Below are 53,257 nucleotides of genomic sequence, written 5' to 3' on the forward strand. Positions count from 1 at the left end.
GGAAGGCTGGGGCTTTCTGAGGGGGCCGCTGGCGATTTGCCTGCTGGCGGTGTGCTGCAGCACAGGTTCCCGTGGCCGGAGGCAAGGGTGCCCCCAAGAAACCGCCCCAAAGAACATGCGATGCGGCGCTGCCGCACGTCAAAGGGGCATATTGCCCCGGAAGGACTGGATTTTAGTGCACTGGGCACCGGTCCGTACTCAACCGGCGCGCCGCCTCGTGCAGATCAGATGGCGCTGCCTTGCAGAACGACGTCCGACGAAGGGTAGGCCACGCAGGGCAGCACGCAGCCTTCCTCCTTTTCTTCGGCGGTCAGGCCCGGCCATTCGATGGCGTAACGCACCGTGCCTTCCACCAAATGGCCAATACAAGTGCGGCAGGTGCCGTTGCGGCAGGAGCTGGGCCAGTCGATGCCGCCTTGCTCCAGCGACAGCAGCAGGGGCTGTTCGGGCCAGGCATCACATTGTTGGCCATCGGGTTCGACCTTGGCGATGAAGAAGGGGGCGGCGGTGGGTGTGTTCATGGGATGTGTTTCCTCAAGCGTTGCGTGCGGTGTGGGACCACACCAGCAGCAGGTTGTTGGCGGGCAGCGCATGCCGCGCGGCCAGTTGCAGGCCCGCTTCGGCAGCCACAGCGGCCACGTCTTCGATGCGGCGAATGCCCCAGCTCGCGTCTTGTGCGCGCAGGCTGGCATCGAACGACAGGTTGCCGGGTGCGGTGGGCACGCCATCTTCCAGGTACGGGCCGTAGGTGACGAGGTGGCCGCACGGCGCCAGGTGCCGCGCGGCGCCCTGCATCAGCCCGGTGCAGCAGGCCCAGGGCGCGATGTGCAACATGTTGGCGCAGTAGATCAGGTCAAACGTGGCGCCGAATGCGGGGGGCTCGCTGGGCCAGGGGCTTTGCAGCACATCCAGCCGCAGCGGCGGACGCACGTTGCGGGCGCCCGCCTGGGTGGCCCAGCCGTTGATCGAGCCAAAGTGGGTGGCCTGCTGGTCGGTGGGCTGCCAGGTCCAGCCGGGCAGGGCGGCGGCAAAGTGCGCGGCGTGCTGGCCGGTGCCGCTGGCAACCTCCAGCGCCGCACCCGCAGGCGCCAGCAGGGCCAGCAGCTGCGCCAGGATGGGGGCTTGGTTGCGTTCGGCGGCGGGGCTGTGCTGGAGTTGCGGGATGGGCATGGATGATTAGGTGCTTTTGGCCTCTAGCGCTTATCCGATAAGCGCTAGCAGCTATGAAATGAAGAGCGCCACAAGGGCGCCGATGGGGACTGTACCGCAGTCATCCTCCCCCACGGTATTGCCTGTTTTTTAAGCGACACAAGGAGTTCCTTTGTAAATCAAGCACTTAACCCGGTCATACAAGGCTTGTTCGTAGTTATCCACAAGATTGTCCCGGGCGGGCAGGGATAACCGGGGGTTTTGTGGCCGTCTCGGGCGTGTGGGCAGCCGGGTTGCAAAGCCAAGGGAACATGCCTATCTTTTAAGCGTTACAAGGATATCCTTTGTAAATCAAGCACTTAAACATGTCATACAAGGCTTATCCAAGGTTATCCACAAGATTGTCCAGTGCAGAACGGGACAACTATCAACTTGGTGAACGGGCCTGCTTAAAAATAAGGCGGTGCAGGGCATTCCTATACAAATCAAGCACTTGGGGCCGTCATACAAGGCTTGTCCAAACTTATCCACATGATTGTCCAGCGCTGGCAGGGATAACCCGCGGCGCACGTTGCCAGCCGCACGCTCAGGCCGAAACCTTCACGCCCTTCCAGAAAGCGACGCGGCCCTTGATTTCTTCAGCCTCGGGCTTGGGGTCGGCGTAAAACCAGGCGGCGTCGGTGTTCATCTCGCCGTTGACCAGCAGCGACAGGTAGCTGGCCTGGCCTTTCCAGTGGCAGGTGGTCTTGTGGTTGCTGAAAGTGAAGTAGTCGCGGTTGAGCGCGCTTTCGGGAAAGTAGTGGTTGCCTTCGACCACCACGGTGTCGTCGCTCTCGGCCACCACCACGTCGTTCCAGACTGCTTTCATGACGAAAATCCTTGGTAAAAATAGCCTGTAACGCTTGATGTAAAAGCGCTGATAGCTATGAAATTGTGAGTAATGGCGCGCCGCAGCGGGTGCGGTGCCTGGGAAGGTGTTGCGAGGCCGATTATTCCCAATGTGCCGTGGGTGTGCACGCGGAACTGGGCGATCCGTGGCGATCCGGGGCATGACAGGGGCGAGGCGCCTTGGCTTCAGTCGCCTGCGCAACCGGCTGCCCCCGGCGCGTGGCTTACAGTGCAGCGCGCGGCGCCAGTGCCTTTCAGTGCCTTTGAGCAGCAGTTGCCAGGCTTTTTTCGCTTCATCCATTTATTCATTCAGTCATTGAGACAACAGGAGAGCTTCACCATGGGTATTGATTTCAACGGCCGCGTGGCCATCGTGACGGGCGCGGGCGGCGGTCTGGGTCGCCAGCATGCGCTGGCGCTGGCAGCGCGCGGCGCCAAGGTGTTGGTCAACGACCTGGGTGGCGCGGTGGATGGCAGTGGCGCCACGGTGGGTGCGGCACAGGCCGTTGTCGATGAGATCCGTGCGGCGGGCGGCGAAGCGCTGGCCAATGGCGCGTCCGTCACCGACTTCGCGGCGGTCGAGGCCATGGTGCAGCAGGCCATCGACGCCTGGGGCCGGGTGGATGTGCTGGTCAACAACGCGGGCATCCTGCGCGACAAGTCTTTCTCCAAGATGAGCATGGACGACTTCCGCCTGGTGGTGGACGTGCACCTGATGGGCGCCGCCAACTGCTGCAAGGCCGTGTGGCCGCACATGGTGGCGCAGCAGTACGGCCGCATCGTGATGACCACGTCGTCCACCGGCTTGTACGGCAACTTCGGCCAAAGCAACTACGGCGCGGCCAAGCTGGCCCAGGTGGGGCTGATGCAGACCCTGGCGATTGAAGGCGCCAAGTACAACATCCACGTCAACGCCCTGGCCCCCACGGCCGCCACGCGCATGACCGAGGGCCTGATGCCCCAGGAGGTGCTCGATGCCTTGAAGCCCGAGGCCGTGGTGCCTGCCATGCTGGTGCTGGCGCACGAAAGCGCGCCCACGCGCACCATCCTGTGTGCGGGCGCGGGCACGTTCGAGGCCGCCCACATCACCCTGACGCAGGGCGTTCATCTGGGCATCGGCGCCGATGTGCCCGAGCAGCTGGCGGCCCACCTGGCCCAGGTGACGGACCGTGCTGGCGAGCAAGTACCACAAAGTGGTGCCGCACAGGGAACCAACGAAGTTGGAAAGGCCTTGGCCGCAAGGGCTTGACACCCGTCTGGGCGGACCAGCGCTTGACGTGCTAAGTTCCGGGCCGACAGAAGTTGGATCGGTACAAACATATGAGCAAATTGCACGAGAGACTGGCCGCCTACCCGGCGGAGGCCCTGGGAGGGATTCGCCGCGGCATCGAGAAGGAAGGGTTGCGCGTGCTGCCCACGGGTGGCCTCGCCCTCACGCCCCACCCACTGGCACTGGGCTCGGCCCTCACGCATCCCCTGATCACCACCGACTACAGCGAGTCGCAGCTGGAGCTGATCACCGGCGCCCACAAGGGCGTGATGCAGTGCCTGGATGAGCTGACCGAGGTGCACCAGTTTGTGCACCACACCTTGAAGGACAGCGGCGAGCTGCTGTGGGCGTCCAGCATGCCCTGTGGCCTGCCGACGGACGAGACGATTCCGCTGGGCCGCTACGGCGGCTCCAACGTCGGCCGCGCCAAAAGCGTGTACCGCATGGGCCTGGGCCACCGTTATGGCCGCCGCATGCAGACCATCTCTGGCATTCACTACAACTGGTCGCTGCCGGGCGTGGACAGCGAGCAGTATTTTTCGCTGATCCGCAACTTCCGTCGCCACGCGTTTGTGCTGCTGTACCTGTTTGGCGCGTCTCCCGCGCTGTGCCCCTGTTTTGTGCAAGGGCGCGAACATGGCCTGCAGCAGATGGCGGGCGGCAGCGCGCTGTACCTGCCCCATGCCACGTCGCTGCGCATGGGCCGCCTGGGCTACCAGAGCGATGCCCAGTCCACGCTGGCCGTGAGCTACAACGGCCTCACGGGCTACGCCAACTCGCTGCACGAAGCGCTGACCAAGCCGTACCCCGCGTACGAAACCGTGGGCGTGCGCAACCCGGGCGGCGACTACAACCAGCTCGGCACCAGCCTGCTGCAGATCGAAAACGAGTTCTACGGCACCATCCGCCCCAAGCGCACCGTGCGCACCGGCGAGCGCCCGCTGCACGCGCTGCGCGAGCGCGGTGTGGAATATGTCGAAGTGCGCCTGATGGACCTGGACCCGTTTGTGCCCGTGGGCATCACATCCAGCACCATGCGCATGCTGGACGTGTTCTTGCTGCACTGCCTGCTGTCCGACAGCCCGCCTGACACCCCAGCCGAGATTGCCGAACTCAAGCACAACCAGCACCTCACGGCCGAACGCGGCCGCGAGCAGGGCCTGCAACTGATGCGCAACGGCCGGAGTGTGGCGCTGACCGAATGGGGCGCTGAAGTGCTGGCCGCGTGCGAGCCTTTGGCCGCAGCGCTGGACGCCACCCATGGCACCGACGACTACAGCACCGCCCTGCGCGAAGCCCGCGCCCTGATGGCAGCGCCCGCCCAAACGCCATCTGCCCGTGTGCTGGACCACATGGTGCAGGGCCACGCCAACAGTTTTGAATCGTTTGCCCGCCAGCAATCCATCGCCGCACGCGACGCGTTGCTGGCGCTGCCCTGGACCGACGACCAGCAGGCGCGTTACCTGGCCATGGCCGACGAGTCGATTGCGGCGCAAAAGGCCATTGAGGCGGCGGACACCCTGCCGTTTGAAGAGTGGCGCGAGCAGTACATGTCAGTGAAGGAGTTGACCCCCTGAGCGGCTGCGCCGCTTCCCCCAAGGGGGACGCCACCGGTGGCCTGGCAGAGCCAGTTCCACGGTGGCACTGGCTTGGGTTGCGCCAGTTTTTAGGCGGGTCTGCTGCACGGCAGGTTTTTGGATGCTCTGAATTTGATAGCTACTAGCGCTTATCCATCAAGCGCTAGAGGCCAATTTGGCTTGAAATTCAGCCCTGTAGCTGTAGCAACGCCTCTTGCCGCCAGTATTCGGCGGCGTCCAGAAAACCCTCCCACACACAGCCGTTGCAGCCGCGCCCACAGCAGGTGGTGGGCTCAGGGGGTGGATTGCGCAGCGTGATGCCAGCGTCTGCAGCGCGCTGCTGCATCGCCAGGAACATGGCCTGGGCTGTGGCGCCGTCCACAGCGCGGGCCGGGGCTGCGACAGCGGCCAATGTCACGGCTGGCGGCGCCCGGCCTTGGCGCGGCGCATGCCGTACTGGACCCCAAACGCAATGCCCAGCACCAGCGCAAACCAGCCCACCAGGGCCGCCTGGTTCATGAGATCGCGCACGCTGGCAGAGCGGGCGACGTACGGCGCCAGCAGGATGACCAGGCCAATCAGGGCTAAGGTCACGCTCTTGAACAGCAGCTCCTTGTCGGCCTTGCTGGCGGTGGCTTTGCGTGGGGTGTCGAGAGGGGCTGGCATGCGGGTTTAAAACGCGGTGGCGTGGGCAAGTGTGGACCGCGATTATCCTTGCCACCCTTAGATTGATTCGAATACACCAGAAAGTACCCCCGCATGGCCATCCAGTGGTTCCCCGGTCACATGCACCTGACCCGTAAAGCCATCACCGAACGCATCAAGGACATTGACGTGGTGATCGAGGTGCTGGACGCGCGCCTGCCTGGCTCCAGCGCCAACCCGCTGCTGGCCGAAATCACGGGCCACAAGCCCACGCTCAAGGTGCTCAACAAGCAGGACGTGGCCGACGCAGAGCGCACGCCGCTGTGGGTGGACTGGTACAACGCCCAGAGCAACACGCGCGCCTTGCCGCTCGATGCGTCGGATCCAGCCCCCACGCGCAAGCTGATTGACGCCTGCCACCTGCTGTCGCCCAACCGGGGCGGCATGGCCAAACCCATGCGGGTGCTGATCTGCGGCGTGCCCAACGTGGGCAAGTCCACGCTCATCAACACCCTCAGCAACAAGCGCCAAGCCAAGACGGGCGACGAGGCTGGCATCACCAAGCTGGAGCAGCGCATCACGCTGGCCGACGACTTCTATCTGTGGGACACGCCCGGCATGCTGTGGCCGCGCATTGTGGTGCCCGAGAGTGGCTACAACCTGGCCGCCAGCGGTGCGGTGGGCCGCAACGCTTATGACGAAGAACTGGTGGCGCTGGAACTGCTACGCCGTCTGCAGAAAAACTACGCCCCCTTGCTGGAGGCGCGCTACAAGCTGGGCCTGCCTGCAGGCGCCGTGGTCGAGATGCACGACGAAGAACTGCTCGAAGCCATTGGCCGCAAACGCGGCGCCATGCTGGGCGGCGGCAAGGTCAACCTGCAAAAGACGGCCGAGATTGTGATGACGGACTTTCGCACCGCCATCCTGGGCCGCGTCACGCTGGAGACGCCCACCGAGTTTGAAGCGTGGCGCGCTGCAGGCCTGGCCGAAGACGCCAAGCGGCAGGCCAAGAAAGACGCGCGCGCCAAGTCCAAAGGCAAAGGGTCTGGCGTGCGTGAGCCTGCGCCGGGCAGCGACGAGGATTGATGGCGGGTAAAGGGCCCGCTATTGGGTCGGAGTTTTTGAACTTGAAACACCCGTTCGGACTGAGCCCTTCGACGGTCTCAGGACAGGTTTTCCGAAGCCTCGCGCGGCGCTTCGACTGCGCTCAGCGTGAACGGCTTCCAGTGAGTTGATGCCGACTCAATGGTCTGCGGCCCGCGCCTTGTCGCTGCAGCGCTGGCACAGCCCTTTGATCTCCAGACCCCTTGCCTCAAACCCGGGCAGGTAGGCGGCTACCTGCGCGCTCAAGGCGTTGAACTGCGGGTCGTCGTGCCATTCGGTGATCTCGCCGCACTGGGTGCACACCAGCATCATGCTGGGGTGGTCGTGTTCAGCGTCGGTGCACACCACGTAGGTGTTGGTCGCGTCCACCTTGTGCACCAGGCGCTGCTCCATCAAGAAGTCGAGCGCCCGGTACACCGTGGTGGGGGCCACGCGGCCTTTGCGCGTCTGCATGTCTTCCTGCAAGTCATAGGCCTTGGCGCTGCCCCCGCGGTGCAGCAGCAGCTCCAGCACCTCGCGGCGCTGCTCGGTCAGTTGCGCGCCGTTGTGGCTGCAGTGCGCTCGGGCCGCGTCCAGCCACTGGCCCAGGGCCTGCGGGTCTGCCGCATCGGGCATGGCATGGGGGGCGTGGCTGTGGGAGGCTGTGGACTTTTTCTTGGCAGGCATGCGCGGCAGTTTAGCGGTGCCGCCGCCAGCGGTCGCGGGCCTGCAAAGTCAAACCGTCAGGGGGCAATGCCCAGCCAGGCCAGGCCTGTGGGCGCAAACCCCATGTCCAGTCGCTTGCGCACCGTAGCGCCGGGCACGTCCACCACCGCCACCTGGCGAGCCGCGGGGTCCGACACCAATAACTCATTCCGCGCGAGGCTGGCCACCAGGCTGGGGAAGGGCGCGGCCGTGGGCATCTGCGCCACCACGTTCACCTTGGCGCGGGTGGCAAAGGCGTGGGCGGGGCTGGTGATGTGCAGCGCGCCCTGGTCGTCCAGCACCGCGTAGTTAGTGCCTGCGCGGTCAAAGCCCTGGGCGCGCACGGTGCGGCCTTCAGCCCAGTTCAGGCGCGTGATGCGGCCTGCATCCGCATCGATGACGAACAGGTGCCCCGGCGATGCCAGGCCCACCAACTGCGCCACCTTGTCATGGCCTTTGATGGTGCCAATGCGCACGCCTGTGGGTGTATCGGAAGGGTTGAGCAGCTTGCGTGCGGTGAACGTAGCGCTGGCGCCCGTGCCCGCTCGGCTCACCACCAGTACGCCATCGCTGCAGCCAAACGCCGTGTGTTTTGCGTTGGTGAAGCTGCCATGCAGGTCGGGGCAGGTTTCAGAAAAACGCTGCACAAACGTGAACCCGGTGGTGGTGCGGCGGTACAGATCCACCTGCACGGGCAGGGTGCTGGTGCTCGCCGGGTCGCGGTAGGTGGTCAGCAGGTGCTCGCCCAGAGGTTCTGCCGTGCCATGCATGGGCAGGGGCAGCGGCAGGCGTGCGTCTGCCGTGCCTTTGCCAATGCCCGCGTCGCTGAGCAGCACCACTTCGGCGTTCTTGTTGTCGGCCACCAGGCCATCGTTGAACAGCGCGGCCTGGCTGCCGTGCGTTTCGAAATGGGTGGGGCGCACGGCGGGCAGGCGCAGGCTCAGCAGGCGCGGCGCCTCGCGGTAGTCGTGCAGGTGGTCGCCATGGTCTTCTTGCCACAGGCCACCGTCGATGAACTGGGCCTGGTCTTGCGTGCGCTGCAGGGCAATGGCGTAGCGCCCACCCGGGCTGGCGTACACCGCGGCGGGTGGGTGGTCCAGCGCGAACGACTGGGCCAGCTTGCCTTCGTCCAGGTCAAAGATGCGCACGCTGGCGCTGTCGGCCTGCAGCACGGCCAGGCGGCCTGCGGAGTCGATGCGCTCGGCTTCGTCAACGGGCGCATCGCCCGACCCCCCACCGCCACAACCGGCCAGCAGAGCGGCACTGGCCACGGTGAGCGCGCCCAGGCGCAAGAAGGCGTGTCTGTTCATTGTGAAATCCTCAGATGCTGATGATAGTTGATGTTACAACGTAACTGTAACACTATAACAATCACCAGTGACCGGCCTTCGGTGCCATTCGCGGGCGTCGTTGGCAGTGCGTGGCGTTTTGCCGGTAGCTGATTCAACAAGCCGCAGTTAGGATGGGCTCCCACCCCGCAACCCCCGTCGCCATGGCCGAAGCCCCCGCTGTTCCGCTGCTACACCACCAAGACGCCACCACCCGCCATCTGGTCCGCGTGGCGGGCTGGGCGGTGATGTTGCTCGGGGCGGTCATTGGGCTGTTGCTGATGTTTGACGAACCGGTGCAACCCGCGCGGGTTGCGCTGAACTTTGTGGCCGGCGCGGTCGGCGGCACCGCACTGCTGTTGGCCCGCATGGGGCGCTGGACGCAGGCGGCCCACCTGCTGGTATGGGGCGTGTGGGTGTCGGTGTCGCTGGTGGCGGCGCGCAACGGCGGGGTCAATGGCCCCAACCTGCTCAACTATCCCGTCATCATTGTGTTGGCCGGCTGGATGCTGGGGGTGCGTGCAACGCTCACCCTGGTAGGGCTGACCGCGCTGCTGTTCATGGGCTTCATCTGGGCCGACATCGAGGGCATGTTCAAGCCGGTGCAGGTAGCCAACCGCGTGGCGGGGGCGGTGTACCTGGCGGGCATTCTGGTGCTGACGGCGGCAGCCACGCTGCTGTCGCGCCGCAACTACATGAGCCGCGTGCACGAAGCGCAGCAGACTGCTGCCAACCTGGCCACCAGCGAGGCCGCGCTGCGCAAGCTGCTGCGTGCGGTGGAGCAAAGCCCCGAGAGCATTGTCATCACCGACTTGCAGGAAGACATCGAGTACGTGAACGACGCGTTTGTGCGCCGCACTGGCTATGCACGCGATGAAGTGGTGGGCGGTGCGTCGGCCCGCTTTTCGAGCAACGGCCTGGCGCCCGCGCAGCGCGAAGGCGTGCGGTCCGCGCTCGCCCGGGGTGACTCCTGGGCGGGCGAGCAGGTCAACTACCGCAAAGATGGCCAGGCGCTGATCGAATCAGTGGTGGTGGCGCCCATCCGCCAGCCCGATGGGCATGTGAGCCACTATGTAGAACTCAAGCAGGACATCACCGAACGCAAACGCGCGGCTGACGAAATCCACCGCCTCGCGCATTTCGACAGCCTCACCAGCCTGCCCAACCGCTTCACGCTGATGGAGCGGCTGTCGGTGCTGCAGGGCCGCCCCGGCCGTCCCCCTGTGGCACAACACGCGTTGCTGTTGCTCGACCTGGACCGTTTCACCACCTTCAACGACGCGCGTGGCAGCGAAATGGGCGACCGCCTGCTGTGTGCGGTGGCGCTGCGCCTGTCTGAAATCCTGCCCGCACAGGGCCTGCTGGTGCGCGTAGCAGGGGATGAGTTTGCGGTGGTGCTACATGGCCTGGGCGCCGACGTGGCGCTGGCGGGCAGCCAAGCCCTGCTGTTTGCCGAGAAGCTGCAGGCCGCGCTGCTGCGCCCCTTGCTGCTGGACGGCGATGCGGAAGAAGCCCAGCTGGGCGCCAGTGTGGGCATCACGCTGTACCCGCAAACGGGCGACGACGGCGCGCACGACGCGCTGCGCAGGGCGGGTACCGCGCTGCATCGCGCCAAGCAGGCGGGCGGCGGGCGTGCCGCGTTTTTTGAGCAGGGCATGGGCGAGGCGGCCGAGCAGCGGTTTCGTGTGGAGCGCGAACTGCGCCAGGCCGTGGGTGCGGGCGAGCTGCGGCTGTACCTGCAGTCGCAGGTGGATGTGCAGGGCCAGCTGACGGGCGCGGAGGTGCTGGTGCGCTGGCAACACCCGCGCGACGGGCTGGTGGCGCCCGGCGTGTTCATACCCATTGCCGAGGAGTCCGATCTCATCGTGGGTGTGGGTGACTGGGTGCTGGCGCAGTCCTGTGCGCTGCTGGCGCAGCCCGCCTTCAAGGCGCGGGGGCTGCGGCTGTCGGTCAACCTCAGCGCGCGGCAGTTTCGGCAAACGCGTTTTGTGCCGCAGCTGCGTGCCCTGTTGGCCGCCAGCGGCGCCGACCCGCGGCTGTTGACGCTGGAAGTCACCGAAGGCCTGGTGATTGAAGACTTTGACGACGTGGTGGCCAAGATGCACGAGCTGGCCGCGCTGGGCGTGGACATGTCGTTGGATGACTTTGGCACGGGCTATTCATCGCTGGCGTACCTGAAGCGCCTGCCCATTCAAGAGATCAAGATCGACCGGTCATTTGTGCACGATGCGCCCACCAACGCCGACGATGGTGTGCTGGTGGACGGCATTTTGTCGGTCGCCCGCCACTTTGGCCTGCGAGTGGTGGCCGAGGGGGTGGAGACCCGTGCCCAGGCCGACTTTTTGAGCCAGCGCGCGCCAGACATCGTCTACCAGGGCTACCTGTTTGGTCGCCCCGAGCCGGACGTGGACTGGCTGGCCCGGCTTGCGCAGGTTGCTGCCACAGCGGCCCATGGGTAGACCCGCAGCCCAATGCGGGCTCGCGGTGCACGGGATGGGAAGAAATTTATATAAAAATAGCCGCTAGCGCTTGATGGATAAGCGCTAGCAGCTATATTTTTAGTAGCAATTGCGATCTGCGGTGATCCGCAGCGCCGACGACTTACTTGTTCTTCTCTTTTCCGCGAGGAATCACGGCGGTCATGGGTGGCATGGGCCGGTCAGAGCCGCTGCCCTCCTTGGGGAGCGAAGTGTCCTTCTTGGGTTTCTTCGCCATCTTGTTACTGCGTTGTTCGCCTTTGGCCATAGTGCCTCCTGTAAAGGTCTCGGGATGGGACCGCTGCGCAGGATGGTACGCCACAACCAGGGGCGCCGGAATGGCAAACCAAGGCTCTTTTGGACAGTTGGGCGTGTGGCGCGGCGGGCTGCCCCTCTGCGCCCTGGCTGCGGCGCAGGGAACAGGCTCTTAAACCGCTGCTGCGGTCACCACGGCCGTGGCCTCCACCTCCACCAGCATGCCGTCCAGCGCCAGTCGCGGCACCGGGATCAGCGTGCAGCCCGGGGCCGGACCGTCGGTCCATACCCGGCGCGCAGCGTCGGCCCAGACCGCTAGGCGGGCTTCGGAATGGTCCACCACCAGCAAGGTCAGGCGCACCACATCGTTCACCGTAGCACCCGCCGCAGTAAGTGCCGTGCGCATGTTGTTCAGCGCTTGTTCGAGCTGCTCTGCAAAGTCGGGCGACAGCTTGCCCGCCAGGTTCTCGCCGCCTTGGCCCGATGCATAAACGGTGCGGCCCTGCAGCGGCGCCACCACCACGTGTGAGTAGCCGTTAGGCGCAGGGTCGTACAGGCCGGCCGGGTTGATATGGGTGAGCGACGTGTGGTGCGGGGAGAGTTTCGAAGCGATCTGCGGCATGGCATGTTCCGTTCAGGGTTGAAGAAGGGGGCAGTATCAAACCTCAAGTAAAGTTAAGGTCAACTCATTTTTTGAGGAATAGGCATGAAGCACGACGATGCCACTGGCGACGGAGCGATGACCATAGACCTGACGGCAGACCTCTCGGTGGGCGAGGTGGCGCGGCGCAGCGGCCTTGCGGTCTCGGCCCTGCATTTTTATGAATCACGCGGCTTGCTGGCCAGCGTGCGCAACGCTGGCAATCAGCGCCGCTACCCTCGCTCGGTGCTGCGCCGGGTGGCCGTCATCAAGGTGGCCCAGCGCATGGGCGTGCCCCTGGCCGCCATCGCAGAGGCGCTCCAGGCACTGCCCGCAGGCCGAACCCCCACGGTGGCCGACTGGCGGCGCCTGTCACAGCGCTGGCGCGAAGACCTCGACGAGCGCATCCGCACGCTGACCGCGCTGCGCGACCAGTTGGATGGCTGCATCGGCTGTGGCTGCCTGTCGCTCAAGGTCTGCCCGCTGCGCAATGCGCAGGACGCGCTGGCCCAGCAGGGGCCAGGGCCGCATTTTTGAGCCGCTGCGTGATTTATTGCGCGCGTTCGCTGGTGGCCACGGCGGGGGGATGGCGCCCCGCAAGGGCCTCACCTATCATCGCCATGCCCTCCGCGGGCGAGGTACGAGCTTCTCCAACTCAACAGGATGTGCATCATGATCAAGCGGCTGTTTCGTCAATGGGGCGCTGTGCTGTGCCTGGGTTTTGTAGGGTTGGCCAGCACGGGTGCTGCCACGGCGCAGGACCTTGCAGGCGCCAAGGACCACCCGGCGGTCAAGCGGTTTGGCGGCAGCACCATCGTGGGCTACGAGGTGCGCAACTTTGATGCTGTCGAATTCCAGACCTCGACCTTCAAGGAGTTCGACCTGCAGGCCAACAAGCGGCGCTACGTGCAGCCACCGCTCGCTCTGGAAGGCAAGCTCACCCGCCTGTGGTACGAGGCCCCGGGCGCCACGCGGTCGCTGGAGCTGTATCGCAACTACACCAACGACCTCGCGGCCAACGGGTTCACTGCGCTGTACGACTCCACACGCGACAGCGCTGCAGGCAGCTACACCAACTTTCTGGCCAACTTCAGCGGCGGCCAGCGCGACCTCATCAAGAACAATCGCAGCGAGTACGTGATGTACGCCGCCGACGCGAGCACCGTGCGCACCGGCACGTTCCAGAAGGGCAACACCACGGTGCGCCTCGTGGCCATCGACTGGCCCAAAGAGGACGCCACGTACAAGTCGAAGCAGGGCGCCTACATCGCCGTGGACATCCTGGAGACCAAGGCCATGGAGCAGAACATGGTGGTGGTCAGTGCGTCCGATATCAGCAAGTCCATCACCGCCAGCGGCAAGGTTGCCATCTACGGCATCTTGTTTGACACCGGTAAGGCCGACGTCAAGCCCGAGTCCAAGCCGTCACTGGAGCAGATTGCCGCGTTTTTGAAAGCCGAACCCACCGTCAAGCTGCACGTGGTGGGCCACACTGACAGTGTCGGGGGCTTTGACAGCAACCTGGCTTTGTCCAAACGGCGGGCGGATGCGGTGGTGGCTGCGTTGGCCAAAGACTACGGCATTGCCGCTAATCGCATGGTGGGCAACGGGGTGGCGTCTTTGGCGCCCGTGGCCAGCAACAGCAGCGATGAAGGGCGCGCCAAAAACCGGCGGGTGGAACTGGTGCTGCAGTAGGTTTTCGGACGGGAGTGGCTGCCGATTCAACTTGTATTTAGCGGCTGTGTGCACGTCAGCGAATGGGCGTTGTGGGCTCGAAGCGGGCGCCAGGTGCTCCCCGGAAGCAGCGTTCAACGCTCATGTTGCAACCGATTGTTAGCCGCGCGCCCGGTAATGCATTGCCACCGCGCCGTTGCGGAGCGGCTTTGCCGAGATCAGTTCAAGCCGTCGCGTGTGGGGCAGCCCGCTCTGGTACAGAGTCGGGCCGTGACCGGCGATCCTGGGGTGAACGAGAAACTGGTATTCGTCGATCAGATCCAGCCGGTCCAGCTCGGTCGCGAGCTTGCTGCTACCGAGGAGCACGCCGGCTGGGGTTGCGTCCTTGAGCTTTTGCACGCCCGAGCGCAAGTCTCCGACGATGTGGTGGCTGTGGGACCACGGGAAGTCCGTTCGCGTCAACGACACGACGTACTTCGGCTTGAGTTGCAGCTTGGCCGCCCATTCGTGTACCTTTGGCGGCGCCTGCACATCGCCGCGGGCGACCGCCGGCCAATAGCTCTCCATCATTTCGTAGGTCGTTCGGCCCCACAGCATCGCCCCACTCTCGTCCATGAGGCGGGTGAAAAAGGCATGCGTCTCATCGTCGGCGATTCCTTCCTGGTGGTCTACGCAGCCGTCCAGAGTGACGTTGAGGCTGAGGGTTAGAAGTCCCATGCGAGTCTCCTTCGGGTTGGGGGCCGCTGGACCGGCTGCTTTCGAAGCGCGAGGCGGCACCGTGAATGATCGACCGTGGCCGGATTGTGCCGTAGGCATCAGCAGCAGCTATTGGCCGCTCCCCGAGGGGTTCAACACCCTGATTGGACAAGTCCCTCGGTTTCTGGTGCGAGCGTTCATTGATTTCGATACTTGGACAGACAACGCTGGCCCAGCAGGGGCGGGGGGCGCATTTTTGAGCCCGTGTGATTTATTGCGCGCTTCCCTGCGCAATTGCACCAATCCTTGCAGCGCGGGGTGGCGTGCCACAAACGCCTCACCTATCATCGCCGTGCCCTCCCGGGCCTGCCCGCGGATAGCGGCTTTGTGACCTCTCAACTCAACAGGATGTGCATCATGATCATGCGGCTGATTCGTCAATGGGGCGCGCTGCTGTGCCTGGGGTTGCTGGCTGCTGCCAGCGTGGGTTCGGCCACGGCGCAGGACATGCCGGGCAGCAAAGACCATCCGGTGCTCAAGCGTTTTGGGGGCAGTGTGATCGTGGGGTACGAAGTCCGCAATTTCGATGCCGTGGAGTTCCAGACCTCGACCTTCAAGGAGTACGACCTGGCAGCCAGTGCCCGTCGCTACGTCCAGCCGCCGCTGCAGCTGGAAGGCAAGCTGACCCGCCTGTGGTACGAGGCTCCGGGCGAAACGCGCTCGCTGGAGCTTTATCGCAACTACGTGAACGAACTCACGGCCGCAGGGTTTCAGCCCCTCTATGACTCCACACGCGACGGGTCCGTCGGGCGCTGGAACAACTTTATGGCCAGCTTCAGCAGGGGCAAAAAGGACTACATCAAGAACAACCGCTCCGAGTACGTGATGTACGCAGCCAGTATCGGCAGCATTCGCACCGGCACCTTTCAGAAGGACAACACCACCGTGCGCCTGTTGGCCGTTGACTGGTCCAAGGAAGAAAAGTCTTATAAATCCCGCGCAGGGGCGTACATCGCGGTAGATGTCATGGAGACCAAATCCATGGACCAGAACATGGTGGTGGTCAGCGCATCAGACATCAGCAAGTCCATCACCGCCAACGGCAAAGTGGCCATCTATGGCATCTTGTTCGACACCGGCAAGGCCGACGTGAAGCCCGAATCTAAGCCGTCGCTGGAACAAATCGCTGCTTTCTTGAAAGCCGAACCCGCCGTCAAGCTGCATGTGGTGGGCCACACCGATAGCGTGGGCGGCTTTGACAGCAACCTCGCGTTGTCCAAACGGCGCGCGGATGCGGTGGCGGCTGCGTTGACCAAAGACCATGGCATTGCAGCCAGTCGCATGGTGGGTAATGGGGTCGCTTCTTTGGCGCCCGTGGCCAGCAATAGCAGTGAGGAAGGGCGCGCCAAGAATCGGCGGGTGGAGTTGGTGCTGCAGTAGGTGGGCGGGGGCTACTTACCTTGCGGCGGTTGGCGAGGGGGCTGTTGGTTAAATGCAGCCGGTGGCTGCTGGGACAATCGGTTGCGCAACGTTTAAGGGTACTTGCCTCATCCCGTTTTTCACGCTAAGTACGCATGAATTGCAGGGCTAGCTGCCGTTAAGAGCTTGCACCCGGGCGACTTGGTATTCATATAGGTCGAGCCAGCTGCTCTCGCCAGCTCGGACGTGAACTACTTTCTGCTTGGCGCTGAGTTCAACTGCGCCAGGGGTGGCTTTTGTTAGGCTCCGTATTGCAGATGCTGCGTGTCCTGGAGGTATGCCATCTTCGAACATCAGTAGATAAAAAACTGCTGGTCCGAAAATGTTGAATCGCAAGACGTATCTCTGCTCGCCAGGAATACCGCCATAGCAGATGCGGACTAGAAATGGATTCAGCAGTGGCGATCCGTTTGTGATTCGAACAAAGGGTTCTGCGGCAATCCTTGATTGGCCAAGTACCTCGGGCCGAGCAAGATACAGTAGTACAGACACTTGGTTACGTGACGGCAAGGGCCCCAGGCCACGCATAAAAGGTACATATTTTTCAAAAAGTGGGCGGTGAGCACCGTCCGTTCTTGATGAGTTGAACGACACTTTCAGAAGCCATCTGAGCAAGAGCGCGTAGTCATACCTAAGCATGAGGTCGCGCCTCGTATAGTTGTGGACGAGTAGCCCCGAGTCGCTTAACACCTGTTTGCCATAGGCATCGAGTTCGCTCAGCGCTCGATTGTTGCAGTCGGCACAGACGTCCTTGACTTTCCCTTCGCCCCCCACCATGCGTTGGGCTACTTCATTCCACCCCGTCACCGAACGCTCCAGTTGCTTCTGGAAGTCGTACATGAAGGCGGGAATTACGTGTTCCCTGGTAGGCGGTCGATCTTGCTGGCAATAGGCGCATACAGTCATGGGGCGGCGAACGTAGTGCATCTATCGGATGTCTGTGGGAAAAGCTGGGCGGTACTAAATATTCTGTGCACTCATTCCTCCTGAAAGTGGCTTGCAGCCGGGGTTTGCTGTTGCAGTGATGATCAAACACCCAGATATAAAAAATCCGTAAAACCCGGTAGAAAAATCCGGTGCAGACTACAGCGAGAGTGCTGCTGGATTAGCGTACCCTCGAGCCCTTTTCGGGCCACGTGCTGACTGGTTACACCTACCACCGCAGCGGCCCCACTTCATCGCTCCAGAAGATCCACCGCCGCGTCTCCACATACGGCGAAGTGCCAATGGAATACGGGTCCATGCCCGTCTCCACGCGTTCCAGCGTTACCAAGTAGCCGCCGTAACTGCAGGCCACTATCGAGCTACCGTCTGGCGACACATCAATAGCACTGATCGTGCTGCCGATGTGGTGCCGCCACAAGTTTTGTCCCGTTTCATCTACCGCATGCAGGTAGCCATTGGCATCGCCCAGGATGACCAGGCCCGGCAAGGTGGCAGATGCATACACGCGCCACTGGCTGTTGATGGCCGGGGCTTCCTGCGTCTCCTTTTCGCTGTCTGCCGCGAGGGCTGGCAACGCTTCACCCACTGGCGTCGCCAGCGTGCAATCTCCGTAGAAGTGGCAGGAATTGGCAAACAGCTGCGCGCCATCGTGCGAGAAGGTGGCGTGGTGCGGGTAGGACGACAGGGGTTCGTAGCTGCGCAGCAACTGGCCGTCGGCGTTCAGCAGGATGTGCACGCTGTCTTGGTCGCCCACGGCGATGTGGCGCTCGTCCGGTGACAGGGCCATGTGCAGCATGTCGAGTGCGAGCATCGTGCCGCGGTCTTCTGCAGACTGGTTTTTGGGCCAGGTGTAGGGACCATCCTCGTCAAAGGTTTGGGGGTGTAGGCGTTGCACGCCGTGGTCGCCCAGAAGGTAGGTGCCTGTGGGGTTGCGCAGCAACACGCGCTGGCCGTTGTTGAAGGGGATGAGTTCGTCGCAACGCTGGCCGAGCGGGCCTGCCATGACTTCTACTGCGGGTGGCAAGCCTTCATTGCCTTGCGGTAGCGCAAAACGCGCAATCACGGGGCCGTCGAAGCCGTGGTGTGTGGTGATGTGTTGACCATCACTTTGGGCAAAGCAGTACCTGTCGGGCGAGCGGCCCAGGCCTTTGAGTGCAGGCAAGGGTGTGTGATGGCCGCCCTGCAGCGCGACCCAGTGCGCAGTGTCGTCGTATGCGGCGCCAATACGCGCCAGCATGCGGCCATCGTCCAGCGCAAACACGGGGCCGATGAAGCAACCTTTGTGGGCCGCGTGCTCCACGTAGGCATCGGCTGCAAACGCAAAGCGCTGGCGAAACCGTTCGGACAGGTCTTCGTCGGCCCACGCGCTGACGACGCGGGCCAGTTGCAGCACGGTGGGGGCTGCCGCCTTGCGGGGGTCTTCGGGCAGGTCGTCTTCGGTATCGTCGTCGCTGGGTTCGTTGTCCGCAACATCCCCTGGGTCGTCGCCGTGCCCTGACGCAGCGGCATCTGCACTGTTCTGGTCCGCGGCGTCCAGGACCAATTGGTGCGTGCGGATGGCCGCCACATAGCTTTGCCCATCTGCCTGCCATTGGTCTGACAGGATCATCAGCTCTACCGGGAAAACCGCTGCATCGGGAAGGTCAGGCGCCAGCGGGGGCGTGGTCAGCAGGTGCACTGCGGCCTCAATGCGCAGCGCCTCGGCTTTGCGGGCCTGGTCTTGTTCGTGTTGGGTGCGAATGCGCGTCTCCACCGCGCCATAAAAACGCAGCAGGCGGACAATGTGGTCTGCCGCACCGGCGGGCAGGGCGGTGCGGCTGTCGTTCTGCCGCTGCGAATAGCTGAACTCCACCACGGCAGGCCCATCGCGGGCTTCATCCACATCGATTTGGTAGGCGCTGTGGGCGTTGAACTCGTCATCGCCCGGCGCGTCGCTACCGTTTTGCCAACTGAGCTTGAGCGCGCGGCCCCAGGGCTCGCCGTCGTGCATGCAGGGCTGGCGGGCGCCCACCCAGATATCGCCGTCCCAGTAGCCGTTTTTGTCGCTGTCCCACCAGTCGTTGTAGCGCTCGGTGAACACCGGCAATGATGTGAACGCTTCGATACGCGCGGCGGTCAGTTCGGCCTTGAGGCGCTGGTGCAGCGGGTAGCGCGCGCGGTGCTGGCCCACGGCCTTGCGCACGTAGTCAAGCACGCCGCGCCAGGCGTGTTGGCAGGCCTTCCAAGCCTTCGGGTCGGCGTCGGGCACCAGTGCTTTCCATTCGCCGGGCTCGCCATCGGTGTAGTCGCGGTAAATCAGCGTGAGCTGGCGGGTGGTGGGCACGGTGCGGCGCAATACCGCGGCGGCGACACGCGCCATCAGCCCCTGGGGCTCGGGCACTTGTTCGACCGACAGGTAAAAGTCCCAGGTTTTCCACACCGTGATGAAAACGTTGTCGTCGCGCTGGTCTTCGTCCTCGTCCACATGGCGCTGGCACAGTGAAAAATCGGTTTGCTGAAACCAGCCGTAGGCCTTGTATTGCTTGTGCGCAATGACAGGGGTGTGCAGCACCGCCATGATGTTTTCGACACTGATGGTGTTGTCGGCGCAAAGGTCGTGGGCGATGGGGAGCAGGGCGTGGATGTCGGCGCTGCTGCGCGTGGCGTTGTCGCCCGCGCGCACGGCGGCCACCACAGCGTCGCGGTTCAACAACGCGCTGATACCGTCTGCGCCCGTGTCGGCATCGTTCAGAAACTCCGGGGTAAACACCGCTGCCACCCCCTCGCACGAGAACTCTGCGAGGTGCGCCACGCCGCGCACTTCGTCCAGCAAGAACTCCACGTGCTCGGGCCCTGCGATGTGCAGGTGGTATTCATCGGTGAACACGGCCACGCGGGCGGTCAGCCCGCCATGCACCCGCAGCTCACCATGGTTGTAGTGGCCCCACAGCAGGTCGTCCACCTGCAGCGCGCCGCCCACATGCAACAGTTGCCCGCCCACCACCGCGTTGTGCGCGTGGGCGTTGCCTGTCACGACGAGGTGGGTGGTGCCATCGGTGTCATCGCAGGTCAGCGCACCGTCGATCTGCAAGTGGCCTTCGATGAGGATGAGAAACGGTGCGCGCGGGAGTGTTGTGTCGTTGGCGCCGCCCTGCTGGTTTTGCAGCCATCTGCGCAGCGCGCTGCCCGTAGCCAGAGGCGCGTCCAGGTGCAGCTCGGGCAACTGCACGTCGCCGGTGATGTGCAGCACCTTCTCGCCGTCCAGCCCGTCCAGCCCGTCCGGGTCGTCCGGGTCGTCCGGGTCGTTGGCCAGGCGCTCGGCGATCCAGCAGTCGGGCGGTAACAGCGCGGTGACCTCGGTCAGCGGGCAAAGTCGGGCAATGGGCATGGTGCAGCAGCGGGGCAGTGGGACAACCGGCGGGCATCGTACACCCCGGTCTGCAGACTTCTGGCTTTGCATTGACAATGATGTGTTGTCTTATTAATTATCCCCCATGTCACTCAACCCTCCTGTTCTTGAAGTCCTGCCGCGCGACTTGTCTGCCTACCGCCAGGGCAATGTGGGCATCGACTATGTGCACCGTTTTGAGTCTGGCAAGCCCGGCCCGCACGTGTTGATCAATGCGCTGACACACGGCAACGAGATCTGCGGCATGGTGGCTGCCACGCACCTGCTGGACACCGGCGTGCGCCCCCTCATCGGCACGCTCACCATCAGCTTTGCCAACGTGGCCGCGTACGAGTCTTTTGACCAGAGCCGTCCGTTTGAAAGCCGCCAGCTGGTGCACAACCTCAACCGCGTGTGGTCTGCGGCCGAGCTGGACGGCACCGCCGAGAGCCCCGAACTGAACCGCGCGCGGGTGCTGCGCCCGGTGGTGGCGGCGGCCGATCACATTCTGGACATCCACTCCACCAGCCAGGATGTGCAGCCTTTTTGGGTGTACCCGGCCTACCCGCGCAACGCCGAAGCGGCACTGGCCATTGGCAGCCCGCCGGTGCACCTGGTGATGCCCAGTGGATTGGGGTCGGGAACGCCGCTGATCCAGCATGGTCGCCACGGTCAAGCCCTTGGCGACGGTGTGGCGCTGGTGGTGGAGTGTGGCCAGCACTTTCGCCAATCGGCCGCCGATGTGGCCACCGCGGCGGCGTTGGATTTTCTGGCGCACTTCGGGCTTGTCGAGGCGGCATCCGGCAGGTCTGCGCCCGGCGCACAGCGCCGCTATGAACTGCTGGAGACCTGCATGGTACGCACGCCAGACTTTGCGTTTGCGCGGCCCATTGAAGGTTTTGAGGTATTTGCCAAGGACGAGCTGATTGCGACCGACGGCACGCATGAGATTCGTGCGTTGTGCGATGACTGCACGGTGATGATGCCGACGCGGGAGCCCATCGTTGGCCGCGAGGCCGTGTATTTGACGCGGCCGATTTGAACAATTGCCCGACTGCACCACGGGCTTGTTCCTGCGCATGGGAACGGCAGGCAGCGGCATCGGTAAATCAGTTCAGGTGACTGCTGCCATTTGAACGCGCGGCTCAGGCGCCCAATCTGCAACTGCCGGGTGGACGCTGCACTCGGCAGGGTGCGTGATCGCTACTGCAAGGCTTCGGCCGTGTGTCCGCGCGGGCGACGGGTGGGGGCCGCGCGGCGCAACGTGCGCAGCAAGTGTCGGGCTGCGCGTGCCAAAGCATCATCCAGCGCTGTGCGCCAGTCTTTGGCGATGGACGAAACAATCACTTGACTCGATCCGTCCGTGCGCAGCGCGATCTGACAGCGCTTGTCCACACCGCCACGGGGGCCGTTCACGTCGTCCAGCTGAACATCTGCACGCGGCACCATCGTGTTCAGGCGCCGAAGGACAAACCGCACGCGGCGCTCGACGGTCTCGCGCATCAAGGTGGCTTCGGGATGGCGGGATTTAAAAAGTATCTGCATCAACGTTCTCCTTGGTTTGAGGTCGCACCTTAGCTCGCCCATCAGGCAGCGAACAGCAGATTTTTCCTGCCAAGGACATCTGAAAAACCAGGGGCTTGGCCACGCTTGCGGTATCGGAAAAGGTTCGGTGAAACAAGCCACCCCGGACGCTGTCATGGCGGAAGTGACGGAGCCTGAGTTGCAGCACAAGGTGCTGTACTTTGCCGGCACTGCGGCCATGGCCGACCACCACATCGCCGCACAAGAAGCATGGATCATGCGATCCGTGATGGCGCAATGGCGCATTGGCAAATTGCCCGCGCAGCAATAGCACCCATGCCGTTCATGCGGTGGAACGCCGGAACGCGCTGAGGGGTCCAGCCTTGCACGCGAATCACACCGCGTGCGCAGACGCCACCATCTGGCGCACCAGCGGATGGTGTTGCCCCCGCCGCGACCAGATGGCATGCACTTCCTCGCTGATGCCAGGGCAGTCACCCAGAAGGCGTAACCCACGAACCAGCCCTACGTCCTGGGCGCCTAACTGGCTGACTGGGAACACTCCCAGCCCCCGTGCCGCGAACACGGCCAGCAAGGCGCTGTCTTCAAATTCGCCCACCACCCGCGGCCGCACACCGATGTCCTGAAACCAGCTATCCAGCGTAGAGCGCAACGGAGAATGGAACGTGGGCAACAGCACCGGCATGTCCTGAAGCGATTGCGGAAACCTGTCGCGCACCGGCTTTTTGACCAACGATGTCGGTCCATACCATTGCAGTGTGGAGCGGGCGATCCGCTCGCTCGACAGGCGCTGGTTCGGATTGCGCGGCGCAGCTTGCCCCGCCAACACGACATCCAGCTGGTGCAGTGCCAGCTCGGACAGCAGTTCGTCGAACTCCCCCTCATGGCACACCAGCCGCAAATGGGGCGTGGACAGCACCGGCTCCAACAGGGCATGCGCCGCCAGTTTAGAGATGCCGTCAGAGAGTCCTACGGACAGCTTTGCCACCTGGGCGCTGGCGGCTTCTCGCACCTCTTCGGGGATGCACTGGCCTAGCTGAAAAATCTCTTCTGCTCGCGCATACGCCGCTTGGCCCGCCTCTGTCAGCGCCACTCCGCGGCCTGACGGCTTGAGCAACTGGTGACCGAGGGATTTCTCCAGATCACGCACCTGAGCGCTGATGGTCTGCACCGCCATTTCCAGGCGGTCGGCGGCGCGGGCAAAGCCACCTTGCTTGGCAACCATCCAGAAATAGTAGAGGTGGCGGTAGTTGAGCATGCGGTCCACAGTTCGGAAAAACCGAATACTAGATTCGGCTGAGCCTCATGTCTATTTCTCTTCCCCATGCCCATACTCGCGACTTGATTTTTTGAAGGACAACATTCGATGTTTTACGCGATCACTTGGTTTCTCTCGTTCATGCTACTGGCACTGTGGTCACTGGCCTGCTGGGGTGCGCATGCAGTGACGGTTTGGGCTTTGTCCAGCGCAGGCACCCTGGCCAATGGCACTAGCAGCATGGATGCAGTTCTGTTGCCCGAATGGATTCGCGGCTGGATACCGCCCCAGTTGGCGCAGGAGTTTGCGTCCATGATCACCACGTTAGCGTCCGTGGTTCAGGCGGCTATGGATACGGTGCCCGCCCTTTCTGGCGCAGTCTCGGTATTGGCGTGGGCCATCTGGGGACTGGGCGCCCTGGTTCTGCTGGCTTTTGCTGTCGGCGCGCATATCCTGATCGCGGTGTTCAAACGCCGCAAGACCAGCTCGGGTGTCCACGGCGCTGCAGCTACGCGATGACGTGGTCCTTGTCTCGCCCGCGAGGTCGGTGAGATGGGTGTGATGTGCCGGGCCCATCACACTCGCAGAAGAAGCATCGACCTGGCCACATGCCCAGCCTCCCGCCTCGCTTATTGCGGCACGTTCGTCGATGCCACTGCTGACCTGGCCTGACATTGCGCGTAACGGCGCAAAAAGTATCAGAACGACGAGCCCGGCTGCTGCAAAAACGCCAGCTCCTGGGCTGTGGATGTGCGGCCCAGCACGGCATTGCGGTGCGGGTAGCGCCCAAACCGCGCAATGATGTCGCGGTGCAGCACTTCAAACTTGAAGTTGTTTTCCAGCCCCGGTTGGTCGAACAAGCGCATGGCCTGCTCGTGGATGGCGGCTGATTCGCTGTGCATGTAGGGCATGTAGGCGAAGGCGCGCTGTGGGGGTGGCAAAGCTGCGTCGTGCTGCCCGGCCACCAGTTCCTGGGCCAGCGCCAAGGCCTGCGTGTCTTGGGCAAACGCCAGCGGCGAGCCGCGGTGGATGTTGCGCGAGAACTGGTCCAGCACCAGGATCTCCGCCAGCCGACCCTCTGGCGTCGCCCGCCAGGCCCACAGCTCACACCGCTGCGCTGCCTGCCACGTGGCGCCAAAACGCACGCGGATCATTGCGTCGATGGCGTCCTCTTGCGCGAAGTGTTGGGCGGGGGAGAGTTCTTCGAACCAGAAATGAAGAATGTCTTCAGCTTGCATGGTGATTTTTGAATGAAATTGGGCTCTAGCGCTTGATCATAAAGCGCTAGCAGCTATCAATTTCATAGTTTTGGGCGGCGGGTTTTCGATGCTCCGACCCGTAGGCTTATTAACCCTTGATCTTGATCTTGCCCTCGCGCACGTATTGGTTGAACTGGTCCTTGGGAATGGCGGCAGAGCCCACGGCGTCGTTGTCTGCGGTCCAGCTCAAGGTGGTGCTGTCTTTGGAGGGCTCCAGTTCGACCGGGCCTTTGGGAATGGTCAGCGGTGCGCCGTCCCCCGGGGTGTAGGTGACGTGGCCGTGGATGGTGGCTTGTTGGGTCATGGCGGTTTCCTTGCGGCGTGTGTGCCGCTGTGGTCGATCGCCCATTAAAAAACGCGGGTGGCCCGAGAGGTGTAAGACCATGCCCCTGGTGCCCGCGGGCTGTTGCCGCCGGTTGGGGCGGGCCGCGTGTGGTGTGTCAGGGCGGAATGACGGGCGGCGTGCGTTCTTGCCGCACCAGGTACAGCCCGCTGCCGATGATGATGGCACCGCCCAGCAGGGTGTAGGCGCCTGGCACCGCCTGCCACAGCACCCAATCGAGCCCCATGCCCCAGGCCAGGGCGGTGTATTCAAACGGCGCCACCACCGACGCCTGCCCGTGCCGGAACGCCTCGGTGATCGCCAGTTGGCCGCCAAACCCCGTCACCGCGAGGCCCGCCACCAGCGGCCAATGGGCCTGCGCCACCCCGACCCACTGGGGCCACGCCAACGCGCCTGCGCCCAGCGCCAGAAAGGTGGTCGTCCAGAAAACCAGGCTGGCACTGGAGTCCGTGCGCGTCAGCACGCGCCCCGTGATGGCCGACACGGCGTAGCCCACCGCGGCGCCCAGCACGGCCAGCGCGCCCACGGTCAAAAATGCATCCTGGCTGGGCCGCAGCGCCACCACCACGCCCACCAGCCCCAGCGCAATCGCCACCCAGTGGGCAGCGCGCACCTTCTCGCGCAGCACCACGGTCGACAGTGCGGTGATCAACAGCGGGGCAATGAAAAACAGCGTGTAAGCCTCCGCCAGGGCCAGTTCTTTGAGGGCGTACGCAAACAACGCCAGCATCGCCACGTTGAGCACGCCACGCAGCAGGTGCAGCCGCCAGCGCACTTTCAGCAAGCCGGTCACCTCGCCGCGCCACACCACGTACAGCACCACCAGCGGCAGCGCCGCCCACCCTCGGAGCGCAGCCACCTGCATGGCCGGGTAGTGGGCTGACAAGGTTTTGAGCAGCGCGTCCATCACGGAGAAGAAGCCCACGGCCACCACCATGGCGATGATGCCGCGCAGGTTTTCAGCAGACGTGGCCGGGGGCGGTGCTATGGCTACGGGCTTGCTGATGGCGTCAGACATGCGGGCGCCTTGGGTGTGCAAGCAGATGTGCGGGTGCTTGCCGCGCGCGGGAAGAAGCAAGGTGCGAAGCGGGTTTCGCGACGGCGAAGCGTGGGGGCCAGGGCATGGGGAAAAGGGCTCGGCGGCGCCACAGGCGCGCGTGGTTGGTCGTGGTGGGTGCGGGGCCAAAAAGTGTAGCGCACCGTGCCAGGCCCTGAGCCCCGCGATCCAGTCCCAAAGGCCTGGGGCCGTGCCGCTCAGCCCTTGTCGTGTTCGTCGCTTGTGCCTTTGGTGTCTCTCGCGTGGTTGGCGCCGTTTACGTCCCGTTTGCCCCTTTCTCCCCTTTCACCGGTCACGACATCGTGCAAGAACGGAATCAGCCACAGCACCACCAACGCCAGCACCGTGGTCAGCACCGCCGTGGCCTCTTGTCCCAACCCTGCCGCCACACCGATGGCCGCGGTCAGCCAGATGCCAGCGGCGGTGGTCAGGCCCTTGACCTGGTTTTCCGCGTCGCCTTTGAGGATGGTGCCCGCCCCCAGAAACCCGACGCCCGCGATGATGCCCTGCAGCACCCGGCTGCCGTCCGCCGGGCCAATGCCCGCTTGCTGCGACACCAGCACAAACAGCGCAGCGCCCATGGCCACCAGCATGTGCGTGCGTACGCCTGCGGCCTTGCCCGCCAGCTCGCGCTCCCAGCCCAGCAGACCACCCAACAACCCCGCCATGCCCAGGCGCACCACGATGCGGGTGGCCTGCGCGATGTCGGGCACGTCTGAAAATTCTGCGGCGACGGTGGTCGCAATCTGTTGCCACCAGCCGCTCATGGCGCAACTCCTCGGTGCATGTGGATGGCGATCAGAGGCAGGTTTTTAGCGCGTGGGGACATAGGGTTCCTCAAGTGAGCGGTGGTCAAAAGGCCATGGAATGCAAGGTGCTGAATGTGCCGCCTTGTCTTCCAGCGCCATGGGGTGGGCCACTGTGGCGCGCAAAAACAGCGGTGTCTACCGGTGCGCGGCGCGGGCATTGGTAGGAGCCAGCCGACGCACAGCTCTACGGTTCTTGCAGATTGATACGGTAAATATCTGGTCAAATTGGCCTCTAGCGCTTATTGGTAAAGCGCTACCAGCTATCAATTTGATAATCTAGGCGCCCCCTTGCGACCCAGGCGCTGACACAGAGAGTTAGCTGGTTGAACCTGTGAGAGCGGCGTAGAGTCTGAATCCATTTGGGAATTGGCACGCCCACAAGGAGCTTGAATGGACCCCCAACGCATTGTGCTCATCCAGGGACACCCGGATGCCACCGCCCCCCACCTTTGCCACGCCCTGGCGCAGTCTTACGCCGATGGCGCTACGGCCGCGGGCCACGAGGTGCGGCACGTCGACATTGCCACCATCGACTTCCCCTGGCTGCGCAGCCAGCATGAGTGGGAGCTGGGCCTGCTGCCCGCAGCGCTGAAACCCGCGCAGGCCGACATTGGCTGGGCACAACACATCGTGCTGTTTTTTCCGCTGTGGCTGGGCGACATGCCGGCGTTGCTCAAGGCGTTTTTGGAGCAGGTGGCGCGGCCCGGGTTTGCATTTGCCGCAGAAGGCAACAACCCCTTCGGCCACAAAGGACTCAGCGGGCGCAGCGCCCGCGTGGTGGTCACCCTGGGCATGCCCGCGCTGGTGTACCGCTGGTACTTCCGCGCGCACAGCGTGAAATCGCTGGAGCGCAACATCCTGGGCTTTGTGGGCATCGCCCCGGTGCATGAGACGCTGGTGGGCGGCGTCGATCAACTGGGGGAAGACGGTGTGGCCAAGTGGAAGCGCCGCATGCAGGCCCTGGGGGCCAAGGCGGGGTAGATGCCGGGCTGCGGCGGCAAGCGTTTTTTGCGCAGCCCCGCGGCTGCATCACCCACCGGACACCAAGCAGTCAACCAAAGCTGCGTGCAGCGCCCATGGCCCCCATCCGCTGGCTGATCGCAAAAAACTCCGCCACCGTGTCGTCGATGATTTGCTGCGCGGTTTTGACCGAGTCAATCAGCCCCGCGGTCTGGCCCGCCAGTGCGGGTGCGGCCTCCATGTCGCCGTCAAAGTACACGCGCTGGATGCCATCAAAGCTGTCGGCGGGCATCAGCCCCGCTTCATGGATGGCCAGGGTGCGTTCGGACTTGAGCGCGCGAATGCAGGGGCTGGCCTTGGTGTTGAGCATCCAGGTGCCCGTCACGCCCGCATCGACGATGGCGTTCTTGTAGTTGGCGTGCACGGGGCTTTCGGCGCAGCTCACAAATCGCGTGCCCATCTGCACGGCTTCGGCCCCCAGCGCAAACGCCGCCGCCATGCCGCGCCCATCGCAAATGCCACCGGCAGCCACCAGCGGCACATCCACCCGCGCGCGGATGGCCTGCAGCAGCACCAGTGTGGAGACTTCTTCGGGGTTTTTGAAGCCGCCACCTTCACCGCCCTCGACCACCAGTCCGTCAATGCCCGCGTCCACACATTTCAGCGCGGTGTCTACCGTGGGCACTGCGTGGTACACGGTGATGCCCGCGTCCTTGAGCGGCGCGATGAACTTGGCCGGGCTGCCTGCCGAGGTGGTCACAAACTTCACGCCCGATGCGCAGACAAACCGCAGCATGGCGTCGTCCTTCAAAAAGCGGATGGGCAGGTTCACGCCAAAGGGCAGGCCCAGTGCGCTCATCTTGGTGATCTCGGCCTGGCAGTTGGCCGTTTCGCCGGACGACGTTTCGATGATGCCCAGCCCGCCTGCACGGGACACTGCCGAGGCCAATTGCGTGCGCGCGATCCAGCCCATGGGCGCCTGGATGATGGGGTAGCGGGCGCCGGTGTGGGCGAGGACGCGGTTGGTGGCGGGTGCGGTCACAGAGTCTCCTGATTTTTGGAGTGCCCATTATTTCGATGGGTGCGTGGCCGCCATGTCGCCCGCGTTACGGTGGTTTGCGCGCGAACGGGTGTTTGCGTCAGAGGGATGACGGGCCCTGGGGCCGAGCGGTTTCTTCCCAGGGCAGCCTTACAAAAAGCCGTTGCCAGTCGCTACTGGGCGCAGCGGGCATGCCATCTGTAATGGAAAGCGCCTCTGCCACGCCGCCGAAGACAGGTGATTCAGGCCATAGCAGGCCGCTGTCAAACGTCATCGCAACGCCCGACACCGGGTGGGGCACCGTCAACTGCCACGCATGCAGCCACAGCCGCTGCTGCCCCAGCCGCTCGGCCCACCAGCGGTTGATGGGGCCTTTGCCATGCGTAGCGTCGCCGATGATGGGGTGCGCCAGGTGCTTAAGGTGGCGGCGAATCTGGTGGCGCCGCCCGGTGGTGGGAACCGCCTCTACCAGCGACACGCGCGTGCTCGCAAAACGCGCATCGCTGGACTCTTGCAACGTGGCCTGCGCCAACCGCCGAAAGCGCGTGTGCGCATCCTGCACCGCAGCGTCAGGCGGGGCGTCATCGGGCCGCAGGGCGTGGTCCACGTCCACGGCCTCTGGCGCCCAGCCGCGCACCAGGGCCAGGTAACGTTTGTGGGTGGTGTGGTGCTCAAACGCCTGCGACAGCGCCCGCGCCGCATCGCTGTGCAGCGCCATCACCAGCACGCCGCAGGTGCCTTTGTCCAGCCGGTGCACGGGGTACACATGCTGGCCCAACTGGTCGCGCAGGGTCTGCATTACAAACCGCGTCTCGCCCGCGTCCAGCCCCGTGCGGTGCACCAGCCAGCCTGTAGGCTTGTACACGGCAACCAGGTGCTCGTCGCGCCAGAGGATGTGCAGGGGAGGGGGCATGGCAGGGCGGGGCACGGGCGCACCGGCAGCGCCACGCCCCTTCTTTGGTGGGGTAGGGAAGGCGCGCATTGTGCCGCACACAGGCCTGCCTAAACTGGTGCGTTCTCTGTAACGCACTCAAGGAACAGGCCAATGTCCGCTGGAGACTGGAAAGACATGTATGCCGCCGCCGTGGCGGGCGACCTGGCGCTGGTGCGCCACCACATCAACGCAGGCGTCAACCCCAACTACCAGCACCCCGAGATTCTGTGCACACCGCTGGTGGCCAGCCTTATCCACGGCCACAACGAGATTTCGCATTACCTGCTGGAGCATGGTGCAGACCCGCAGTTGCGGTCGGACTTTGACGACATGACGCCGCTGGAAGCCGCACGCCGATACCGGCGCAGCGAGTTTGTGACGCTGCTGCGGGCGCGCGGCGCAAAGGAAGAACGCAAACCCTTCTGGTGGCGCTGGTTGCCAATCTAAGACCCCCCCTGAGTCGCTTCGCGCCATCCCCCCAGGGGGACGCCGCCCCTGCGGCGGGGCGGCCCTTGCACGGCGGCACTCGCCTGGGCCGCGCCAGTTTCAGCGTGCTGCTTCCTTTGCTCGCATCTTGGCTGCGATGTATTCGCCGTGCGTGACATGCAGCAAACCCGCCACCTTGCTGATGGTGTGGTTCTCATTGGCGTCAATGTGCGTGTCGGCGTAGGCCACTTGCCACATCGCTTCGACCAGGCGGATTTTCTGGTCCTGCGTGAAGTGGTCGTTCAGGCTGCCGGTAAAACGCTGGTAGTCGTAGGCCGTCTTGGACGTGGTCTCGGCCAACTCCAGCAGGCGTTCCAGTTCATCGTCGCTGAGCGAAAACTTGCTGCGCAGCGCGGTCACCATGGTGGTGCGCTCGGCGTCGTCCATCGATGATTCGGACCGCACGACCTCCACCAGCAGCACGGCGGCGGCCAGTTGCAGGGCGTGTTCGCGCTCTGCGGGCGATTGGCTGGGGGCGGGCTGGGTAAAGCTGTCAAACAGGTCTTTGAGTGTCTTGAGCATGGGGCGGCTTGATATACAAAACAGAAAAGGTGGAGGACGCGGCGCACCGTTGGTTCCCCGGGGGGCGTGCTCCGTGAACAGGTCTATGGCCGATGGTGGCGGCGGCAGTTGCCATCTTTTGCTCGCCCCGGCCTGGGCGGCACGCGACAATCGGGGGTCATGAAGAAAACCATTCTCCCCCTGCAACTGCTGGTTGCCCCCGATAAACACGACCCGTCCCCCCTGGTGCTGTACCACGGGCGCCATTGCCCCGATGGCTTTGGCGCCGCGCTGGCCGCGTGGCTGTATTACGGCGACAGCGCTGAATACTTAGGGCTGGACCACGGCGATATCAAGACGGTGGACGACCTGCCCCCCGTTGCGGGTCGCACGGTCTACATCCTTGATTTCTCGTTTGCTGCCGACATCCTGCACGCCATCGACGAGCGCGCGGCCAAGCTGGTCATGCTGGACCACCACAAAAGTGCCGCCGAAAAGCTCACCGGATTTGCCTGCCGCTGCGGTGTTGTGCACTTTGACATGGACAAGTCGGGCGCGCGGCTGGCGTGGGAGTTTTTCCACCCGCACGTGCCCGTGCCCCCGCTGCTGCAATATGTGGAAGACCGCGACATCTGGAAGTGGGAGTTTGCCGAGAGCGCAGGTTTTCTGTCGGCGCTGGACATGGAAGAACAAAGCTTTGCGCGCTGGAGCGAGATCGCGTCCTTCACGCCCGAGCAGCTCACGTTGTTCATGGCGCGGGGCGCCGCGATGGACGAGAAATACCGCAAGCTCGCCACCGACATCGCCGAGGGCGCACAACCGCTGGTGTTCAACGGCGTCGAAGGCCTGATGGTCAACGCGCCGGGCATGTTCCACAGCCTGGTGGGTGACATCCTGTCTGCCAAGACCGGCACCTTTGCGCTGATGTGGAGCGCAGGCGCCAAGGGCGTCAAGGCGGGCCTGCGTGCCCAGCGCAACTTTGACTGCATCGCGCTCGCCGAAAGCATGGGCGGCGGCGGCCATGCGCAGGCCTGCGGCTTCAAGATGGGTGTAGAGCGCCTGCCCGAGCTGCTGACCGGCACTTTCAACGCAAAAGCGTCGTAGGCGCCATCCCGGTAGCGCAGCGAGCGGCCAACGTCAATGCGCGTTGGCCGCCTCTTCAAACCGGTCCACTTCGCGCAACTGCTTGAAGGCCAGCGTCCAGCCGCCCACCACGCCCAGTGTGCACAGGCCGCCCACCACAGCGGCAGGCACCGCGCCCAACCAGGCCGCGCTGGTGCCCGCGCGAAACTCGCCCAGTTCGTTGGACGAGCCGATGAACAGCATGTTCACCGCGTTCACCCGCCCCCGCATGGTGTCGGGCGTCGAGAACTGCACCAGCGCGCCGCGGATGTACACGCTCACCATGTCGGCCGCGCCCGCCACCAGCAGCGCCGCAAACGACAGCCAAAACAGCGTGGACAGCGCAAACACCAGGTTGGCCACCCCAAACACCGCGACCGCGATGAACATGGTGCGCCCCACCTTGTGATTGAACGGCCGCATGCTCAGGTACAAGCCTGCGCCTACCTCGCCCACGGCCATGGCGCTGCGCAGCGCGCCCAGGCCTGCGGGGCCCACGTGCAGCACCTCGTGTGCGTAGATGGGCAAAAGCGCCACCACGCCGCCCAGCAACACGGCAAACAAGTCGAGCGAAATGGTGCCCAAAATGATGGGCCGCGACCGGATGAAGGTGATGCCCGCGCCAAAGCGCTGCCACATCGTGCCCTGCGTGGGGCCGGGCGCCGTGGCGTAGGCCACCACCACGCGCAGCAGCAGCACCACGCCCAGCACAAAACACGCGCAGCACACGGCGTAGGTCAGCTCGCCGCCGCCCAGCGCGAACAGCAGCCCGCCCAGCAGCGGCCCGCCAATGCTGGCGGTGCGCATGAGCATGCTGTTGGCGGCAATGGCCTGCGCCAGTTGCTCGCGCGGAACGATCTGCGGCAGCAAGCTCTGCATGGCCGGGCCTGAAAAAGCGCGTGAGCAGCCATACAACACCAGCACGGCATAAATGCCAGCCACACCGCTGGTCCCGTGGCCCGACAGCCACCACAGCAGGGCGCTGCATACCGCGCCCACCGACCAGCTGATGGCCAGAATGCGCCTGCGGTCAAACCGGTCGATCAAATCACCCGCGGGCAGCAGCAGGCACAGCATGGGCAGAAACTGCGCCAGGCCCACATAGGCCAGCGCCAGCGGGTCGCGCGTCAGGTCGTACACCTGCCAGGCCACCACCACGGCCTGCACCTGGGTAGCCACCACGGCCACCACGCGGGCGATCAGGAAGGAGACAAAACCGGCATGGCGGTAGACGCTTTCGGGCGCGGGCGCCGGATCAGGGTGGGCGGGTGCGGAGGGCGGCGAGGGAGGCAAAGAGGGAGCAGTCACGGAACAAGGCGCAGGCGAGAGGTGGGACAAGGCAAGCGGGCGATGCTATCGGGTTCGGCCATTGCCTGCAGAGCGCCGCGCGCTGTGTCAACGCGCGTGCCGGTGGCGGTAGTCCCACGGCGCCAGCGGGCGTTTTTGCGACCACAACCCTGTGCCACTGGCCCGGGCCTGGCGCTGCAACGGCGCCAGTTGGGAGTGGTGGCTGGCATAGGGCGTGTACACCCATGCCAGCCCTGCGCGCACCTGCGCCGTGGCCACATCGGTGTTGCCACAGCGCACGGACGCCACGGTGCGGCCATAGCTGTCCTGGTCCACCGGTCGCAACGTGGCGCGCTGCTTGAAACACAGGCGCGCCAGGTTCTGCCGCGATTTCTGGCCAAACGCCTGGCGTGACTCGGGGGCGTCGATGGCGGCAATGCGCACTTTCACCTGTTGGTAGGCGCCAGGGTTGCCGCAGCGCACGGTCAGGGTGTCGCCGTCGCTGATGGCGACGACCAGGCAGAGCAGGGAGGCGGCGAGGGGCACGGTGACAAGCAGAAAGAGGTGGGAGACCTGGGCGCCACGGGCCGACTGCCCTGGGAGCAGGCGGCCTATGGATCCGAGAAATTTGAATGATTTTGGCCGCTAGCGCTTTATTCACAAGCGCTAGCAGCTATCAATAGTGTAGCTTTACCTCGCATGCGCCAGATCACAGGGGCAAAGTGCGTTGCACAGCGCGGTTTGGAAAAATATGGGTCAAATCAGGCTCTAGCGCTTATTGGATAAGCGCGAGTAGCTATTATTAAGTGAGTATCATGGCTTGCATGCCCCCAAGCGCGCAGCAATTTGATACGTTGAACCCGTGCCAATGGGTAATGCCCACGCGGCGTTGGCCCCATAGTGGGTGCCGACACGCCTTGGGCCGTCACGCAGGCAAACGGCGCCGCTTTCTACAATGGCCGGAACCCGGGCCCCCTGCCCGCCATCACAACCCGAGTGCTGCGCACCCGCGTGTCACCTCCCCGCCGACTGCCTGGGCAAAAAATGATGCCAACCACACACCACAAGGAGTCCCCGGTCTTGAGCCTTCCAACGCCACGCCAACCGTTCCCTTCGCAAATCTCTTCGCAAATCGCCATGGCCCCCCGTGGCCGGTCGCGGGTTCTTGCAACCGCCGCAGCGGCCACTGCGGCCCTGTGGCTGGCGGGCTGTTCTGCCACCGGCGGCGGCAAGACGTTTGGGGTGCAAGAAAGCTTCGGGTCGGTCGCCACCTACTCGCGCCTGTTTGACGCCACACCGGGCCAGACCTGCGAAGCCTCGCGGCGCGCGCTGCTCAGCCAGGGCTACATCATCTCGACCGCCACGGCGGATTTGGTAGAGGGCAAAAAGAGTTTTCAGCCCGAAGCCGAGTCGCACCTGCAGATGGTGGTGCGCGTGGTCTGCGTGCCCGAAGCCAATGACGGCAAGGTCAGCCTGGGGTTTGTCACCGCGCTGCAAGACACGTATTCGCTGCGCAAGACCAACAACTCCGCCAGCCTGGGCGTGGGCGCCATCGGCTCGGTGTCGTTGCCGTTTTCGTCCAGCAGCGAATCGCTGGTCAAGGTGGGCAGCGAGACGATTTCGAAAGACGTGTTCTACGAGAGCTTTTTTGACCTGGTCAAACGCTATCTGGTGATCGACCAGGCGCAGGCGAATTGACGCCCACCCGGCCGGAGCAAGCTGCCCCGCCAGCGCCAAGCTTTCCTGCCCTCTTTACTTTTGCCGGTGCTTGGAACACCATCTGCCGTTGAGACGCGCCGGTTTGCGGCTTGTGCCGCTTCGTCCGCAGATGCCCGCGCACCACCTTGAAGGAGACCTTCCATGGATTCAGTCACCTCGCTCGCTCCATCCGCCACCAACCGCTACCAGGGCGTGACCCGCAACACCGCTGCGGGCGACGAAAACTCCCAGCGCACCGCTGCGGCTGCGGACACTGCGACGCAGCAGCCCCAGGCCACCACGGTCACGCTCAGCCGCCGCGCGCAAGAGCTGGCGGCCCGCCAGTCGGATGACGACGCCCGCGCAGCGGCCGAAACGCAGCAGTCCGCCAGCGCTGCGGATGCCGCGCAAGAGACCCGGCGCACCCAGACCGCCCAGGCGACGGAGCAGGCAACGCAGCAAGCGGATGCCAGCGGTGCGCGCGCCCAGGCAGATTCGCAGTTGCGCCGCGCCTATGCGGATTCAGAAGGTTCGGTGGCCCGCTGAAGGCGGCGCGCAGTCCGCTGTTGCGCGCACTACGCTTTACGCTTTTAAGCAGTCCGTCGTTCATCCCTAGCGATTTTTGCCATGGCCACTTCCATTGCAGCAGTGTCTGGCGGCGCCTCCGGTGCTTCGTATGCGCTGCAGGCCGCCCGCCGCGAGGCCCAGCAGGCCGAGCAGACGGCGCGTTCGCTCGGCGCGCAGGCCCAGTCTGCGCAGCGGGTTGCCAATGTTGAACAAGCCCGCGCCGACAACCTTTCGGCCCAGGCGTCTGACGCGAACGAGCGTTCAGCCACCGCGCGGGGCAATGTTTCGGCGGCCAGCAACGCCAGCAACAGTCCCGCCAACACCGCACCCGCACCGCGCAGCGTGCCATTTGTGAATGCCTCCGGCCAAACCACGGGGCTGCTGCTGAACGCTGTGGCCTGACGGCGGCGTTCGGCGGCCTACTTCTCGCCCTCGCTCGCAGGCAAGCAGGCGCGCACTCACACAGCGCGCTCCGTCAGCAGGTTCGCCACATCCCCGGTTCCAGTCCATCCAGCGAATACGGCCCAATGGCCGCGCGCACCAGCCGCAGCGTGGGGTAACCCACGGAGGCCGTCATGCGCCGCACCTGGCGGTTGCGGCCTTCGCGGATGGTGAGTTCGATCCAGGCGGTGGGGATGGCCTTGCGCTCGCGGATGGGCGGGTTGCGTGGGGCCAGGGCGGGCGGCGGGTCAAGCAATCGCGCCTGTGCGGGCAGGGTGGGGCCGTCGTTCAGCACCACGCCTTTGCACAGCGCATCCAGCGCGGCTGCGTCGGGCACACCTTCTACCTGCACCCAATACGTCTTCTCCATCTTGAAGCGCGGGTCCGCAATGTGCGCCTGCAGCTTGCCGTCGCTGGTCAGCAGCAGCAGGCCCTCGCTGTCGGCATCCAGCCGCCCGGCCACGTATACGCCGGGCAGGTCGATGTAATCCTTCAAACCCTGCCATTTGCCCTCGGCCGTGAACTGGCTGAGCACGCCGTAGGGCTTGTAGAAGCGGATCAGGCGAGGGGTCATGCCGTGTGCAGTGTTTGAAGTAAAAATGGGCTCTGGCGCTTGATAAATAAGCGCGAGCAGCTATCAAATCAGTAGTGATGAGTTGGCGGCAGGCTCTACGCCTCATGCAGGCACAAACAGCGCCGGGTCCACCATGGTGCGGTTCAGCATCACGCCCCAGTGCAGGTGCGGGCCGGTCACGCGGCCGGTGGCGCCCACCTTGCAGAACGCGTCGCCCGCCTGCAGCACGTCGCCCACACGCACATCCATGCTGCTCAGGTGGCAGACCATGCTGAGCAGGCCCTGGCCGTGGTCCAGCCACACGGTGCCGCCGTTAAAGAAGTAGTCCCCCACGTCGATCACCCGGCCCGCCAGTGGCGCCACGATGGGCGTGCCCGTGGCGGCGGCAATGTCCATGCCGCTGTGCGGATTGCGCGGTTGGCCGTTGAACACGCGGCGCAGGCCGAACGAGCTGGAGCGTCGCCCCGGCACCGGCACGCGCATGCGCAGTGAAGGCAACGCAGTGCCCCCAGGCTGGTCGGTAAACGTGGCCATCACCTGCAACTGGTGGTCGCGCTCGCGCTCGTAACGGGCCTGGTCCTCGGGCGACAGGTCTACGGTGCGCGGAGGCACTTTGAGGTGCTGCTCCTTGTATTGCTTGGGCGCGATGGTGTAGGGCACCTGCCGCGTGCCACCGCCGTCAAGCAGCACCGTGATGTGCGCCTCGCCCGGCGTTGCGGCCAGCGGTATGCCTACCACCGCCGTCCATTCGATGACATCCCCCACCACCAGCAGCGGCACGTCTGCGTCGCCCTGCCGCACATGCGCCACCGGGCGCTTGGCGGCAGGGCCCAGCGACAGGCGCGCCACGCCGCCGGGCACTGGCAGCGCCTGGGGCCACAGCGTGGGCGGCGGTGGCAGGGGCTTGGTCTTGGTTTGTTGGCCCACCGCGGGCAGTGCTAACAGGCTGGCCGCGCCCAGCATTGCTGCGCGGCGGCTGAGCACAAACGGGTCGGTGTGGGCGATAACGGTGGAGTCAGGCACGGCAGTAGCAGACATCGGTAGTGCAGAGAAATAAGACGGGACCATGGCACGCGGTGCACGCACACGGCGGGTGCGACCCGGTGGAGGCGTCGCAAAGCGTGCCATTGTGCCGCCGCACCATGCCATCACCCAGCACCAGCCCCGCCGTTGGCGGCGTCCGCCTACATTGCGTTACGCACTGGCCGCCCACAATCTCGCCATGAAAAAAGCAGCAGGCCGCCCTCGCTCCACCCTATTCACCGTTCTTGTGACTGCCCTGGTAACGGGCGCCCTGGTGCTGCTGGCACTCAACTTCACCGCGGGCGAAAAAAAGGTGCAGCAGCAGTTGCCCCGCCTGTACAACACGGCCAGCCCGCAGTTCGAACGTGCGCTGGGCAACCTGCTGGGGCCCGGCATTGTGGGTGGCAACGAGGTGACCGAGCTGCTCAACGGCGACCAGATATTTCCCCCCATGCTGGCTGCCATCCAAGCTGCGCGCCAGAGCGTCACATTTGAAACGTACATCTACTGGTCGGGCGACATCGGCAAGGCCTTTGCCGACGCCTTGAGCGAACGTGCCCGCGCCGGCGTCAAGGTCCACGTGCTGCTCGACTGGGTGGGCTCTGCCAAGATGGAAGAAAGCTACCTCACCGAGATGAAAGAGGCCGGGGTGCAGATTGAAAAGTTTCACAAACCCCACTGGTACAACCTGGCCCGCATGAACAACCGCACCCATCGCAAGCTGCTGGTGGTGGACGGGCAGGTGGGCTTTACCGGCGGCGTGGGCATTGCGCCCGAGTGGACGGGCAATGCGCAAAACCCCGACCATTGGCGCGATTCGCACTACCTAGTGCGTGGCCCGGCGGTGGCGCACATGCAGGCCACGTTCTTGGACAACTGGCTTAAGGTCACCGGCAAGGTGCTGCATGGCGACCCGTACTTTCCGCTGCTGGCGCCCGCAGGTGCAATGAAGGCACAGATGTTCTCCAGCTCGCCGTCGAGCGGCAGCGAGAGCATGCAGCTGATGTACCACTTGGCCATCACCGCGGCCGAGCACACCATCGACCTGTCGGTAGCGTACTTTGTGCCCGATGAGCTGACCCAAAAACTGCTGATGGACGCCCTGGCGCGCGGCGTGCGCGTGCGTTTCATCACCCCCGGCGAACACACCGACACCGAAACCGTCAAAGCCGCATCCCGCGCCACCTGGGGCCCGCTGCTGCAGGCGGGTGCAGAGATTTATGAATACGGGCCCACCATGTACCACTGCAAGGTCATGATCGTGGACCAACTGCTGGTGTCGGTGGGCTCCACCAACTTTGACAACCGCTCGTTCCGCCTGAACGACGAAGCCAATCTGAACGTGTACGACGCGGCGTTTGCGCAGCGGCAAACGCGGGTGTTTGAAGACGACATCCAGCGGTCGCGCCGCGTGACGTACGAGGCCTGGCTAGACCGGCCGCTGCGCGAGAAGGCGCACGAGAAGATGACGGGTTGGTTGCGCTCGCAACTTTGAGTCAAATTGCTTGATTGGTTGCATGCCTTAGTTTTGCCCCCAGCCGTTCGGGCTGAGCTTGTCGAAGCCAGGGCGCTTTTTGCGAACAGCCCTTCGACAGGCTCAGGGCGAACGGTCTATCTGAGGTAGGAAAATAATCAGTGAAATTGGCCTCTAGCGCTTATCCAGAAAGCGCTAGCAGCTATCAAAATAAAACGACTTACGCAAAACAGGTTGAGGCAAGGCGCTTGCTCTTAGGCCAAGCCGTTGTTGCGCCCTTGTTTGCGCAAGCCCTCAATAATCAGTGCGTCACAAACTCGTACGTCACCGCTTCGCTGTCCACCATGTCCAGGATGTCGTCCAGCACGTCTTCGTCTTCGGTGCTGGCCCACAGCTCTTCGGGGTCGGCCGCAAACAGGGGTTCGATGGCGATGTCCATGAACTTGCCGTCGGGCAGCTTGATGACCGGCGTGCCTTCGGACGTGTCCACCAGCTCCCAGTCGTCGGGCACGGTCATTTCGATTTGGATGGTGACATTGAGTTTTTTCATGGCGGTTCCTTGTTGCTAACCGGGCAGGGTAACCCACTTTGAGAAGAATGGGCGTGTAGCGCTTATTGCACAAGCGCAATGCGCTATAAAAAATAGAGCATTTCCAGGGGCTTTACTGCGCAGGCTGGCACCTGTACGGGGCGAGCGCGGGACAAACGGTATGGCACGCTACTTGCGCTGCGTTGAGTGCGCAAGTGCTGCTGTCTGCAGCCGCTCGCCACTTCGTACCAACGCCCCTGGTTTTTGCCCTCAGGCCTGCTGTAATGTTTGCGCTGGCACCCTTTCGCCACGCTCCCTTCACCCTCCGGAGAACCTCGAATGATCACCAAGAAGACCCTCGCCCTGACCGCCGCCGCCGCGCTGACCAGCCTGGCCTTCACCCAAGCCGCGCAGGCCGGCCCCCGGCTCGACAAGATCATGGAGGCCAAGGTTATCCGCGTGGGCACGCCGGGCGACTACCGCCCGTTTGCGATCAAGACCGACGCGGGCTACAGCGGCCATGACATCGACGTGATCGAAACCATGGCCAAGGAGCTGGGCGTGAAGATCGAATACGTGCCCACCACCTGGCCCAATTTGGTCAAAGACCTGCAGGGCGACAAGTTCGATGTGGCCGTGGGCGGAATCACCCGCAACGTCAACCGCATGCGCATTTTTGACATGCTGCCTGGCTACGCACCCTTTGGCAAAGTAGCTCTGGTGCGCGCGGCCGACAAGGCCAAATACACCAGCGTGGACGCCATGAACCAGCCCACCGTGCGTGTCATCAAGAACCCCGGCGGCACCAACGAAACCTATGTGCTGGCCAACCTCAAAACCGCCCAGGTCAGTACGCACGACAAGAACGCCGAGATCCCCGCGCTGATTGCCGATGGCAAAGGCGACGTGATGATCACCGAGACGTACGAAGCCCTGCACTACGCCAAGGCCGACCCACGCCTGCACGCCGCGTTTGTGGATGCACCGCTCACGCCCAAGAACTACCTGGGCTTCATGCTGCCCACGGACGACGCAGACTATGTGCGCGTGATGGGATTTGTGTGGGGCCTGGTGGACAGCCGTGGCACCGTTAAGCAAGCGGCCGACAAGTGGTTGAAGTGATCAGGGAGGCTATGGGCGTCTGAGTTACTCGCCCGGAATCTCTGGCTCCACCAACAGCGCCAGCAACTGCAGCGACTCCTGCCAGCCCACGTAGCACATCTCAGTCGGAATCACCGCCGGAATGCCTGCCTGCACGATGGACACCTCGGTCCCTGCGATCACCTTTTTCAGCTGGATGGTGGTGCGCATCTCGCCCGGCAGGTTGGGGTCGTCAAACCGGTCGGTGTGCACGATGCGCTCGCCCGGCACCAGCTCCACATACTCGCCGCCAAACGCATGTGTGCCGCCACTGCTGAAGTTGGTGAACTGCATGCGGTAGCTGCCGCCCGCGCGCGCGTCCATGCTCAGCACCCGGCCGGTAAAGCCGTGGGGCGGCAGCCATTTGCACATGGCGTCCGGGTCGAGAAATGCGCGGTAGATGCGCTCGGGCGGCGCGCGCAGCACGCGGTGCAGGGTCACGGTGCCGGTTGTGGTGGTCGTCATGCTCGGGTCTCCTTGCAGTAGAAATTTGGAGTGGATAAAAGCGTGAACGGCTAAACCATATTGTTCAATTCACGTGTTCACATCCCTACGACGAACAAGCCTGCGCGGTTTCGACAAACTGCCGCTGCTTCCGCGGCTTTTTTGTTTCAGGCTGAAGCGGTGCGAACCCCAAAGCTCTCGCTGCCCTGGGCCCACGCCAGCAGTCGATCGATGTTGGGGTGCTTGCCCGGAAAGGCCTGCGCATCTGCCACATGCTCGGCATACCACTCCAGCCCCAGGTTGGCGGCCGCAGGCGTGATGCTGCCGCCGTACAAGGCAGCCAGCGCGGCATACACCACCAGCGACCCGGTCTGGCCGGGCTTGTTCTCGATGGTGGCCAGCACTTGGCCATCCGCGCCCAGCAGGTGCAGGGCGGCGAGGTGGTTGGCGGAGGGGAGTTGCTTGAGGCGGTCTGCGAAGTTCATGGTTGTTGGTGAAAAATATGAATGAAATTGGCCTCTAGCGCTTGATGGATAAGCGCTGATAGCTATGAATAGATGAGTGTTTTCGTGGCGTGGTTGCGCGCAAGCCCCCAGCGGCTGCGCGGCTAGCCGCTGCGCAGTTGCTGAACCGCATGCGACACGGCCTCCGTGGCGCTCACCAGATCCTTCACCAGCCGTTCGTCCACGTCCAGCATGCCTTCGTACTCGCCCAGGTTGCGCGTGTTGTGGCACTTGTCCAGCACGCGCCACACCTCGGGTCCCAGGCCCAGCGTGTGGGGCAATACCTGGAACACGATGTAGCGGTTACCCGCCCGGTAGCCCATGCGCCGCAAAGCCGCCAGACACAACGCGTGCGCAGCGTTGTAGGCCAGATCAAAACGGCTCTCCAGTGCCAGCGCGTGTTTTTCGCATCGTGCAGGCGAGCGATGCCAGTGCGCAGCAGCCCGGCTATTTCTTTCTCGTCAGGAGCCTCGGCTTTGAGTTGCTTGCCGGGGCCGCACAGGTTTTCAAGTGCTGGGTGCATGGAGCTGGGCCTCGTTTCCTATCAGCCAGATTTTGGGTTGCTGCCACACACGGGTGGCAAAGGCATTGTCACTGTCCAGACGCTGAGCCCAGTCGGCAAGGCTGTACAGCGTGGGGTTGACCTTGCGGCCCAGCGACACGGTGGCGCCCTCCAGGGCGCCAAACACCTCGCCGTAGCCCAAGGAACTGCTCACGATCATCACATCCACATCGCTCTGCGCCGTGTCTTGTTGGCGCGCCACTGATCCGTAGATGAACGCGCCTTCAATCTGCCCAGCCAGCGGCGCCAGCGCGGTCCGCAGCACATCGGCCAGCCCCATGGTCTTTAGCACCAGCCCGCGCAACTCTGCAAACACGGGGGCGCTGGCGTTGGCTTGGTAGTGCTTTTGATTGCCCTGTTTGCTCACCGTGAGCAGCCCCGCAGCCGACAGGTCCGCCAGCTCCCGCTGCACCGCGCCCGTGCCCGACTGCGCCAAGGCAATCACTTCATTGGCGTAAAAGCTCCGGTCCGGGGTTCCAAACAGCACAGCCAATACGCGCTGACGCACCTTGGGAAACAGGGCGTTTGCAGTGGGAGAGGCATCGAGGGGGATGGTTGAAATACCCATATTGGGGTTTATCGTACCTTTTTTGGGGTTTTATGTCGATTCAGCCGCCACGCATCACGCCTGCCACACCCCAAACCCCGCCGAACGCAGATCAATCCCAATCTCGATCTCCCGGTCCACCGCGTCTTCGTAGCTCATGGGGTTAAAACCTTCATACAAATCGGGCAACAGGCGCAGGCCGTATTGCGTCACAAACCGGTTGGCCTGGATGCCCGCCTTGTGTTTGTCAAACCGCACATCCGGGTCCAGGCCCGTCATGCCCACGTACACGCACGGCTTGCCGTCGATATAGCCCGGGTTGCACCGGCGAAAGCGCGGCTCCAGCAGCACGTCTTTGGAGAGTTCGACCACGTAGACGTGGTGGTGGAGCTTGCGGCGGCGGCGCATCGTTGATGTGGATTTGCGTTCCATCGTTCAATCATTCATTCAACACCGTTCGGGCTGAGCCTGTCGAAGCCAGGGCGCTGCTCGGTGAAAGCCCGTCGACAAGCTCGGGGCGAACAGCCGAACCGGTGTGGTGAATTCCGACAGCATCAGTGGCTACTCTTCCTCGTCCGCCTGGTCGTCATCGCTCAGGCGGCGCTCCAGCTTGCCGCGCAGCGACTCGGTCTCTTGCAGAAACTGCTCCACCGGCACGGCCGGGGCTACGCGCAGGCTGGGCGGGAATAGGCTGCTCATGTACAACGAGCTCGTCAGGCGCATGTTGTTCAGCCACTGCGCACCCAGCCACGACGGCACGCCCAGTGCCACCACGGCAGCCACCGTCCATGCCAGGCCCACGCGGCGGCGCGGCAGCACGGTGGCCAGATGGGCATACAGCGAGACCGCCAGCACCAGCACGACCAGCACATTGGCGAACTGAGACAAAGCCTCCAGCGAGAAAGCGAACGCGGTCAGGTGGGCCACCAGATGCACCGCATCCACCCCCAGGGCCGCAGCGCAGGCAATGCGCACATGGCGCCAAAACCGCAATTGGCCTGCAAACACCTTGTTCGCGGCCGCCCACATGCCCGACCAGGCGCCCAACACCACCAGCAGCATCAGCAGCACGCCGGGCAGTGACTTCAGGTACTGCGACGCGTCGCGTGCCTCCAGCCACGAATTGCCCGCTGCTGCAGCCACCATCAGCACCACCAGCATGGCCGTCATGGCCACCGTGCGCCACGGAAACTGCGGCAGCGCCTGCTCGGCGGCAATGGGCGTGTCGGCCAGGCGCAGTGTGATGTGGGTGTGGCCTAGGTCAATGGGGGTGCCGTCTGGCCAGTCAACGCGGTCGCCCTGGCCGTGCTGCTTGCGCTGCAGGCGTGCGCCGTTGCGCGTTTCCAGCACTTCCACCTGCACTGTGCGGGTGCCGCTTCCGTTGTTGTTGTCGTTGTTGTCCACTGCGCGGTGAATGCGCAGGTGCATAGGCGCCACAAACGGGTCGTCCAGCACCAGGTCGCAGTCCAGCGCCCGGCCCACGGTAACGGGCCAGCGGGTGATGGGCGCGCGCGCCAGCAGGGCGCCGTGGCGGTCAAAGGCTTCGATCAGTCCAAGGGTGGGCATCATCATGGTGCGGCCTCCCAGCGGAAAGCGTTCAGGTAGTGGCTGGCCAGCTTCATACCGTTGTCAAAAGCAATGCCCTGCACATCCAGGCGGCCCAGCATGCCTTGCGTGGGTTGGTTGATGGACGCGGCCAGGACGGTCATGTTGTACAGGCCAGGCAGCTTGCGGTAGGCCGACATGCAGACCACCACGCGCAGCGGCAGGCTGCCGGGGTCTACAAAGCGCTCGCTGCACTCTGCGGCCGTCTGGTGGCGGTTGCCGCGTCGTTGCAGCTGTTCGTTGGCAAAACTCTGCGAAAACATCCGGGCGAACCGCGCAGCGCCCAGCGTGGGGGCGTTGTAGGCCTCATAGCTCAGGCGCACTGCGCCGGTGTTGAATTCACCCGCCACCACATCGCTGTCGGCCCGGCATTGCGTGCGCTCCAGGTTCAGACCCGGAAAGGCCGGGTCGCGCCCCGACCCCCAGCACCGCGCCAGCGCGTCGTCGGGCACCGGCACGCGGTAGTTGCCATGGCGTTGCTCGCGAAACGGGGCTTTCAAAAATCGGTCTGTCAGCACCTGCTGGTGCTCCACCAGCTGCCGCGTCATCTCGCCGTGCGCGGCCTGGGTGATGGGCTGCGCGTTGGCCGCGCGCTGCACCAGCGCCAGCGCAAACTCCGCAGGGATCAAAAAGCTCACCTGTTCGCCATCCAGCCGCTTGGCCACGTTCACACCCAGCACCCGGCCCGCGTCGTCCACCGCCGGGCCGCCGCTCATGCCGGGGTTGAGCGTGCCGCCAAAAAAGATGCGTGGGTAAAAGCTGCGCTTGACCAGCCCGTTGTAGGTGCCCTCGGTCACGGCAAAGCCGATGTCCAGCGGGTTGCCCAGCGAGTAGATGCGCTCGCCCTGCGCCAGCGCTTCGTCGGCTGGCCTGAAGCCGAGCACTGGCGCCGCTGCCGTGCGCCCCTTGGCCCGCAGCACGGCCAGGTCGCGCTGTACGTCAAACGCCAGCAGCTCCACCTCGCCCTCCTGCCCCTCCATCGTCACGTACACGCCCCGGTAGCGCTCGGGTTCCAGCGCCAGCTGGCTGGCCACGTGGAAGTTGGTGACGATCAGCCCATCGGCCGACACAAAAAAGCCCGAGCCAATCGACGCCTGTGTATTGGCATTGCGCAGCAGCGTGCGGATCTGCACCAGCTTGTCGCGCGACAGCTCATAAATGCGCCGGGCATCGCGCGACAGCAGGGCGGGGTCTGCTGATGTTGCGGGCGTTGCTACTGCCGCGGCCGACGCCGGGGGCTGCGCGGTGCCGTCCACCGGCTCGCCACCCGCTGGTCGAACCGCAGGGGTGCTTGCGGCGGAGGTTGGTGGAGGGGCATTCTGTGCGTGCGCCAGGGCGCACAGCAGCAGCAAAAGAATGGACGAGGTTGCAAGCCGCAGTGGCCGGATCAGGGGGAAAGGCATCGCGGTATTCTATGAACGCTCTGCACCGCGCCAGGTTCTGCCTGGGCAACTTATCCAACATCCACGCCCCCACGCAACCACGCAACCACGCAACCACGCACCCATGCCAGAAACTCATACCCATCCCATCGGCACGCCCGGCCAACCCTGGGGCGCCGCAGAACGCGACCAATGGCGCACGCGCCAGGTGCGCCAGCGCAGCTACGTCGACGACGTGCTCACCGCCATCGAGGCACTGCGGGGCCGGTTTGATGTGGAGCTGTATGGGGACGTGGTGTATGCCAACGACCAGCACCCGGCCGAGCGCTTCCCCCTGCGCGCCATCCGCAGCCGCGACTGGCAGCCCGGCCTGCCCAGCGTGCTCGTCACCGGCGGTGTGCACGGCTACGAAACCAGCGGTGTGCACGGCGCGCTGCGGTTTGTGGATACGCAAGCCGAGCGCTTTGCGGGCCGCGCCAACCTGCTGGTGGTGCCCTGCGTCAGCCCCTGGGCGTACGAGCGTTTTCAGCGCTGGAACTTCGACGCCATCGACCCCAACCGCGCATTCAAAGAAGGCTCGCCCGCGCAAGAATCCCTCGCCCTCATGCGGCTGGTGGCCCAGCACAGCGGCCAGTACGGCACGTTTGCGGCGCACATCGACCTGCACGAAACCACCGACACCGACGAATCCGAATACCGCCCCGCCGTGGCCGCACGCGACGGCAAGGTGTTTGAGCCTGGCAGCATCCCTGATGGCTTCTATTTGGTGGACGACACCGACAACCCGCAGCCCGCGTTTCAGCAGGCCATCATCGACGCGGTAAGCCGCGTGACGCACATTGCGCCTGCGGACGACAAGAACGAAATCATCGGCTCGCCCGTGGTGGCGCCGGGCGTGATCCATTACCCGATGAAGCAGTGGGGCCTGTGTGGGGGTATCAGCGGCGCGCGTTACACCACGACGACCGAGGTCTACCCGGACAGCCCCCGCGCAACGCCAGAGCAGTGCATTGAGGCGCAGGTGGCGGCGGTGTGTGCGGCAGTGGAGGTTGTGTGCCAGACCAGCCCTTCGCCAGATTGAGGCTGATTTGAGGTCAAATTGGCCTCTACCGCTTGATGGATAAGCGCTAGAAGCTATGAAATTGATAGTCATCAAATGAGCGTATTTACCCGCCAGCCGAAGGCGTACCCCCGCGCCCAAGGCGCTCGCTTGGGCAGCTTAATGGCAGTGCGAATCACCCCTACAGGTGGTAGTGGCCCGCCGCTTCGGGCTGGTACAGCACCTTGCCGATCCGGATGTGGCAGGTGCGATTCGGCATCCGCCAGCTGAAGGCATCGCCCGCTCGGTAGCCCAGGATCGCGGTGCCAATGTCGGAGAACACTGAAAGCTTGTCGGCGCGTTCGTCTGCGTCTTCGGGGTACACCAGCGCGACCTTGCGTTCCTCATCGTCCACATGCAGCAGGGCCTTGGAGTTCATCGTCACCACATCATCGGCCACGTTCCGCGGATCGACCACGATGGCGCGCTCGATCTCATGCTCCAGCTCAAACACGGTCGGCCCCTGCTCGACCTCTACCAGATTCTTGAGCCGCGCTTTGTCGATTTCGGTGATGTAAATGTCAGAGGTGTGTGCTGCAGGGCTTTCCCGCAGAAGCCTCAGATAGCGCTCCGAACTCATCGACAACGACTTCATCACTGGCGACTCGCTCTCCAGCACAAAACCGCCATGCAGAAACGCTTTGAGCGAGCGCACGTTGTCCGGGTGGATCTTGGCGACGAGCTTCTCGGCCCGCATGTCAAAGAAAGCGAGTTTCAAGCCCTCGCGGATGGCGGTGGCGCCCAGTTTGCGGCCCCAGTTGTCCCGGTTGCCGATAACCAGGACCATCTCGCACTCCGCCCCCTGCTTGACGAGGCGCACGAACCCCACAGGAACGTCGTGGCGGTCATAGGCCATGAAGAAGCGGCCACCCTGATTGAACAAATGCGTCAAGACGGGCAGTTGCACCCGCCCGATGACCTGCTCTATGAAGCGGGAAACGTGGCGCGAGTCGCTCAGGAAGCGCGTCACGTCCTCGTCTTCCAACCAGTCCATCAATGTCAGCGCGTCGGACCGCGTGATCTCCGGGCACAGAGAAATGAAAGGCTTGTCCATCTTTACCCCCATTGGGTCCAAAGTATGAAAGCCTTCCATGGACATGGCATGGCCATGACGGTTCTTTCGAAGAACGCGGATTCTAGCGGGGCTGGCAATTGCGCAGGTGCCACCGGTGCATCGGCTGGCTCAGCCGGGGGGACATTACGGGGGCTAGTGCCTGACGGTTGCTGGAGGTGCCTCCAGCGGGAAGGTTCGTGGCTTTCTTTCGGCAGCGCTTAGCTCAAATCGCCCAGCGCGCCGAGCAACCGCGCGCTCACCTCAGCCGCGTTAGGCGTAGCGAACTGCATGTTGTGCTGCTCCGTCAGCGGCCCATGGCCAGGCTCCATGCGGCCAGCGGCGTCGTAGCCCATGGCCTTGAACTTCCACACCCCGCCAACCAGCTTGAGCGAGCCCACATGCGCGCCATCGGCGGTGTGGATGGACACTGCGGCGGCGTTGATGGGGAGCAACTGCAGGGGGCCTGCCAGCGGGCCGGGTGGTACGTGTGTGAAGGTGGGGGTGAACGGGGTCGTCATTGAGGGGTTTTGGTGGCGCTGCAGTTCTTTGGATCAAATTGGCCTGTGGCGCTTGATGGATAAGCGCAAGCAGCTATCAATGTTGAATATGCAGCGGTTGCGGTGGAGCCTCACGCTCAACCAAGCCGATTCTTCCAATAGTCTGGCTTGCGGTGCTGGTGCGCTACAGCCAGCACCAGAATGCCTGTTCCATCCTGCGTGTAGACCACGCTGTAGGGAAACCGTCGCAACCGGCAGCGCCGAATCTCTGGCCTCAGTGGGTGCCACGCCTGGGGAAACTGCTCAACAAGCCGCAGTGTTTTGAGGACCTCGATCAAGAAAGCATCACCCAACCCCGGCGCTTGTTCTGCATACCAGGCAATGGCGTCGTCCAGCTCCGTTTGTGCTGGCTCCAGCAAGCGGATGCTCATGTGCGCGGGGCAGTCGTTTGGTATTTGGCGATCACATCAGACAAGGCCACTGCCTTGATTTCACCGCGCCGGTAGGCGGCAAGACGGTCGCTGGCTTCATTGGCCCAGAGCGTATCCAGAGCGGCGTCGGGCTGATCCAGGCTGTCCAGGATGCGCTCTACCACTTCCATACGCTCTGCGGGGGGCAGCTGGGCGGCTTGGGCACTGAGGGCTTCGGCGGTGGTGGTCATTGGAAGGCTCCGTTGGCTTCGGGTAAAAAAGTTGAAGGTATTGAATCAACAACCACTTGCAATTAATTGCGCTTCAATTGCTGCCAAACCTAAATTTGTCGTCGTTGCATGATTTTTCATCACTGAGGGATTTGGGATTGTTGAATATCCTTTGGGGTAAGGGCTGCTAACGTCAAAGTGCGTGTGTGCATAGTGGTTTCGGAGTTTTGCAAGATAATCGAGAGTTGACTCTAAAGCGTATACTGGCGCGCCAGCATTGCTTTCAGCTTGTTCTAATATTTTGTAGCCAACGACTGAGATTATCATTTTTTCAAAGTGATTTTTATATGAAAAACCAGACGTGGGTTTGACATATTTATCTGAAATCTGTGCTATTCGTTGTGGCGAGAGTGCGCATCGTTGTGCTGTTTCAAGAACGATGGCGTCCATTGCTTGCTCTACCCAGCCACAGACCTCCAGTATTGCAGCCTTGGAGCTGAGCAGCATAACTCGCAGATTTTGAGGTGATGATGTGTATATCCCCTCATGGTATGTCAGGCTGAGTTGCAATTCGGCATCGCTAAGCATGGTTAGTTGGCGAATATTTTTTTGGAAATTGCTATTCTTTTGATGACCGACTCTTTTGAGGTTGTGTCGTTGCTTGTTAGCGATACTTCGGTGCTGTTTATGAGGCGTGTAAGCAAGTTTCCGAGCATCACGTCATTGGTTTTCTTTAATCGTTCTAGATTGTGGGCAATGCCGATTAAAGCTGCCTCAAATACAATGTAACCAAATTTCGTTTCTTTTGAGTTGTCCGTGGCTTTCACCAGCTTTTCTACCGTCTCGTTAAAAATTTTGGAGAGATCTTCTCTTGCTGCTTTATCCGCATTGCGGTTTTCTCGCATGAAAGAATTCAGGAAGGTTGGCATTGTTCCTGTGTAGTTTGCTTGATTTTGATAAAGTGCAAAAAAACGCAATATCAATTCTAGTGATTTAAATCTACTGCCCTTTCCTGGGAGTAGATTTTTTATTAGTTTCCATTTTGGAGATTTGTCTAAATCTTTCAATAAATCGTTGAAGCTTCCGGAGTAAATGCAATTTCTGATCTCTTGGTGATTTAGCCTGGATCCTCCGGAATTGAGTCTGTGAAATATTGTGAATAGATATTCTGCATGCTCTGTTTTGTTTAGATCGCAGCGAATTACTGTTATCGGAAGGCTGAGATTTTGTATTTTCTTGTACAGAATTGCAGTTTCCGCATCGCCGTCACGAATGTCGAAGTTGGTTCTGCCGGATATTTTTGAATGAATGTCTTTTCGCCGGGAAAGACGCCATTCATTTTGTTCGTCCAAAAAATTGACGATGCTTGTCATTCGCTGTAGGCCATCGACGACTTGCCATTTTTGAGTGTTGAAATCTAAGCTAAAACACATACTTGGAATGGGTAGTTGTTTTATTAGAGAGTCAATAAATACGGTCTGCTCTGGGAGCTTCCAAACAACATCCCTTTGAAAATCCGGCTGAATATCAAGAGTCCCTTCTTTGTACAGCCGGTATAGGTCTGCGCATGATCGAAGTTCATTAAATGCAACAACATCTTTCGGCGGGTGCATGTCAGGCAGGGTGCCGCTAAATTCTTCGTCTTTGTCGATGCTCATAAATAATCCAGTTTAAATCGCGGTATTAATTGGTTTTGAGCTGCCATTCAGCTTGGTCGCAAATTCGAATAGGCCTCTCTGTTTGGGGTCCACGCCGTCCGAAAAAGTACCCGTATCGCTCGATCATGTATTTTTCAGATGCCTCCACTCTCACCATCACCCTGAGTGCTATGTCAATGGGTTCGTTGCAGCTCAGAGATGGGAGGGCGTCTTGGGTAGGTCGATGCTGTGGCGCTTATGCTGCCGGATTCTTGACAGCTGTTCCCGTCCAGCTTTGTGTAGGCAGTTTCAGCCCGTTGGCAATGAGTTGTTTCTTCGCCTGCTTGGATGCTCGTTTGAGAGCGTCTTCGACCCGGTCTTGCATGGGGGCAGCGGGCTTGCTGGGGGCGGTGCGTTCTACTGCCCGAGTTGTTGAAGATGCAGCCATTTGTCCGGGTCCTCTACATAAGTGCGGTGTGCAGTGCCGCGTGCGATGGATGTTAGCGCGCCGGTGGCGTTATTCAGAACGCGCCAACGGTCTGCCAAGGGTAAATACAGGGCAAACAGGTTGTGCAGGCTGCGCTGAAAGCGGCGGGCAATATCGTCGGGTGGGATGTTGTGCCCGCCTAGTTTTACGCGCAGCGCAACGCGCTGTGTGGCCAGCTCTGCGCTGGGCAAGGCCACGTAATAGATATGCACCTGGTTAGCCCTGTGCTTTGCAGCGGGCCAGAAACAGCGCGAAGGTGCGGCTGGAGAGTGTGGATTCAAACGCAAAGCTGACTTTGGCGGCAGCCAGGGTGCGTAGGCGCTGCAGCATGATGCGCCCCGCCTCAAACGCTACGGTTTCGGGGGCGTACGCCGAGAGGCCTGCGGCAATCTGGTCGGCGTTGACAAACTCCAGAATGCCCAGGGCGTCTTTGAGCAAATAGGGTGCTGCCGTGGATTTGCCCGCGCCGTTTGGCCCGGCAATCACCACCACGGTGGGTTGTTTGGGCTTAGGTTGTGGCCTTGTGGCGCGGGCGGGCATGTTTACTTGCCCCAGCTGTCCTTCAACCCCACCGCCAAGTTAAACACCGGCTTCCCCGCCGCGTGATCCACCCGGTCCGCCACAAAGTACCCGTGCCGCTCAAACTGGAACTTGTCGTCCGGCTTGGCATTAGCCAATGACGGCTCAACGATGGCGGTCACCACCTTCAGGCTGTTCGGGTTCAGGCTTTCAATAAAGTCCTTGCCGCCCGCGTCGGGGTGGGCGTCCAGGAACAGGCGGTCGTACATGCGCACTTCGGCGTTCACGCCGTCGGCCACGCCCACCCAGGTGATGGCGGCTTTCACCTTCACGCTGTCGGCGCCGGGGGTGCCGCTTTTGGTGTCGGGCACCACGGTGGCCAGCACTTCGGTGATGGTGCCGTTAGCGTCCTTGTTGGCGCCGGTGCATTCGATGACGTAGCCGCCCTTCAGGCGCACTTTGTTGCCGGGGAACAAACGCTTGTAGCCCTTGGGGGGCACTTCTTCATAGTCTTCGCGTTCGATCCAGACTTCCTTGCCGATGGTGAAGTGGCGCACGGGGCTTTCCACACCTTCGGGCGGGTGGGGCAGGGCGGGCAGGGTGCAGGGCTCCAGGTGGCCGACGCCCATGACATCGTCCCAGTTGGTCAGCACCAGCTTGACGGGGTTGAGCACGGCCATGCCGCGGTGGGCCTTCAGCTCCAGGTCTTCGCGCAGGCAGCCTTCCAGGGTGCTGTAGTCGATCCAGCTGTCGCTCTTGGTGACGCCAATGCGGTCGGCAAACACCTGCAGCGATGCGGGCGTGTAGCCGCGGCGGCGCAGGCCGACTATTGTTGGCATGCGGGGGTCGTCCCAGCCGCTGACCTTGTGGTCGTACACCAGCTGGGCCAGCTTGCGCTTGCTGGTGATGACGTAGGTGAGGTTCAGGCGCGCAAATTCGTACTGGCGGGGGGGCGGGTTGCGCAGCAGGCCGCATTCGGTCAGGCGCTCCAGCAGCCAGTCGTAGAAGGGGCGCTGGTCTTCAAACTCCAGCGTGCACAGGCTGTGGGTGATCTGCTCCAGCGCGTCTTCGATGGGGTGCGCGTAGGTGTACATGGGGTAGATGCACCAGGTGTCGCCCGTGTTGTGGTGCGTGGCGCGGCGAATGCGGTATATAGCCGGGTCGCGCATGTTGATGTTGGGGCTGGCCATGTCGATCTTGGCGCGCAGCACCATCGATCCGTCTTCGTGCTGGCCGTCGCGCATTTCGCGAAAGCGGGCCAGGTTTTCCGCCGGGGTGCGGGTGCGGAAGGGGCTGTCCACGCCGGGCTTGCCAAAGTCGCCGCGGTTGGCGCGCATTTGTTCCACGGTTTGCTCGTCAACGTAGGCGTGGCCCGCTTCGATCAGCGCTTCGGCGGCGCGGTACATGAAGTCGAAGTAGTCGCTGGCCTGGTACAGGTTGCTTTCGCCGCTGTTGTTCCAGCTAAAGCCCAGCCACTGCACCGCGTCTTTGATGCTGTTGACGTATTCGGTGTCTTCTTTTTCGGGGTTGGTGTCGTCAAACCGCAGGTGGCACACGCCGCCGTAGTCGCGCGCCAGGCCGAAGTTGATGCAAATGCTCTTGGCGTGGCCGATGTGCAGGTAGCCGTTGGGCTCGGGCGGGAAGCGGGTGCGGATCTTGGCCGGGTCGGGCTGGCCCGCTGCGTGGTGGGCGGCGTCGCCGGGGGTGCCGGCCCATTGGCGGGTGGCGTAGGTGCCCTTTTCCAGGTCGTTTTCGATGATCTGGCGCAAAAAGTTGCTGGGCTTGACGGCTTCAGGGGCCGTGGCGGGGGTGTTGGCGGCTGTGTTGGCGGGGGAGGGGGTGCTCATCCGGTCATTTTAGGCGGCTGTTTCGTGATGCTTTACGCAGAGAAACAAGTGCGTGTACGTCCAGACACAACGTAAAGACACTTTTATGCCATCCTTAAGGCTACTTGGTGCGTTATGTACCGGTGAGGGCAGTCCGTTTGGCTGGCAGCCTTCTCTCAAACAGGAGATTTCCATGACGAAAACCCGTTCTATCTACTCCATGGCCGCAGC

The 53,257-nt window shown here is 63.2% G+C and carries 62 protein-coding genes (1 of these 62 cut by a window edge); 20 read left to right on the plus strand and 42 right to left on the minus strand.

From position 1 onward, the window contains the following. Positions 1 to 224: 224 nt before the first annotated feature. The 3 genes from ACK41V_RS00865 to ACK41V_RS00875 all read right to left on the minus strand — a co-directional run bounded on the left by ACK41V_RS00865 (position 225) and on the right by ACK41V_RS00875 (position 2,017). Positions 225 to 521: a 2Fe-2S iron-sulfur cluster-binding protein gene (locus ACK41V_RS00865; RefSeq protein ID WP_409776465.1), complete on the minus strand. Its 297-nt coding sequence runs from the start codon at positions 519 to 521 to the stop codon at positions 225 to 227. Positions 522 to 534: 13 nt separating this feature from the next. Then, entirely contained in the window at positions 535 to 1,170 is a 636-nt protein-coding gene (locus tag ACK41V_RS00870; protein ID WP_409776468.1) for a DUF938 domain-containing protein, read from the minus strand. A 565-nt stretch (positions 1,171 to 1,735) separates the two neighbouring features. Beyond that, complete coding sequence (locus tag ACK41V_RS00875) at positions 1,736 to 2,017, minus strand: DUF427 domain-containing protein (protein ID WP_121419474.1); 282 nt, start codon at positions 2,015 to 2,017, stop codon at positions 1,736 to 1,738. A 360-nt stretch (positions 2,018 to 2,377) separates the two neighbouring features. Here ACK41V_RS00875 and ACK41V_RS00880 point away from each other — a divergent pair, with 360 nt between their 5' ends. Further along, positions 2,378 to 3,286: an SDR family oxidoreductase gene (locus ACK41V_RS00880; protein ID WP_409776471.1), complete on the plus strand. Its 909-nt coding sequence runs from the start codon at positions 2,378 to 2,380 to the stop codon at positions 3,284 to 3,286. A gap of 71 nt (positions 3,287 to 3,357) precedes the next feature. Further along, entirely contained in the window at positions 3,358 to 4,884 is a 1,527-nt protein-coding gene (gshA, locus tag ACK41V_RS00885; RefSeq protein WP_409776475.1) for a glutamate--cysteine ligase, read from the plus strand. A gap of 187 nt (positions 4,885 to 5,071) precedes the next feature. Here the strand turns inward: gshA and ACK41V_RS00890 are convergent, their stop codons facing one another. Further along, entirely contained in the window at positions 5,072 to 5,242 is a 171-nt protein-coding gene (locus tag ACK41V_RS00890; RefSeq protein ID WP_409776918.1) for an oxidoreductase-like domain-containing protein, read from the minus strand. 56 nt (positions 5,243 to 5,298) lie between these two features. After that, positions 5,299 to 5,550 carry a hypothetical protein gene (locus tag ACK41V_RS00895; RefSeq protein WP_409776478.1) on the minus strand — a complete coding sequence of 84 codons (252 nt, stop codon included), beginning with the start codon at positions 5,548 to 5,550 and terminating at the stop codon, positions 5,299 to 5,301. A 93-nt stretch (positions 5,551 to 5,643) separates the two neighbouring features. Here ACK41V_RS00895 and ylqF point away from each other — a divergent pair, with 93 nt between their 5' ends. Further along, positions 5,644 to 6,615 carry a ribosome biogenesis GTPase YlqF gene (ylqF, locus tag ACK41V_RS00900; protein ID WP_409776480.1) on the plus strand — a complete coding sequence of 324 codons (972 nt, stop codon included), beginning with the start codon at positions 5,644 to 5,646 and terminating at the stop codon, positions 6,613 to 6,615. A 156-nt stretch (positions 6,616 to 6,771) separates the two neighbouring features. Here the strand turns inward: ylqF and ACK41V_RS00905 are convergent, their stop codons facing one another. After that, positions 6,772 to 7,299: a Fur family transcriptional regulator gene (locus tag ACK41V_RS00905; protein WP_409776483.1), complete on the minus strand. Its 528-nt coding sequence runs from the start codon at positions 7,297 to 7,299 to the stop codon at positions 6,772 to 6,774. Positions 7,300 to 7,355: 56 nt separating this feature from the next. After that, the gene (locus ACK41V_RS00910) at positions 7,356 to 8,627 is read right to left on the minus strand and encodes a hypothetical protein (protein ID WP_409776486.1); all 1,272 of its coding nucleotides are present in this window, start codon (positions 8,625 to 8,627) and stop codon (positions 7,356 to 7,358) included. A 182-nt stretch (positions 8,628 to 8,809) separates the two neighbouring features. On the opposite strand from ACK41V_RS00910, the gene ACK41V_RS00915 reads away from it, so the two are divergent. Then, positions 8,810 to 11,104, plus strand: coding sequence for a putative bifunctional diguanylate cyclase/phosphodiesterase (locus ACK41V_RS00915; RefSeq protein ID WP_409776489.1), 2,295 nt, complete (start codon positions 8,810 to 8,812; stop codon positions 11,102 to 11,104). 142 nt (positions 11,105 to 11,246) lie between these two features. Here the strand turns inward: ACK41V_RS00915 and ACK41V_RS00920 are convergent, their stop codons facing one another. After that, positions 11,247 to 11,390, minus strand: coding sequence for a hypothetical protein (locus ACK41V_RS00920; protein WP_409776492.1), 144 nt, complete (start codon positions 11,388 to 11,390; stop codon positions 11,247 to 11,249). Between the two features lie 159 nt (positions 11,391 to 11,549). Further along, positions 11,550 to 11,999: a RidA family protein gene (locus tag ACK41V_RS00925; RefSeq protein ID WP_409776495.1), complete on the minus strand. Its 450-nt coding sequence runs from the start codon at positions 11,997 to 11,999 to the stop codon at positions 11,550 to 11,552. An 84-nt stretch (positions 12,000 to 12,083) separates the two neighbouring features. Between ACK41V_RS00925 and soxR the strand changes: the two genes are divergently transcribed. Both soxR and ACK41V_RS00935 read left to right on the plus strand, forming a co-directional pair. After that, positions 12,084 to 12,554: a redox-sensitive transcriptional activator SoxR gene (gene soxR / locus ACK41V_RS00930; protein WP_409776497.1), complete on the plus strand. Its 471-nt coding sequence runs from the start codon at positions 12,084 to 12,086 to the stop codon at positions 12,552 to 12,554. A gap of 126 nt (positions 12,555 to 12,680) precedes the next feature. After that, positions 12,681 to 13,712 carry an OmpA family protein gene (locus ACK41V_RS00935; RefSeq protein ID WP_409776500.1) on the plus strand — a complete coding sequence of 344 codons (1,032 nt, stop codon included), beginning with the start codon at positions 12,681 to 12,683 and terminating at the stop codon, positions 13,710 to 13,712. Between the two features lie 138 nt (positions 13,713 to 13,850). Here the strand turns inward: ACK41V_RS00935 and ACK41V_RS00940 are convergent, their stop codons facing one another. Beyond that, positions 13,851 to 14,408 (minus strand): dihydrofolate reductase family protein, encoded by a 558-nt coding sequence (locus ACK41V_RS00940; RefSeq protein WP_409776502.1) that lies wholly within the window; start codon positions 14,406 to 14,408, stop codon positions 13,851 to 13,853. 387 nt (positions 14,409 to 14,795) lie between these two features. Here ACK41V_RS00940 and ACK41V_RS00945 point away from each other — a divergent pair, with 387 nt between their 5' ends. Then, entirely contained in the window at positions 14,796 to 15,827 is a 1,032-nt protein-coding gene (locus ACK41V_RS00945) for an OmpA family protein (protein ID WP_409776505.1), read from the plus strand. A gap of 147 nt (positions 15,828 to 15,974) precedes the next feature. Here the strand turns inward: ACK41V_RS00945 and ACK41V_RS00950 are convergent, their stop codons facing one another. Together ACK41V_RS00950 and ACK41V_RS00955 are read right to left on the minus strand one after the other, a co-directional pair. After that, complete coding sequence (locus ACK41V_RS00950; protein ID WP_409776507.1) at positions 15,975 to 16,706, minus strand: hypothetical protein; 732 nt, start codon at positions 16,704 to 16,706, stop codon at positions 15,975 to 15,977. A 313-nt stretch (positions 16,707 to 17,019) separates the two neighbouring features. Further along, entirely contained in the window at positions 17,020 to 20,178 is a 3,159-nt protein-coding gene (locus tag ACK41V_RS00955; protein WP_409776510.1) for a WD40 repeat domain-containing protein, read from the minus strand. A 106-nt stretch (positions 20,179 to 20,284) separates the two neighbouring features. Here ACK41V_RS00955 and ACK41V_RS00960 point away from each other — a divergent pair, with 106 nt between their 5' ends. Next, positions 20,285 to 21,220, plus strand: a complete 936-nt coding sequence (locus tag ACK41V_RS00960; RefSeq protein WP_409776512.1) for a succinylglutamate desuccinylase/aspartoacylase family protein — start codon at positions 20,285 to 20,287, stop codon at positions 21,218 to 21,220. Positions 21,221 to 21,381: 161 nt separating this feature from the next. Here the strand turns inward: ACK41V_RS00960 and ACK41V_RS00965 are convergent, their stop codons facing one another. Next, the gene (locus tag ACK41V_RS00965; RefSeq protein WP_409776515.1) at positions 21,382 to 21,723 is read right to left on the minus strand and encodes an HPF/RaiA family ribosome-associated protein; all 342 of its coding nucleotides are present in this window, start codon (positions 21,721 to 21,723) and stop codon (positions 21,382 to 21,384) included. A 127-nt stretch (positions 21,724 to 21,850) separates the two neighbouring features. Between ACK41V_RS00965 and ACK41V_RS00970 the strand changes: the two genes are divergently transcribed. Beyond that, positions 21,851 to 22,033, plus strand: coding sequence for a hypothetical protein (locus ACK41V_RS00970; protein ID WP_409776517.1), 183 nt, complete (start codon positions 21,851 to 21,853; stop codon positions 22,031 to 22,033). A 63-nt stretch (positions 22,034 to 22,096) separates the two neighbouring features. Here ACK41V_RS00970 and ACK41V_RS00975 read toward each other — a convergent pair whose 3' ends face one another. Continuing rightward, positions 22,097 to 22,981, minus strand: coding sequence for a LysR substrate-binding domain-containing protein (locus tag ACK41V_RS00975; protein WP_409776519.1), 885 nt, complete (start codon positions 22,979 to 22,981; stop codon positions 22,097 to 22,099). Positions 22,982 to 23,089: 108 nt separating this feature from the next. On the opposite strand from ACK41V_RS00975, the gene ACK41V_RS00980 reads away from it, so the two are divergent. Beyond that, positions 23,090 to 23,500 carry a hypothetical protein gene (locus ACK41V_RS00980; RefSeq protein WP_409776521.1) on the plus strand — a complete coding sequence of 137 codons (411 nt, stop codon included), beginning with the start codon at positions 23,090 to 23,092 and terminating at the stop codon, positions 23,498 to 23,500. 179 nt (positions 23,501 to 23,679) lie between these two features. Here the strand turns inward: ACK41V_RS00980 and ACK41V_RS00985 are convergent, their stop codons facing one another. From ACK41V_RS00985 to ACK41V_RS01000, 4 genes are all read right to left on the minus strand, one after another. Beyond that, positions 23,680 to 24,219, minus strand: a complete 540-nt coding sequence (locus tag ACK41V_RS00985) for a DUF924 family protein (protein ID WP_409776523.1) — start codon at positions 24,217 to 24,219, stop codon at positions 23,680 to 23,682. A 109-nt stretch (positions 24,220 to 24,328) separates the two neighbouring features. Continuing rightward, entirely contained in the window at positions 24,329 to 24,544 is a 216-nt protein-coding gene (locus tag ACK41V_RS00990; protein WP_409776526.1) for a hypothetical protein, read from the minus strand. A 136-nt stretch (positions 24,545 to 24,680) separates the two neighbouring features. Further along, positions 24,681 to 25,601 (minus strand): DMT family transporter, encoded by a 921-nt coding sequence (locus tag ACK41V_RS00995; protein ID WP_409776529.1) that lies wholly within the window; start codon positions 25,599 to 25,601, stop codon positions 24,681 to 24,683. A 236-nt stretch (positions 25,602 to 25,837) separates the two neighbouring features. Continuing rightward, positions 25,838 to 26,407 carry an MgtC/SapB family protein gene (locus tag ACK41V_RS01000; RefSeq protein ID WP_409776532.1) on the minus strand — a complete coding sequence of 190 codons (570 nt, stop codon included), beginning with the start codon at positions 26,405 to 26,407 and terminating at the stop codon, positions 25,838 to 25,840. Between the two features lie 432 nt (positions 26,408 to 26,839). Here ACK41V_RS01000 and ACK41V_RS01005 point away from each other — a divergent pair, with 432 nt between their 5' ends. Then, positions 26,840 to 27,430 carry an NAD(P)H-dependent oxidoreductase gene (locus ACK41V_RS01005; protein WP_409776535.1) on the plus strand — a complete coding sequence of 197 codons (591 nt, stop codon included), beginning with the start codon at positions 26,840 to 26,842 and terminating at the stop codon, positions 27,428 to 27,430. A gap of 70 nt (positions 27,431 to 27,500) precedes the next feature. On the opposite strand, the gene ACK41V_RS01010 is transcribed toward ACK41V_RS01005, so the two are convergent. After that, positions 27,501 to 28,451 (minus strand): NAD(P)H-dependent flavin oxidoreductase, encoded by a 951-nt coding sequence (locus tag ACK41V_RS01010; protein ID WP_409776537.1) that lies wholly within the window; start codon positions 28,449 to 28,451, stop codon positions 27,501 to 27,503. A gap of 97 nt (positions 28,452 to 28,548) precedes the next feature. Then, a complete protein-coding gene (locus tag ACK41V_RS01015) occupies positions 28,549 to 29,361 on the minus strand; it encodes a pseudouridine synthase (protein ID WP_409776540.1) in 813 nt (270 codons plus the stop codon). A gap of 132 nt (positions 29,362 to 29,493) precedes the next feature. On the opposite strand from ACK41V_RS01015, the gene ACK41V_RS01020 reads away from it, so the two are divergent. Then, positions 29,494 to 29,829 (plus strand): ankyrin repeat domain-containing protein, encoded by a 336-nt coding sequence (locus tag ACK41V_RS01020; RefSeq protein ID WP_409776543.1) that lies wholly within the window; start codon positions 29,494 to 29,496, stop codon positions 29,827 to 29,829. A 99-nt stretch (positions 29,830 to 29,928) separates the two neighbouring features. Here the strand turns inward: ACK41V_RS01020 and ACK41V_RS01025 are convergent, their stop codons facing one another. Then, the gene (locus ACK41V_RS01025) at positions 29,929 to 30,390 is read right to left on the minus strand and encodes a TerB family tellurite resistance protein (RefSeq protein WP_409776546.1); all 462 of its coding nucleotides are present in this window, start codon (positions 30,388 to 30,390) and stop codon (positions 29,929 to 29,931) included. A 159-nt stretch (positions 30,391 to 30,549) separates the two neighbouring features. Between ACK41V_RS01025 and ACK41V_RS01030 the strand changes: the two genes are divergently transcribed. Further along, positions 30,550 to 31,473: a DHH family phosphoesterase gene (locus ACK41V_RS01030; RefSeq protein ID WP_409776548.1), complete on the plus strand. Its 924-nt coding sequence runs from the start codon at positions 30,550 to 30,552 to the stop codon at positions 31,471 to 31,473. Positions 31,474 to 31,506: 33 nt separating this feature from the next. Here ACK41V_RS01030 and ACK41V_RS01035 read toward each other — a convergent pair whose 3' ends face one another. Both ACK41V_RS01035 and ACK41V_RS01040 read right to left on the minus strand, forming a co-directional pair. Further along, positions 31,507 to 32,799 carry an MFS transporter gene (locus tag ACK41V_RS01035; protein WP_409776550.1) on the minus strand — a complete coding sequence of 431 codons (1,293 nt, stop codon included), beginning with the start codon at positions 32,797 to 32,799 and terminating at the stop codon, positions 31,507 to 31,509. Between the two features lie 87 nt (positions 32,800 to 32,886). Next, complete coding sequence (locus tag ACK41V_RS01040; RefSeq protein WP_409776552.1) at positions 32,887 to 33,324, minus strand: thermonuclease family protein; 438 nt, start codon at positions 33,322 to 33,324, stop codon at positions 32,887 to 32,889. Between the two features lie 591 nt (positions 33,325 to 33,915). On the opposite strand from ACK41V_RS01040, the gene ACK41V_RS01045 reads away from it, so the two are divergent. The 3 genes from ACK41V_RS01045 (at position 33,916) to ACK41V_RS01055 (ending at position 35,445) form a co-directional block, all read left to right on the plus strand. Beyond that, positions 33,916 to 34,476, plus strand: a complete 561-nt coding sequence (locus tag ACK41V_RS01045; protein WP_409776555.1) for a DUF2242 domain-containing protein — start codon at positions 33,916 to 33,918, stop codon at positions 34,474 to 34,476. A 162-nt stretch (positions 34,477 to 34,638) separates the two neighbouring features. Then, complete coding sequence (locus tag ACK41V_RS01050) at positions 34,639 to 35,022, plus strand: hypothetical protein (protein WP_409776558.1); 384 nt, start codon at positions 34,639 to 34,641, stop codon at positions 35,020 to 35,022. Positions 35,023 to 35,103: 81 nt separating this feature from the next. Next, positions 35,104 to 35,445: a hypothetical protein gene (locus ACK41V_RS01055; RefSeq protein ID WP_409776561.1), complete on the plus strand. Its 342-nt coding sequence runs from the start codon at positions 35,104 to 35,106 to the stop codon at positions 35,443 to 35,445. 73 nt (positions 35,446 to 35,518) lie between these two features. Here ACK41V_RS01055 and ACK41V_RS01060 read toward each other — a convergent pair whose 3' ends face one another. Then, positions 35,519 to 36,058, minus strand: a complete 540-nt coding sequence (locus ACK41V_RS01060) for a pseudouridine synthase (protein ID WP_409776563.1) — start codon at positions 36,056 to 36,058, stop codon at positions 35,519 to 35,521. Positions 36,059 to 36,160: 102 nt separating this feature from the next. Next, on the minus strand, positions 36,161 to 37,096 hold the full coding sequence (locus ACK41V_RS01065; protein ID WP_409776566.1) for a peptidoglycan DD-metalloendopeptidase family protein: 936 nt from the start codon (positions 37,094 to 37,096) through the stop codon (positions 36,161 to 36,163). Between the two features lie 184 nt (positions 37,097 to 37,280). Between ACK41V_RS01065 and ACK41V_RS01070 the strand changes: the two genes are divergently transcribed. Beyond that, positions 37,281 to 38,576 carry a phospholipase D-like domain-containing protein gene (locus ACK41V_RS01070; protein WP_409776569.1) on the plus strand — a complete coding sequence of 432 codons (1,296 nt, stop codon included), beginning with the start codon at positions 37,281 to 37,283 and terminating at the stop codon, positions 38,574 to 38,576. 280 nt (positions 38,577 to 38,856) lie between these two features. Here ACK41V_RS01070 and ACK41V_RS01075 read toward each other — a convergent pair whose 3' ends face one another. Beyond that, on the minus strand, positions 38,857 to 39,105 hold the full coding sequence (locus ACK41V_RS01075; protein WP_409776572.1) for a hypothetical protein: 249 nt from the start codon (positions 39,103 to 39,105) through the stop codon (positions 38,857 to 38,859). A 318-nt stretch (positions 39,106 to 39,423) separates the two neighbouring features. Here ACK41V_RS01075 and ACK41V_RS01080 point away from each other — a divergent pair, with 318 nt between their 5' ends. After that, positions 39,424 to 40,206 carry a transporter substrate-binding domain-containing protein gene (locus tag ACK41V_RS01080; protein ID WP_409776575.1) on the plus strand — a complete coding sequence of 261 codons (783 nt, stop codon included), beginning with the start codon at positions 39,424 to 39,426 and terminating at the stop codon, positions 40,204 to 40,206. Positions 40,207 to 40,230: 24 nt separating this feature from the next. Here ACK41V_RS01080 and ACK41V_RS01085 read toward each other — a convergent pair whose 3' ends face one another. From ACK41V_RS01085 to ACK41V_RS01115, 7 genes are all read right to left on the minus strand, one after another. Then, positions 40,231 to 40,689, minus strand: a complete 459-nt coding sequence (locus ACK41V_RS01085) for an SRPBCC family protein (protein WP_409776578.1) — start codon at positions 40,687 to 40,689, stop codon at positions 40,231 to 40,233. Positions 40,690 to 40,835: 146 nt separating this feature from the next. After that, positions 40,836 to 41,153, minus strand: coding sequence for a DUF2322 family protein (locus tag ACK41V_RS01090; protein WP_409776581.1), 318 nt, complete (start codon positions 41,151 to 41,153; stop codon positions 40,836 to 40,838). 122 nt (positions 41,154 to 41,275) lie between these two features. Then, positions 41,276 to 41,494, minus strand: a complete 219-nt coding sequence (locus tag ACK41V_RS01095; protein ID WP_409776584.1) for a hypothetical protein — start codon at positions 41,492 to 41,494, stop codon at positions 41,276 to 41,278. A gap of 183 nt (positions 41,495 to 41,677) precedes the next feature. Continuing rightward, positions 41,678 to 42,301 (minus strand): transcriptional regulator, encoded by a 624-nt coding sequence (locus ACK41V_RS01100; RefSeq protein ID WP_409776587.1) that lies wholly within the window; start codon positions 42,299 to 42,301, stop codon positions 41,678 to 41,680. Between the two features lie 54 nt (positions 42,302 to 42,355). Next, positions 42,356 to 42,712: a hypothetical protein gene (locus ACK41V_RS01105; RefSeq protein ID WP_409776589.1), complete on the minus strand. Its 357-nt coding sequence runs from the start codon at positions 42,710 to 42,712 to the stop codon at positions 42,356 to 42,358. Positions 42,713 to 42,841: 129 nt separating this feature from the next. Next, positions 42,842 to 43,852: an FHA domain-containing protein gene (locus ACK41V_RS01110; RefSeq protein ID WP_409776592.1), complete on the minus strand. Its 1,011-nt coding sequence runs from the start codon at positions 43,850 to 43,852 to the stop codon at positions 42,842 to 42,844. Then, positions 43,849 to 45,288 carry a serine protease gene (locus ACK41V_RS01115; RefSeq protein ID WP_409776595.1) on the minus strand — a complete coding sequence of 480 codons (1,440 nt, stop codon included), beginning with the start codon at positions 45,286 to 45,288 and terminating at the stop codon, positions 43,849 to 43,851. The genes ACK41V_RS01110 and ACK41V_RS01115 overlap by 4 nt, the downstream gene beginning before the upstream one ends. A 103-nt stretch (positions 45,289 to 45,391) precedes the next feature. On the opposite strand from ACK41V_RS01115, the gene ACK41V_RS01120 reads away from it, so the two are divergent. Beyond that, entirely contained in the window at positions 45,392 to 46,348 is a 957-nt protein-coding gene (locus tag ACK41V_RS01120) for a M14 family metallocarboxypeptidase (protein WP_409776598.1), read from the plus strand. A 160-nt stretch (positions 46,349 to 46,508) separates the two neighbouring features. On the opposite strand, the gene ACK41V_RS01125 is transcribed toward ACK41V_RS01120, so the two are convergent. The 9 genes from ACK41V_RS01125 to ACK41V_RS01165 form a co-directional block, all read right to left on the minus strand. After that, complete coding sequence (locus ACK41V_RS01125; protein ID WP_409776601.1) at positions 46,509 to 47,420, minus strand: GNAT family N-acetyltransferase; 912 nt, start codon at positions 47,418 to 47,420, stop codon at positions 46,509 to 46,511. A gap of 218 nt (positions 47,421 to 47,638) precedes the next feature. Beyond that, complete coding sequence (locus ACK41V_RS01130; protein ID WP_409776604.1) at positions 47,639 to 47,938, minus strand: hypothetical protein; 300 nt, start codon at positions 47,936 to 47,938, stop codon at positions 47,639 to 47,641. Between the two features lie 116 nt (positions 47,939 to 48,054). Then, positions 48,055 to 48,348 carry a type II toxin-antitoxin system RelE/ParE family toxin gene (locus tag ACK41V_RS01135; protein ID WP_063463129.1) on the minus strand — a complete coding sequence of 98 codons (294 nt, stop codon included), beginning with the start codon at positions 48,346 to 48,348 and terminating at the stop codon, positions 48,055 to 48,057. Then, positions 48,345 to 48,578 carry an addiction module protein gene (locus tag ACK41V_RS01140; protein ID WP_409776607.1) on the minus strand — a complete coding sequence of 78 codons (234 nt, stop codon included), beginning with the start codon at positions 48,576 to 48,578 and terminating at the stop codon, positions 48,345 to 48,347. The genes ACK41V_RS01135 and ACK41V_RS01140 overlap by 4 nt, the downstream gene beginning before the upstream one ends. A 45-nt stretch (positions 48,579 to 48,623) precedes the next feature. Next, entirely contained in the window at positions 48,624 to 49,145 is a 522-nt protein-coding gene (locus ACK41V_RS01145) for a hypothetical protein (RefSeq protein WP_409776610.1), read from the minus strand. 2 nt (positions 49,146 to 49,147) lie between these two features. Beyond that, positions 49,148 to 50,215 (minus strand): DUF262 domain-containing protein, encoded by a 1,068-nt coding sequence (locus tag ACK41V_RS01150; RefSeq protein WP_409776613.1) that lies wholly within the window; start codon positions 50,213 to 50,215, stop codon positions 49,148 to 49,150. A 396-nt stretch (positions 50,216 to 50,611) separates the two neighbouring features. Then, positions 50,612 to 50,893, minus strand: a complete 282-nt coding sequence (locus ACK41V_RS01155) for a hypothetical protein (RefSeq protein ID WP_409776616.1) — start codon at positions 50,891 to 50,893, stop codon at positions 50,612 to 50,614. Between the two features lie 4 nt (positions 50,894 to 50,897). Next, a complete protein-coding gene (locus ACK41V_RS01160; RefSeq protein WP_409776618.1) occupies positions 50,898 to 51,221 on the minus strand; it encodes a zeta toxin family protein in 324 nt (107 codons plus the stop codon). 2 nt (positions 51,222 to 51,223) lie between these two features. Beyond that, positions 51,224 to 53,047 carry a glutamine--tRNA ligase/YqeY domain fusion protein gene (locus ACK41V_RS01165; RefSeq protein ID WP_409776621.1) on the minus strand — a complete coding sequence of 608 codons (1,824 nt, stop codon included), beginning with the start codon at positions 53,045 to 53,047 and terminating at the stop codon, positions 51,224 to 51,226. A 172-nt stretch (positions 53,048 to 53,219) separates the two neighbouring features. Between ACK41V_RS01165 and ACK41V_RS01170 the strand changes: the two genes are divergently transcribed. After that, positions 53,220 to 53,257, plus strand: the 5' end (the start) of a protein-coding gene (locus ACK41V_RS01170) for a hypothetical protein (protein ID WP_409776624.1). 313 nt of this gene lie beyond the right edge of the window; only the first 38 of its 351 coding nucleotides appear in the window; its start codon is at positions 53,220 to 53,222; its stop codon lies off the right edge, out of view.

Origin of the sequence: Acidovorax sp. (assembly GCF_046291265.1) — a bacterium.
Lineage (GTDB): Bacteria > Pseudomonadota > Gammaproteobacteria > Burkholderiales > Burkholderiaceae_C > Acidovorax.

Coding starts and splice junctions, on each gene's coding strand:
- gshA (WP_409776475.1), top strand. CDS start 3,358: ATGAGCAAATTGCACGAGAGACTGGCCGCCTACCCGGCGGAGGCCCTG.
- ACK41V_RS01115 (WP_409776595.1), bottom strand. CDS start 45,288: ATGCCTTTCCCCCTGATCCGGCCACTGCGGCTTGCAACCTCGTCCATT.
- ACK41V_RS01095 (WP_409776584.1), bottom strand. CDS start 41,494: ATGGGCTACCGGGCGGGTAACCGCTACATCGTGTTCCAGGTATTGCCC.
- ACK41V_RS00865 (WP_409776465.1), bottom strand. CDS start 521: ATGAACACACCCACCGCCGCCCCCTTCTTCATCGCCAAGGTCGAACCC.
- ACK41V_RS00880 (WP_409776471.1), top strand. CDS start 2,378: ATGGGTATTGATTTCAACGGCCGCGTGGCCATCGTGACGGGCGCGGGC.
- ACK41V_RS01075 (WP_409776572.1), bottom strand. CDS start 39,105: ATGAAAAAACTCAATGTCACCATCCAAATCGAAATGACCGTGCCCGAC.
- ACK41V_RS00955 (WP_409776510.1), bottom strand. CDS start 20,178: ATGCCCATTGCCCGACTTTGCCCGCTGACCGAGGTCACCGCGCTGTTA.
- ACK41V_RS00945 (WP_409776505.1), top strand. CDS start 14,796: ATGTGCATCATGATCATGCGGCTGATTCGTCAATGGGGCGCGCTGCTG.
- ACK41V_RS01070 (WP_409776569.1), top strand. CDS start 37,281: ATGAAAAAAGCAGCAGGCCGCCCTCGCTCCACCCTATTCACCGTTCTT.
- ACK41V_RS00960 (WP_409776512.1), top strand. CDS start 20,285: ATGTCACTCAACCCTCCTGTTCTTGAAGTCCTGCCGCGCGACTTGTCT.
- ACK41V_RS00890 (WP_409776918.1), bottom strand. CDS start 5,242: ATGTTCCTGGCGATGCAGCAGCGCGCTGCAGACGCTGGCATCACGCTG.
- ACK41V_RS00995 (WP_409776529.1), bottom strand. CDS start 25,601: ATGTCTGACGCCATCAGCAAGCCCGTAGCCATAGCACCGCCCCCGGCC.
- ylqF (WP_409776480.1), top strand. CDS start 5,644: ATGGCCATCCAGTGGTTCCCCGGTCACATGCACCTGACCCGTAAAGCC.
- ACK41V_RS01005 (WP_409776535.1), top strand. CDS start 26,840: ATGGACCCCCAACGCATTGTGCTCATCCAGGGACACCCGGATGCCACC.
- ACK41V_RS01025 (WP_409776546.1), bottom strand. CDS start 30,390: ATGCTCAAGACACTCAAAGACCTGTTTGACAGCTTTACCCAGCCCGCC.
- ACK41V_RS00940 (WP_409776502.1), bottom strand. CDS start 14,408: ATGGGACTTCTAACCCTCAGCCTCAACGTCACTCTGGACGGCTGCGTA.
- ACK41V_RS00950 (WP_409776507.1), bottom strand. CDS start 16,706: ATGTACGACTTCCAGAAGCAACTGGAGCGTTCGGTGACGGGGTGGAAT.
- ACK41V_RS00985 (WP_409776523.1), bottom strand. CDS start 24,219: ATGCAAGCTGAAGACATTCTTCATTTCTGGTTCGAAGAACTCTCCCCC.
- ACK41V_RS01130 (WP_409776604.1), bottom strand. CDS start 47,938: ATGACGACCCCGTTCACCCCCACCTTCACACACGTACCACCCGGCCCG.
- ACK41V_RS01080 (WP_409776575.1), top strand. CDS start 39,424: ATGATCACCAAGAAGACCCTCGCCCTGACCGCCGCCGCCGCGCTGACC.
- ACK41V_RS01030 (WP_409776548.1), top strand. CDS start 30,550: ATGAAGAAAACCATTCTCCCCCTGCAACTGCTGGTTGCCCCCGATAAA.
- ACK41V_RS00870 (WP_409776468.1), bottom strand. CDS start 1,170: ATGCCCATCCCGCAACTCCAGCACAGCCCCGCCGCCGAACGCAACCAA.
- ACK41V_RS01090 (WP_409776581.1), bottom strand. CDS start 41,153: ATGAACTTCGCAGACCGCCTCAAGCAACTCCCCTCCGCCAACCACCTC.
- ACK41V_RS01050 (WP_409776558.1), top strand. CDS start 34,639: ATGGATTCAGTCACCTCGCTCGCTCCATCCGCCACCAACCGCTACCAG.
- ACK41V_RS01015 (WP_409776540.1), bottom strand. CDS start 29,361: ATGCCCCCTCCCCTGCACATCCTCTGGCGCGACGAGCACCTGGTTGCC.
- ACK41V_RS01065 (WP_409776566.1), bottom strand. CDS start 37,096: ATGTCTGCTACTGCCGTGCCTGACTCCACCGTTATCGCCCACACCGAC.
- ACK41V_RS01165 (WP_409776621.1), bottom strand. CDS start 53,047: ATGAGCACCCCCTCCCCCGCCAACACAGCCGCCAACACCCCCGCCACG.
- ACK41V_RS00895 (WP_409776478.1), bottom strand. CDS start 5,550: ATGCCAGCCCCTCTCGACACCCCACGCAAAGCCACCGCCAGCAAGGCC.
- ACK41V_RS01020 (WP_409776543.1), top strand. CDS start 29,494: ATGTCCGCTGGAGACTGGAAAGACATGTATGCCGCCGCCGTGGCGGGC.
- ACK41V_RS00875 (WP_121419474.1), bottom strand. CDS start 2,017: ATGAAAGCAGTCTGGAACGACGTGGTGGTGGCCGAGAGCGACGACACC.
- ACK41V_RS01160 (WP_409776618.1), bottom strand. CDS start 51,221: ATGCCCGCCCGCGCCACAAGGCCACAACCTAAGCCCAAACAACCCACC.
- ACK41V_RS00920 (WP_409776492.1), bottom strand. CDS start 11,390: ATGGCCAAAGGCGAACAACGCAGTAACAAGATGGCGAAGAAACCCAAG.
- ACK41V_RS00990 (WP_409776526.1), bottom strand. CDS start 24,544: ATGACCCAACAAGCCACCATCCACGGCCACGTCACCTACACCCCGGGG.
- ACK41V_RS01045 (WP_409776555.1), top strand. CDS start 33,916: ATGGCCCCCCGTGGCCGGTCGCGGGTTCTTGCAACCGCCGCAGCGGCC.
- ACK41V_RS01135 (WP_063463129.1), bottom strand. CDS start 48,348: ATGAGCATCCGCTTGCTGGAGCCAGCACAAACGGAGCTGGACGACGCC.
- ACK41V_RS01105 (WP_409776589.1), bottom strand. CDS start 42,712: ATGGAACGCAAATCCACATCAACGATGCGCCGCCGCCGCAAGCTCCAC.
- ACK41V_RS01110 (WP_409776592.1), bottom strand. CDS start 43,852: ATGATGATGCCCACCCTTGGACTGATCGAAGCCTTTGACCGCCACGGC.
- ACK41V_RS01055 (WP_409776561.1), top strand. CDS start 35,104: ATGGCCACTTCCATTGCAGCAGTGTCTGGCGGCGCCTCCGGTGCTTCG.
- ACK41V_RS00910 (WP_409776486.1), bottom strand. CDS start 8,627: ATGAACAGACACGCCTTCTTGCGCCTGGGCGCGCTCACCGTGGCCAGT.
- ACK41V_RS00980 (WP_409776521.1), top strand. CDS start 23,090: ATGTTTTACGCGATCACTTGGTTTCTCTCGTTCATGCTACTGGCACTG.
- ACK41V_RS00905 (WP_409776483.1), bottom strand. CDS start 7,299: ATGCCTGCCAAGAAAAAGTCCACAGCCTCCCACAGCCACGCCCCCCAT.
- ACK41V_RS00935 (WP_409776500.1), top strand. CDS start 12,681: ATGTGCATCATGATCAAGCGGCTGTTTCGTCAATGGGGCGCTGTGCTG.
- ACK41V_RS01000 (WP_409776532.1), bottom strand. CDS start 26,407: ATGAGCGGCTGGTGGCAACAGATTGCGACCACCGTCGCCGCAGAATTT.
- ACK41V_RS01085 (WP_409776578.1), bottom strand. CDS start 40,689: ATGACGACCACCACAACCGGCACCGTGACCCTGCACCGCGTGCTGCGC.
- ACK41V_RS01150 (WP_409776613.1), bottom strand. CDS start 50,215: ATGAGCATCGACAAAGACGAAGAATTTAGCGGCACCCTGCCTGACATG.
- ACK41V_RS01125 (WP_409776601.1), bottom strand. CDS start 47,420: ATGGACAAGCCTTTCATTTCTCTGTGCCCGGAGATCACGCGGTCCGAC.
- soxR (WP_409776497.1), top strand. CDS start 12,084: ATGAAGCACGACGATGCCACTGGCGACGGAGCGATGACCATAGACCTG.
- ACK41V_RS00975 (WP_409776519.1), bottom strand. CDS start 22,981: ATGCTCAACTACCGCCACCTCTACTATTTCTGGATGGTTGCCAAGCAA.
- ACK41V_RS01060 (WP_409776563.1), bottom strand. CDS start 36,058: ATGACCCCTCGCCTGATCCGCTTCTACAAGCCCTACGGCGTGCTCAGC.
- ACK41V_RS00915 (WP_409776489.1), top strand. CDS start 8,810: ATGGCCGAAGCCCCCGCTGTTCCGCTGCTACACCACCAAGACGCCACC.
- ACK41V_RS01100 (WP_409776587.1), bottom strand. CDS start 42,301: ATGGGTATTTCAACCATCCCCCTCGATGCCTCTCCCACTGCAAACGCC.
- ACK41V_RS00925 (WP_409776495.1), bottom strand. CDS start 11,999: ATGCCGCAGATCGCTTCGAAACTCTCCCCGCACCACACGTCGCTCACC.
- ACK41V_RS01120 (WP_409776598.1), top strand. CDS start 45,392: ATGCCAGAAACTCATACCCATCCCATCGGCACGCCCGGCCAACCCTGG.
- ACK41V_RS01140 (WP_409776607.1), bottom strand. CDS start 48,578: ATGACCACCACCGCCGAAGCCCTCAGTGCCCAAGCCGCCCAGCTGCCC.
- ACK41V_RS01145 (WP_409776610.1), bottom strand. CDS start 49,145: ATGCTTAGCGATGCCGAATTGCAACTCAGCCTGACATACCATGAGGGG.
- ACK41V_RS00965 (WP_409776515.1), bottom strand. CDS start 21,723: ATGCAGATACTTTTTAAATCCCGCCATCCCGAAGCCACCTTGATGCGC.